This is a genomic window from Actinoplanes sp. NPDC024001 (assembly GCF_040638955.1).
Taxonomy (GTDB): Bacteria; Actinomycetota; Actinomycetes; order Mycobacteriales; family Micromonosporaceae; genus Actinoplanes.
In genome coordinates this window covers 1-57,671 of the sequence record NZ_JBEZZB010000008.1, presented here as the reverse complement: position 1 = coordinate 57,671, position 57,671 = coordinate 1, and the positions used below count along the sequence as shown (strand labels likewise).

General features: G+C 70.7%; 48 protein-coding genes and 1 tRNA gene. 24 read left to right on the top strand and 25 right to left on the bottom strand.

Annotation, left to right across the window (positions count from 1 at the left end; all coding sequences use genetic code 11):
- The first annotated feature begins 1,363 nt into the window (after positions 1-1,363).
- On the top strand, positions 1,364-1,864 hold the full coding sequence (locus AB0F81_RS05330) for an inorganic diphosphatase (RefSeq protein WP_360191273.1): 501 nt from the start codon (positions 1,364-1,366) through the stop codon (positions 1,862-1,864).
- Positions 1,865-1,997: 133 nt separating this feature from the next.
- Here the strand turns inward: AB0F81_RS05330 and eccD are convergent, their stop codons facing one another.
- Positions 1,998-3,407, bottom strand: coding sequence for a type VII secretion integral membrane protein EccD (gene eccD / locus AB0F81_RS05325; RefSeq protein ID WP_360191270.1), 1,410 nt, complete (start codon positions 3,405-3,407; stop codon positions 1,998-2,000).
- A gap of 150 nt (positions 3,408-3,557) precedes the next feature.
- On the opposite strand from eccD, the gene eccCa reads away from it, so the two are divergent.
- Positions 3,558-7,511 carry a type VII secretion protein EccCa gene (gene eccCa / locus AB0F81_RS05320; RefSeq protein WP_360191267.1) on the top strand — a complete coding sequence of 1,318 codons (3,954 nt, stop codon included), beginning with the start codon at positions 3,558-3,560 and terminating at the stop codon, positions 7,509-7,511.
- A 98-nt stretch (positions 7,512-7,609) separates the two neighbouring features.
- Positions 7,610-8,908 (top strand): type VII secretion-associated serine protease mycosin, encoded by a 1,299-nt coding sequence (gene mycP, locus AB0F81_RS05315; RefSeq protein ID WP_360191264.1) that lies wholly within the window; start codon positions 7,610-7,612, stop codon positions 8,906-8,908.
- 533 nt (positions 8,909-9,441) lie between these two features.
- On the opposite strand, the gene AB0F81_RS05310 is transcribed toward mycP, so the two are convergent.
- The 5 genes from AB0F81_RS05310 to AB0F81_RS05290 form a co-directional block, all read right to left on the bottom strand.
- Positions 9,442-10,620, bottom strand: coding sequence for a MarP family serine protease (locus AB0F81_RS05310; protein WP_360191261.1), 1,179 nt, complete (start codon positions 10,618-10,620; stop codon positions 9,442-9,444).
- 28 nt (positions 10,621-10,648) lie between these two features.
- Positions 10,649-11,377 carry a CoA pyrophosphatase gene (locus tag AB0F81_RS05305; protein ID WP_360191258.1) on the bottom strand — a complete coding sequence of 243 codons (729 nt, stop codon included), beginning with the start codon at positions 11,375-11,377 and terminating at the stop codon, positions 10,649-10,651.
- Positions 11,374-11,934: a TlpA disulfide reductase family protein gene (locus AB0F81_RS05300; RefSeq protein ID WP_360191255.1), complete on the bottom strand. Its 561-nt coding sequence runs from the start codon at positions 11,932-11,934 to the stop codon at positions 11,374-11,376. Before AB0F81_RS05300 ends, AB0F81_RS05305 begins: the two co-directional genes overlap by 4 nt.
- The gene (gene nth, locus AB0F81_RS05295; RefSeq protein WP_360191393.1) at positions 11,931-12,659 is read right to left on the bottom strand and encodes an endonuclease III; all 729 of its coding nucleotides are present in this window, start codon (positions 12,657-12,659) and stop codon (positions 11,931-11,933) included. The genes AB0F81_RS05300 and nth overlap by 4 nt, the downstream gene beginning before the upstream one ends.
- A gap of 113 nt (positions 12,660-12,772) precedes the next feature.
- A complete protein-coding gene (locus tag AB0F81_RS05290; RefSeq protein WP_360191252.1) occupies positions 12,773-13,873 on the bottom strand; it encodes a CapA family protein in 1,101 nt (366 codons plus the stop codon).
- Positions 13,874-14,172: 299 nt separating this feature from the next.
- Between AB0F81_RS05290 and AB0F81_RS05285 the strand changes: the two genes are divergently transcribed.
- From AB0F81_RS05285 to AB0F81_RS05275, 3 genes are all read left to right on the top strand, one after another.
- Positions 14,173-14,850, top strand: a complete 678-nt coding sequence (locus AB0F81_RS05285) for a Crp/Fnr family transcriptional regulator (protein WP_014447921.1) — start codon at positions 14,173-14,175, stop codon at positions 14,848-14,850.
- Between the two features lie 269 nt (positions 14,851-15,119).
- Positions 15,120-16,505, top strand: a complete 1,386-nt coding sequence (locus AB0F81_RS05280; RefSeq protein WP_360191247.1) for a carboxyl transferase domain-containing protein — start codon at positions 15,120-15,122, stop codon at positions 16,503-16,505.
- An 11-nt stretch (positions 16,506-16,516) separates the two neighbouring features.
- Entirely contained in the window at positions 16,517-18,520 is a 2,004-nt protein-coding gene (locus tag AB0F81_RS05275) for a biotin carboxylase N-terminal domain-containing protein (protein WP_360191244.1), read from the top strand.
- A 102-nt stretch (positions 18,521-18,622) separates the two neighbouring features.
- On the opposite strand, the gene AB0F81_RS05270 is transcribed toward AB0F81_RS05275, so the two are convergent.
- The 5 genes from AB0F81_RS05270 to AB0F81_RS05250 all read right to left on the bottom strand — a co-directional run bounded on the left by AB0F81_RS05270 (position 18,623) and on the right by AB0F81_RS05250 (position 24,873).
- Positions 18,623-19,618, bottom strand: a complete 996-nt coding sequence (locus AB0F81_RS05270; protein ID WP_360191242.1) for a serine/threonine-protein kinase — start codon at positions 19,616-19,618, stop codon at positions 18,623-18,625.
- Positions 19,619-19,649: 31 nt separating this feature from the next.
- A complete protein-coding gene (locus tag AB0F81_RS05265; RefSeq protein WP_360191238.1) occupies positions 19,650-23,246 on the bottom strand; it encodes an adenylate/guanylate cyclase domain-containing protein in 3,597 nt (1,198 codons plus the stop codon).
- Positions 23,243-24,046: an MBL fold metallo-hydrolase gene (locus AB0F81_RS05260; RefSeq protein ID WP_360191235.1), complete on the bottom strand. Its 804-nt coding sequence runs from the start codon at positions 24,044-24,046 to the stop codon at positions 23,243-23,245. Before AB0F81_RS05260 ends, AB0F81_RS05265 begins: the two co-directional genes overlap by 4 nt.
- Before the next feature lie 94 nt (positions 24,047-24,140).
- Complete coding sequence (locus AB0F81_RS05255) at positions 24,141-24,632, bottom strand: RidA family protein (protein WP_360191232.1); 492 nt, start codon at positions 24,630-24,632, stop codon at positions 24,141-24,143.
- Positions 24,633-24,717: 85 nt separating this feature from the next.
- Positions 24,718-24,873, bottom strand: coding sequence for a DUF4177 domain-containing protein (locus tag AB0F81_RS05250; RefSeq protein ID WP_360191229.1), 156 nt, complete (start codon positions 24,871-24,873; stop codon positions 24,718-24,720).
- Positions 24,874-24,998: 125 nt separating this feature from the next.
- On the opposite strand from AB0F81_RS05250, the gene AB0F81_RS05245 reads away from it, so the two are divergent.
- From AB0F81_RS05245 to AB0F81_RS05235, 3 genes are read left to right on the top strand one after another with little or no spacing between them, the layout of a single operon-like run.
- The gene (locus tag AB0F81_RS05245) at positions 24,999-25,961 is read left to right on the top strand and encodes a hypothetical protein (RefSeq protein ID WP_360191226.1); all 963 of its coding nucleotides are present in this window, start codon (positions 24,999-25,001) and stop codon (positions 25,959-25,961) included.
- Between the two features lie 22 nt (positions 25,962-25,983).
- Entirely contained in the window at positions 25,984-26,934 is a 951-nt protein-coding gene (locus tag AB0F81_RS05240) for an ArsA-related P-loop ATPase (protein WP_360191223.1), read from the top strand.
- A 48-nt stretch (positions 26,935-26,982) separates the two neighbouring features.
- On the top strand, positions 26,983-28,113 hold the full coding sequence (locus AB0F81_RS05235; RefSeq protein WP_360191390.1) for an ArsA family ATPase: 1,131 nt from the start codon (positions 26,983-26,985) through the stop codon (positions 28,111-28,113).
- 26 nt (positions 28,114-28,139) lie between these two features.
- Here AB0F81_RS05235 and AB0F81_RS05230 read toward each other — a convergent pair whose 3' ends face one another.
- Complete coding sequence (locus AB0F81_RS05230; protein WP_041832981.1) at positions 28,140-28,442, bottom strand: WhiB family transcriptional regulator; 303 nt, start codon at positions 28,440-28,442, stop codon at positions 28,140-28,142.
- Positions 28,443-28,770: 328 nt separating this feature from the next.
- Between AB0F81_RS05230 and AB0F81_RS05225 the strand changes: the two genes are divergently transcribed.
- Positions 28,771-31,194 carry a transglycosylase domain-containing protein gene (locus AB0F81_RS05225; RefSeq protein ID WP_360191219.1) on the top strand — a complete coding sequence of 808 codons (2,424 nt, stop codon included), beginning with the start codon at positions 28,771-28,773 and terminating at the stop codon, positions 31,192-31,194.
- Between the two features lie 72 nt (positions 31,195-31,266).
- Here the strand turns inward: AB0F81_RS05225 and AB0F81_RS05220 are convergent, their stop codons facing one another.
- On the bottom strand, positions 31,267-31,719 hold the full coding sequence (locus AB0F81_RS05220; protein ID WP_360191216.1) for a GatB/YqeY domain-containing protein: 453 nt from the start codon (positions 31,717-31,719) through the stop codon (positions 31,267-31,269).
- Positions 31,720-31,744: 25 nt separating this feature from the next.
- Here AB0F81_RS05220 and AB0F81_RS05215 point away from each other — a divergent pair, with 25 nt between their 5' ends.
- The 3 genes from AB0F81_RS05215 to AB0F81_RS05205 all read left to right on the top strand — a co-directional run bounded on the left by AB0F81_RS05215 (position 31,745) and on the right by AB0F81_RS05205 (position 33,947).
- Positions 31,745-32,638, top strand: a complete 894-nt coding sequence (locus tag AB0F81_RS05215; RefSeq protein ID WP_360191213.1) for a metallophosphoesterase — start codon at positions 31,745-31,747, stop codon at positions 32,636-32,638.
- Between the two features lie 73 nt (positions 32,639-32,711).
- Positions 32,712-32,788, top strand: a tRNA-Pro gene (locus AB0F81_RS05210).
- Between the two features lie 121 nt (positions 32,789-32,909).
- Complete coding sequence (locus tag AB0F81_RS05205) at positions 32,910-33,947, top strand: GGDEF domain-containing protein (protein ID WP_360191210.1); 1,038 nt, start codon at positions 32,910-32,912, stop codon at positions 33,945-33,947.
- A 27-nt stretch (positions 33,948-33,974) separates the two neighbouring features.
- On the opposite strand, the gene AB0F81_RS05200 is transcribed toward AB0F81_RS05205, so the two are convergent.
- Complete coding sequence (locus tag AB0F81_RS05200; RefSeq protein WP_360191207.1) at positions 33,975-34,244, bottom strand: hypothetical protein; 270 nt, start codon at positions 34,242-34,244, stop codon at positions 33,975-33,977.
- Between the two features lie 150 nt (positions 34,245-34,394).
- On the opposite strand from AB0F81_RS05200, the gene pyrE reads away from it, so the two are divergent.
- Complete coding sequence (pyrE, locus tag AB0F81_RS05195) at positions 34,395-34,919, top strand: orotate phosphoribosyltransferase (RefSeq protein WP_360191204.1); 525 nt, start codon at positions 34,395-34,397, stop codon at positions 34,917-34,919.
- A 53-nt stretch (positions 34,920-34,972) separates the two neighbouring features.
- Here pyrE and cutA read toward each other — a convergent pair whose 3' ends face one another.
- From cutA to AB0F81_RS05180, 3 genes are read right to left on the bottom strand one after another with little or no spacing between them, the layout of a single operon-like run.
- Positions 34,973-35,308: a divalent-cation tolerance protein CutA gene (gene cutA / locus AB0F81_RS05190; protein ID WP_360191201.1), complete on the bottom strand. Its 336-nt coding sequence runs from the start codon at positions 35,306-35,308 to the stop codon at positions 34,973-34,975.
- Entirely contained in the window at positions 35,301-36,368 is a 1,068-nt protein-coding gene (locus tag AB0F81_RS05185) for an aspartate-semialdehyde dehydrogenase (RefSeq protein WP_360191198.1), read from the bottom strand. The genes cutA and AB0F81_RS05185 overlap by 8 nt, the downstream gene beginning before the upstream one ends.
- An 8-nt stretch (positions 36,369-36,376) precedes the next feature.
- Positions 36,377-37,642: an aspartate kinase gene (locus AB0F81_RS05180; RefSeq protein ID WP_360191195.1), complete on the bottom strand. Its 1,266-nt coding sequence runs from the start codon at positions 37,640-37,642 to the stop codon at positions 36,377-36,379.
- Between the two features lie 121 nt (positions 37,643-37,763).
- On the opposite strand from AB0F81_RS05180, the gene AB0F81_RS05175 reads away from it, so the two are divergent.
- The 9 genes from AB0F81_RS05175 to AB0F81_RS05135 all read left to right on the top strand — a co-directional run bounded on the left by AB0F81_RS05175 (position 37,764) and on the right by AB0F81_RS05135 (position 47,560).
- Complete coding sequence (locus tag AB0F81_RS05175) at positions 37,764-38,558, top strand: hypothetical protein (RefSeq protein ID WP_360191192.1); 795 nt, start codon at positions 37,764-37,766, stop codon at positions 38,556-38,558.
- Positions 38,559-38,737: 179 nt separating this feature from the next.
- Entirely contained in the window at positions 38,738-40,465 is a 1,728-nt protein-coding gene (gene leuA, locus AB0F81_RS05170) for a 2-isopropylmalate synthase (RefSeq protein ID WP_360191189.1), read from the top strand.
- Between the two features lie 84 nt (positions 40,466-40,549).
- The gene (locus AB0F81_RS05165; protein WP_360191186.1) at positions 40,550-41,167 is read left to right on the top strand and encodes an HNH endonuclease family protein; all 618 of its coding nucleotides are present in this window, start codon (positions 40,550-40,552) and stop codon (positions 41,165-41,167) included.
- Complete coding sequence (locus AB0F81_RS05160; RefSeq protein ID WP_360191185.1) at positions 41,065-41,427, top strand: hypothetical protein; 363 nt, start codon at positions 41,065-41,067, stop codon at positions 41,425-41,427. Before AB0F81_RS05165 ends, AB0F81_RS05160 begins: the two co-directional genes overlap by 103 nt.
- Before the next feature lie 103 nt (positions 41,428-41,530).
- Positions 41,531-42,667, top strand: a complete 1,137-nt coding sequence (locus tag AB0F81_RS05155) for a calcium-binding protein (RefSeq protein ID WP_360191182.1) — start codon at positions 41,531-41,533, stop codon at positions 42,665-42,667.
- Between the two features lie 77 nt (positions 42,668-42,744).
- On the top strand, positions 42,745-43,800 hold the full coding sequence (locus AB0F81_RS05150) for a calcium-binding protein (protein ID WP_360191180.1): 1,056 nt from the start codon (positions 42,745-42,747) through the stop codon (positions 43,798-43,800).
- Between the two features lie 45 nt (positions 43,801-43,845).
- Positions 43,846-44,967, top strand: coding sequence for a calcium-binding protein (locus AB0F81_RS05145; RefSeq protein ID WP_360191177.1), 1,122 nt, complete (start codon positions 43,846-43,848; stop codon positions 44,965-44,967).
- A 34-nt stretch (positions 44,968-45,001) separates the two neighbouring features.
- On the top strand, positions 45,002-46,570 hold the full coding sequence (locus AB0F81_RS05140; RefSeq protein WP_360191175.1) for a beta-N-acetylhexosaminidase: 1,569 nt from the start codon (positions 45,002-45,004) through the stop codon (positions 46,568-46,570).
- Between the two features lie 57 nt (positions 46,571-46,627).
- Positions 46,628-47,560: a calcium-binding protein gene (locus tag AB0F81_RS05135; RefSeq protein ID WP_360191172.1), complete on the top strand. Its 933-nt coding sequence runs from the start codon at positions 46,628-46,630 to the stop codon at positions 47,558-47,560.
- Between the two features lie 54 nt (positions 47,561-47,614).
- Here AB0F81_RS05135 and AB0F81_RS05130 read toward each other — a convergent pair whose 3' ends face one another.
- The 8 genes from AB0F81_RS05130 to AB0F81_RS05095 form a co-directional block, all read right to left on the bottom strand.
- Positions 47,615-48,655, bottom strand: a complete 1,041-nt coding sequence (locus tag AB0F81_RS05130; protein ID WP_360191170.1) for a dipeptide ABC transporter ATP-binding protein — start codon at positions 48,653-48,655, stop codon at positions 47,615-47,617.
- Entirely contained in the window at positions 48,652-49,692 is a 1,041-nt protein-coding gene (locus AB0F81_RS05125; RefSeq protein ID WP_360191168.1) for an ABC transporter ATP-binding protein, read from the bottom strand. The genes AB0F81_RS05130 and AB0F81_RS05125 overlap by 4 nt, the downstream gene beginning before the upstream one ends.
- On the bottom strand, positions 49,692-50,705 hold the full coding sequence (locus AB0F81_RS05120) for an ABC transporter permease (RefSeq protein WP_360191165.1): 1,014 nt from the start codon (positions 50,703-50,705) through the stop codon (positions 49,692-49,694). Before AB0F81_RS05120 ends, AB0F81_RS05125 begins: the two co-directional genes overlap by 1 nt.
- A gap of 94 nt (positions 50,706-50,799) precedes the next feature.
- Positions 50,800-52,557 carry an ABC transporter substrate-binding protein gene (locus AB0F81_RS05115; protein WP_360191163.1) on the bottom strand — a complete coding sequence of 586 codons (1,758 nt, stop codon included), beginning with the start codon at positions 52,555-52,557 and terminating at the stop codon, positions 50,800-50,802.
- A gap of 72 nt (positions 52,558-52,629) precedes the next feature.
- A complete protein-coding gene (locus AB0F81_RS05110) occupies positions 52,630-53,625 on the bottom strand; it encodes an ABC transporter permease (protein WP_360191160.1) in 996 nt (331 codons plus the stop codon).
- 400 nt (positions 53,626-54,025) lie between these two features.
- On the bottom strand, positions 54,026-54,619 hold the full coding sequence (gene recR, locus AB0F81_RS05105; RefSeq protein ID WP_360191158.1) for a recombination mediator RecR: 594 nt from the start codon (positions 54,617-54,619) through the stop codon (positions 54,026-54,028).
- Positions 54,620-54,622: 3 nt separating this feature from the next.
- Positions 54,623-54,946 (bottom strand): YbaB/EbfC family nucleoid-associated protein, encoded by a 324-nt coding sequence (locus AB0F81_RS05100; RefSeq protein WP_360191155.1) that lies wholly within the window; start codon positions 54,944-54,946, stop codon positions 54,623-54,625.
- Between the two features lie 447 nt (positions 54,947-55,393).
- Complete coding sequence (locus tag AB0F81_RS05095; RefSeq protein ID WP_360191152.1) at positions 55,394-55,597, bottom strand: hypothetical protein; 204 nt, start codon at positions 55,595-55,597, stop codon at positions 55,394-55,396.
- Between the two features lie 1,056 nt (positions 55,598-56,653).
- Here AB0F81_RS05095 and AB0F81_RS05090 point away from each other — a divergent pair.
- A complete protein-coding gene (locus AB0F81_RS05090; protein WP_360191149.1) occupies positions 56,654-57,160 on the top strand; it encodes a hypothetical protein in 507 nt (168 codons plus the stop codon).
- The last annotated feature ends 511 nt before the right edge of the window (positions 57,161-57,671 follow it).

The window sequence follows — 57,671 nt, the reverse complement described above, 5'->3', positions numbered from 1 at the left end:
CCTGACCACCGACCGGACGAGATGCCTGCCCCTGCTCGCCGGCGGCGCCGGGCCCGCGATCCTGCGCTTGCGCTCTCGCTGCGCCAGCGCCTGGAGCCTGCTCCGGCCGCTCAGGGGGCACCGATGAGGCCTGCCCCGGCGTGCGGTTCCCCGCCGAGCCGGCGGCCCGAGGGTTGCCGGCCGGCGGTGCGCTCCACGGGCCGACCGGGTGAGGCCCGCTCGGCGGGTACTCGCTCGCGCCCGGCTGCGTCGTTGGCTGAGGTGACCCGGGCGCCGTGTCAGTCGGCCGCTCACCTCTCGCCGGCTCCCCGGCACGGCCCGGCTCTGCAGACGCCACAGCGGGCTGTCCCGCAGCGCGGCCCGTGGGCGGCGTGACAACCGCCCGGCCCGGCGCTGACGCCTGCGGAGCCGAGACAGCCGCCCGGCCCGGAGCCGAAGCCTGCGGAGCCGAAACAGCCGCCCGACCGGTGCCGGCGTCTGCGGTGGGCGTGGGCACGAAGGACCGCGGCATGGTCGGAGCTTCCGGCCCGGGCTCAGCGCTGCGCGGCCCCGGCACGGCCGCCTGCCCAGGCGTGCCTTGAGCAGGGCCGTTGCCCGCCGGAGCCGGCCGTCCCGAATCGGCAGTGCGCCCAGGTTCGCCGCCGCCCGAAGACTGCGAGCCGGAGACCGAAGCCTGCCCGGCGGCCGGATACTGCCCACGCTGCTCGGCGTTCTCTCGCGCCGCGGCCGGCGGGGGCGTGTGCCCAGCAGGCCCACCGGCCCGAGCGGCGCCAGGGTCTGAGAACTGCCAAGTCATCGGCTGCCCGCCGGGACCAGCCGCCTGACTCTCGGCGCTGGTGGGGCGGGGACCTCCGGTGGGGCCTGCGAGGTCGGTCACTCGCGGTCCAGCATGTGGGACGCTGGCCGATCCGGTGGCCTGGGGCTGCGATGGCCGAACGCTCGGAGGCGGCATGCCCGGCGGCGGCACCGCGGCGCGACCCGGTTGCGGTGGCGCTTCCTCCTGCTGCCACGGGAACGGCTGGCGCTCGGCCGGCGGCTGGGCGCTGACCTGCTGATCTCCGCGCCCAGGGACGGCAGCGCGGCCCGGAAGATGCGGCTGTGACGAGGGCACACCGCTGGGGCCCGACGACCGACTAGCGTCATCAGGCCCGTTTTGCGAACCCGACACGCCGGTATTGTCCGGACCGTTATGTGAATCTTGCCTCGTCACACGCCCCTCCTCGCCCGTGGCGTCAGACTTAGGGGAGACTAGCGACATCCGGCACACCGTTGCGCGCGGATCCTGCGGGCCCTGCTTCCATGCCCCGCTTCCCCGCCCGGCGGACCGGCCTATTCAAGCGGGCAAGCAAAAGGGGAGCTAATAATGGATTTCGACGTCTTGGTTGAGATCCCCAAGGGGCAGCGCAACAAGTACGAGGTCGACCACAAGACGGGTCGAATCCGGCTGGACCGGACCCTCTTCACGGCGACACAGTATCCCGCGGACTACGGCTACATCGAGGGCACCCTGGGCCAGGACGGTGACCCGCTGGACGCCCTCGTCCTGATCCAGGAGCCGACCTTCCCCGGCTGTCTGGTCCGGGCCCGCGCGATCGGCATGTACCGGATGACCGACGAGAAGGGCCGCGACGACAAGGTCCTCTGCGTGCCCTACGAGGACCCGCGCCAGGAGCACCTGCGCGACATCCACCACCTGGGCGAGTTCGACCGGATGGAGATCCAGCACTTCTTCACGGTCTACAAGGACCTGGAGCCGGGCAAGTCGGTCGAGGGCGCCACCTGGGTCGGCCGCATCGAGGCGGAGAACGAGATCCGCGCCTCCTTCAAGCGCGCCGAGGCCGCCGAGGCCGAGGGAGAGCACTGACCGCAAGCTCCCGCCGTACCGCTGACGACCGCACCTGCGGGGCCCGCGCCTCGCAGGTGCGGTCGTATGGCATCCGATCCAGTGTCGCCGCTCCGGCATGGACCGAACCGCTGCCCTCGGGCCCACCGCCGGGTCACGTTATGCCGGAGACCGCGCTGAACAGGCCGGTCACCGCGCACGCCATCGGGATCACCGCGATCACGGCGAGGGCGTCCAGCAGGTCGGCGGCACGGCCTATGTAGGGCGAGGGCGCGCGTTCCGCGTACGTCGTGCCGATGGCAACCGTGAGTAAGGCGATGAGAGTGGCCGCGGCGAGCACGGCCGGCAGCAGGCCGGGCTGATCGAGATCCAGAAGGTCGCTGCTCAGCAGGTCAGCGCCGAGGGCGGCGAAGCCGGCGAGGCCGCCGGCGAGCAGTGGGATGCGCTGACGCCGCGTGACGAAGAGCCGGGATCGCAGCAGCAGCGCTGTCGCGCTGACCGCGATCAGGATGCGGGCGGAGAGGGTGCCGGCCGCGGCCAGGGCCGCGAAGGCCCCGGCCGCGAGGACGGCGTGCGCGAGCAGCATGCCGGCCAGCAATTCTTCGGTACGAGTGACGGCCGCGAACACGTCAGCCCGGTCGAGTCGTTCCCGGGCGGGGTCCGGAGTCTCCGCTTCGCCGGCGGGCTGGGTGATCGGTGGCCGTGGTGTCCGGCCGAGGCGGACCGCCAGCAGGGGCAGCAGCCCGATGCCGCAGACCAGCACCGAGATGAGCACCGCGGCCGCGCCGGTGGGCGTGGCGATCAGACCGACGAGGGCGGTGAACGCGCCGAGCAGGCCGGCCGTCACGCCTGCGGTGAAGAGCCGGGACCCGGCCGCCACGCCCATCCCGCCGAACGCGGCGAACAGCAGCACCGACAGCGAGCCCGCGAGCAGTTCGGGGCTGCCGATCCAGGGCAGCAGGGGCAGGATGCCGACCTCGTCGTGTGAGGTGACGACGGCCGCGCCTCCGGCGAACGCGTAGGGCAGCGCATATCCGCCGAGGGCCACGCCGGCGCGCGCGTCACCGTACGCACGGGAAGCCATTGTCGCGGCGAGCGTGAGCAGCGTGGCGACGCCGAGTCCCGCCGGGCCGGCGCTCTGTCCGGGGCCGGCCGTGAGCAGCGTGATCAAGCCGAGTGTGAGGGGGACGGCCGCGGCGGCCAGTGTCGCCGCGCGGGTGGCGCTGGGTGTCCAGATGCCACCGCGGCGTCGGGCGCCTTCGGCGATGGCCTCGACGACGTCGTCGTATTCGAGTTCGGGCCATTCGTCGCCGGCCGGGACGAGGTGCAGGATCTCGCCGTCGCGCACCCCTTGGGGGTGCAGGCCCTGCCCGGTGGCCAGAGCGACGCCGTCGGCGCGCCGCAGTAACCAGCCGCCGTGTTTCTCGCCGTCGTCGGCGAGGCCTTCGCCGGCGTGCTGGAGCACCTCGGGCAGCAGCTCAGCGAGGGGCACGTGCTCGGGGAGGGCGACGTCGACACGACGCTGGGGCGCGCTGATCGTGACGCGGGCCAGACCGACGCTCACCGGGATCCTTTCGTTGTCCACAGGCGCGACCAGGGTTATCCACATCGATGAACTTGATGCTGCGGAACCGGCCGAACTTTACCTAGCATGGGCCGATCGTGATGCCCCGTAATCGATGGGGCACGGAACGCAACCGCCCGAGGGGGACCGATGGCCACCGTGACGATCAAGCGGTCCGCCCGTCGGCCGGCTCCCGAGATCCCGGTCGGTGAGCTGCCGGTCGACCCGCCTCCGGAGATTCCGGAGCAGGTGGGCGGGCGCTGGCAGCAGTGGCTGATGGCGTTGCCGATGCTGGGCGGCACCCTGGCCATGGCGATGATGATGGGCCAGGGTCGCAGCGGGCCCTATGCCTATGTGATCGGCGGCCTGTTCGGCATCTCGTCGCTGGCGATGCTGACCACCTCGTTCGGCGCGTCCGGCGCGCCACGGAAAGCCGAGATGGTGGCGGCTCGCCGGGAGTATCTGCGGCATCTCGCCGGGTTGCGGCGCCGGGTCCGGGAGACAGCGCGCAAGCAGCGAGCCGGGCTGCTCTACCGGCATCCGGATCCGGAGCGGTTGTGGTCCACGGTGGGCAGTCACCGGCTGTGGGAGCGGCGGCCGGCCGATCCTGACTTCGGGGTGGTGCGGGTCGGGGTGGGTCCGCAGACGCTGTCGACGCCGCTGGTCCCGCCGGTGACCCGGCCGTTGGACGAGCTGGAGCCGATGACCGCCGGTGCGCTGCGACGGTTCCTGGATGCGTACTCGGTGGTGCCCGACCTGCCGGTGGCGATGTCGCTGCGCGGGTTCGGCCGGGTCTTCGTCCGTGGCGACGGCACCGATGCCGAGAGGGCCCGTGCGCTGGTCCGCGCGGTGCTTACCCAGCTCGCGGTCTTCCACCCGCCGGGCGACCTGGTCGTGGCGGTCTGCGCCGGGCCGGAGCGCCGGGCGGCCTGGGAGTGGGTCAAGTGGCTGCCGCACGCCCGGCATCCGAGCCACACCGACGCGCTGGGCCCGGTGCGCCTGGTCACCGCCACCATCGGGCGGATGGAGCCGCTGCTGGAGGAGGTCGTCGCCGGCCGGGCCCGGTTCCAGCCCGAGCAGGAGGGCGGGAGCGTCCCGCACGTCGTGGTCGTGCGCGACGGTGCGGACACCGGCGACGCGGCCCGGCCGGACGACAGCCTCGACGGCGTGACCGTGCTGGACCTGGACGTCGCACCGCCCCGCCTGCTGGACCGTTCGATGCTGGTCCTGCGGGTGCGCGAGGACGGGACGCTGGAGACGTCCACGATGGACCACGACGCCGAGGCCGGCCGGGCCGACGGCCTGTCGGCCGCGCAGGCCGAGGCGGTGGCCAGGCAGCTGGCGCCGCTGCGGCCGGCCTCAGCACAGGACCTGTCGGGTACGACGAGTGCCCCCGACACGGGCCTGTCCGAGCTGCTCGGCATCGCCGATCCGGAGAGTTTCACGGTGGCCGCCCGGCGTTCCCGTCCGCATCGGGAGCGGCTGCGGGTGCCGATCGGGGTGAGCGCCGACGGCGTCCCGGTCGAGCTGGATCTGAAGGAGTCCGCACAGGACGGCATGGGTCCGCACGGGCTGCTGATCGGCGCGACCGGCTCCGGCAAGTCGGAGCTGCTGCGCACGCTGGTGCTGGCGCTCGCCGCCACCCACTCGTCGGAGACGCTGAACTTCGTTCTGATCGACTTCAAGGGTGGTGCGACCTTCGCGTCGATGGACCGGCTGCCGCACACCGCCGCGCTGATCACGAACCTGGAGGATGCGCTGCCCCTGGTCGACCGGATGGCTGATGCGATCGACGGCGAGCTGATCCGTCGGCAGGAGCTGCTGCGCCGGGCCGGGAACTTCGCCGGGCTGCGGGATTACGAGCAGGCACGGGAGAGCGGGGCGGCGCTGCCACCGTTGCCGTCGCTGCTGGTGGTCTGTGACGAGTTCTCCGAGCTGCTGCAGAAGAAGCCGGAGTTCATCGAGCTGTTCCTGCAGATCGGCCGGCTGGGCCGGTCACTCGGCGTGCACCTGCTGCTGGCCAGTCAGCGGCTGGAGGACGGGCGGTTGCGCGGGCTGGACACGCACCTGTCGTACCGGATCGGGCTGCGGACGTTCTCGGCGCTGGAGTCGCGGGCGGTGCTGGGCGTGCCGGATGCGTACGAGTTGCCCCGATCGCCCGGCCACGGCTACCTGAAGTTCGGGACCGAGCCGCTGACCCGGTTCCGGGCCGCCTACGCCTCGGGGCCGGTGCGCCGGGGCGGCGGATCAAGCCGGGCGGCCGACCACGCGGGCGGACCGCTGGTTCTGCCCTGGACCACCCGGCACGTGGCCGCCCCGGAGCCGGTCGAGCCGGCCCGGCGGGAGGAGACCCCGCCCGGGGAGACCGTGCTCGGCGTGCTGGTGGACCGGCTCGCCGGCCAGGGACCGCCGGCACATCAGGTGTGGCTGCCGCCGCTGGAACGGTCGGCCGCACTCGACGACCTGCTCGGGCCGGCGGGGCCGGATCCGGTGCGCGGGCTGACCTTCGCCAACCCGGCGCTGCACGGGCGCCTGCAGGTGCCGGTCGCGCTCATCGACAAACCGCGTGAGCAGGTGCGCGACGTCATGTGGCTGCAACTGGCCGGTGCGGCGGGGCACGTCGCGGTGGTCGGTGGGACGCAGAGCGGCAAGTCCACTGTGCTGCGGACGTTGATCTGCGGGCTCGCACTCACCCACACCCCGGTCGAGGTGCAGGTCTACTGCCTGGACTTCGGTGGTGGCGCGTTGGGCACGCTGCGGGACCTGCCGCACGTGGGCGGCGTGTTCGGGCGGCTGGAGGCGGAGGGTGTGCGGCGGACGGTCGGTGAGATGGTGACGCTGCTCGCCGACCGGGAGCGCCGGTTCGCCGAGCTGGGCGTGGACTCGATGGCGGCATATCGGCAGCGCCGCAGTGAGGCTGACGTCTTCCTGGTGGTGGACGGCTGGGCGACCCTGCGCAAGGACTACGAGGAGTTGGAGCCGGTGCTGACCGACCTGGCGACGCGCGGGTTGTCGTACGGGATTCATCTGGTGGCCGCCGCCTCCCGGTGGATGGATTTCCGGCCTGCCGTCCGGGATCTCTTCGGGTCCCGGCTCGAGTTGCGGCTCGGCGATCCGGCCGACTCGATCGTCAACCGGCGGGCCGCGCTCGCCGTGCCGGAACAGCAGCCGGGCCGCGGTGTGGTGGAGAACCCCGCCGACCGGAGCCGGGGCCTGCACCTGCTCACGCTGCGGCCCGAGGTGACCGGGCTGGGTGACACCGCCGGGCTGGTCAAGGCGGTCGCGACGGCCTGGCCGGGCCCGGTGGCACCGGCGGTGCGCCTGTTGCCGGCCTCCGTGCCGTATGCCGAGGTGGGCGCGGACCGAGGGGCGGACCTGCGCATCCCGATCGGCATCGCGGAGGCCGACCTGCGGCCGGTGGCGATCGACTTCGCGACCGATCCGCACTTCCTGCTCTTCGGCGACGCCGAGTCCGGCAAGTCGTCGTTCCTGCGTGCGCTCGCCACCTCGGTGAGCCGGCGCTTCGCGCCCGAGCAGGCCCGGATCATCCTGGTCGACTACCGGCGCAGCCTGATGGACCTGCCCGCGACCGAACACCGCATCGGGTACGGGATGCAGGCCCAGCAGACGCAGGACCTGATGCAGTCGGTGGCCGGCTACATGCAGCGTCGCCTGCCCGGCCCCGAGGTGACCGCCCAGCAGCTGCGGGATCGCTCCTGGTGGACCGGTCCGGAACTCTTCGTTCTCGTCGACGACTACGACCTCGTGGTGGCCGGTCCGGTGAACCCGCTGGCACCATTGCTGGAGTACCTGCCGCAGGCTCGCGACATCGGCCTGCACCTGGTGCTCACCCGTCGCAGTGGTGGGGCCGGGCGGGCCCTCTACGAGCCGGTGATCCAGCGGCTGCGTGAGCTTTCCGCACCGGGACTGGTGATGTCCGGCTCACCGGAGGAGGGCGTGTTGCTCGGCACCGTGCGACCTGCCGCTTTGCCTGCAGGGCGTGGCCGGCTGATCACCCGGCGTGAGGGAACCCGGCTGATTCAGCTGGCCCATCTGCCACCGTTTCGCGATTCGGCTAAATCGGCAGACGTGGAGTGCGATTAGCCATGAAGGACCGCAGCGACACGCCGTCCGTTGGGAGTAATCTCCCCCCATCGACTGACCGTCCGTCTCAGGAATGGCGACGCCGACTCGTGAGCGAAGTGAGCGACATCTTCAGGCCTGCACGGTCGCGACTCGGCGCGGCCGTGCTGGCCGGACTGATCGCGTTCGGCGCCCCGGCCACCGCGGCCACCGCTGCGCCCGCACCGAGCCGGTTCGGCCCGCTGACCGAGCCGACCACCACCGACGGCGACTGGGCCCGGGCCGAGCAGTGGCATGTGCAGGCGCTGAACCTGGCGGGCGCGTGGACATATGCCGACGGCGCCGGCGTGACGGTCGCGGTCCTCGACTCCGGCGTCGACGCCCACCACACCGACCTGGAGGGCCAGGTGCTGCCCGGCCTCGACCTGGTGGACACGGACGGCAAGGGCGACTCCGACCCGGTCGGTCACGGCACCACGGTGTCGGCCATCATCGCCGGCCGGTCCGACGACACCGCCGGCGTGGTCGGGATCGCCCCGAAATCGAAGATCCTGCCGATTCGGGTGCTGGATTCCGAGAACCGGTATGACGACGCGCTGACGGTCGCCAAAGGCGTGCGCTGGGCGGTTGATCATGGCGCCAAGGTGCTGAACCTGTCGCTCGGCGGCAGCGGCTCCAGCGCCGCTCTGGCCGCCGCGCTGGACTACGCGTTCGCCAAGGACGTGGTGGTGATCGCCTGCACCGGCAACGCGACCGCGTCGACGACGTCGGAGAACAGCGGCGTCTGGTATCCGGCACGGGAGCCCGGTGTGGTGGCCGTCTCCGGCGTGGAGCGGGAGAACAACAAGCTCTGGTCGGGTTCGATCACCGGCAAGGAAACGGTGATCACCGCGCCCGCCACGCAGCTGCTCGGCGCCCGGCCGGACGGCTACTGGAAGGTGCAGGGGACGAGCTTCGCCGCACCGATGGTCGCCGGTACGGCGGCGCTGATCCGGTCCCGGTGGCCGGACATGCCGGCCGGTGAGGTGGTCAACCGGCTGATCAAGACCGCGCGTGATCTGGGCGCCCCTGGTCGCGATCCGGAATTCGGCTTCGGGTTGGTGGATCCGGTCGCGGCGCTCACCGCCGACATTCCGATCATCCTGGGCAATCCGCTGGACACGACGCCACCGCAGGGCGTGGCCAAGTTCGGCAGTGCGCCCGCTTCGGGCCAGGCGCAGTCGGCGCCGGAAGCGTCCGGCCAGCCGCATGCCGCCACCAGGGCGCCGGGCCCGAACGCCGGCGGCTGGGCCTCGCCGACGGCGGCACCGGCCACGGAGGACTCACATCAAGCCCGATGGATCGCCATCCTGCTCTTCGTCATCTCCGCGATCGCCGCAGCGGTGACGATCCGCCGCTTCGCCCGCGCGACGGGCTGAGCCGGGCCGCCAGGACCCGGCATCACGTAGCTAACCCAGGTCCCCGCAGCCGAAACCTGCTCGGCCATAAAGCGCGGTCCCAAGGCTGGCAGGATTGCGCAGCCCGCAGCCCGCAGCCCTCAGCCCATAACCCGCAACCTGCACCGCTGCCGGGCAGCTAGACAGCACTCGAACCTTCTGCCGCCGACCGCCTCCCCTCGCCGCAGGGGGTGCGGGTTGTTCGCGGTCGGCACCGGTCAGGTGGCGGCGCGCGCAACGGTAAGCGAACCAGCGGAACAGGCCGGGTTGGCCCCAACGAACTGAAGCCGGACAAAGACCGAGCCGACAAAGAGCAAACTGGGCAAGGCCGGGCCAGCTCGGGCAAGGCCGGGCCGGGCAAGGCCGGGCCAGCTCGGGCAAGGCCGGGCCGGGCAAGGCCGGGCCAGCTCGGGCAAGGCCGGGCCGGGCAAGGCCGGGCCGGGCAAGGCCGGGCCGGGCAAGGCCGGGCCGGGCAAGGTAAGCCGGACAGGGTGGGCGGGTCGGGGCTGGGGTGGTCAGGCGCATTCGCCGGTGCGGACGCCCTTGGTGTTCTCGCGGCCGGCCTTCGCCACTCCTGCTGCCTCGTCTGCCGTCAGGGCGAAGCCGACATTCTTGTCGTCGGCCGCCGCGGCGAAGATGACGCCGAGGACCGCGCCGGTCGGGTCGATCAGAGGGCCGCCCGAGTTGCCGCTGCGGACCAGCGACTTGATCGTGTAGATCTCCCGGGTCACGTCGGCCGCGTCGTAGATGTCCGGGCCGGTGATCCGGCTGACGTCGCGCACGCGAGCGGACTGGGCGTTGTACGGCCCGTCCTGCGGATAGCCGAGCACGATCGCGTTCGCCCCGCTCGCCGCTTCCTTGTTGGCGAACGACATGATCGGCGCCCGCAGGCCCGGCACGTAGAGCACCGCCAGGTCCCGCTTCGGGTCGTAGACCACCACCTTGCCCTCGAGCTGACCGCGGGACGTCTCCACGACCACCTCCTTGGTGCCGGCCACCACGTGCGCATTGGTCATCACGCGCTCCTGCGCGTAGACGAAGCCGGTGCCCTCGATGCGGCGCGAGCAGCTCGGGGCCGCGCCCAGGATCTTCAGCACCGAGCGGCGGGAGTCGCGGACGACCTCCGAGTTGCGCAGCGCCGGGTCCGGCTCGGCGACCTCTTTCGCCTCGGTGCGGGCCAGGCCGCCGAACACGTCGGGGAAGCCGCTGGTGTTCAGGGTGTCGCGCAGCGCCGACGAGAGCGTCTGCGCCTCCTCCGGCATCAGGCCGTTGATGCCGCCGAGGATCGCGCTGCTGCGGAACTCCCGGTTGACTGCCGGGAACGGGGTGGATCCGAGCGGCACCGCCACCAGCCAGGCGGCCAGCAGCAGGGCGACCACCGAGATGACCGCGCCGCCGGCGTCGTCGAGGTGCTGCAGCGGCTTGCTGAAGATGCCGCGCCGCAGGTTGGTGCCGAGCCAGCCGGCCAGGGTCTGCCCGAGCACGGCCAGGGTGAGGATGACCGCGAGCGACACGACGAGCCGCACCGTGCCGTCGGCGAACTGTCGCGCGATCAGCGGACCGAGCTGCAGGCCGATGAGGACACCGCTGAAGAACCCACCCAGCGAGAGCGCGCCGATGACGAAGCCCTGGCGGTAGCCGCTGACCGCGAAGAGCAGCATCAGCACGATCAGGAAGACATCGACCACAGGCACTCACTTAGCGTAGAAGTCCGGCGCACGTTTACGGCACCACCTCGTCGGGCGCCCCACCGCGTGCCGCCGGCACGGGTGCGGCGGCGTCCGGCAGTTCGACGATGCGGCCCGGCTCCCACGGCTGCGACCAGCCGGCCATGTCCAGCAGAACCGAGATCACCCCCGCCGTGAAGCCCCACACGAGCAGTCCACGAACCTGGAAGGCGGGCCCGATCCAGCCGCTCGGATGTCGCACCCGAATACGGTTGGCGGGGTCGGCCAGTTCACTGATCGGCAGCCGGGCGACATGCGCCACTTCAGCGGGCTGCCGTGGGCGCACCGGGTGCGGGTTCCGCCACCAGGCCAGCACCGGGGTCACCACGAACCGGCTGACCGGGATCCACAGGTCCGGCAGCAGGGCCAGCACGTCCGCGCTGGACCGGTCGAGGCCGACCTCCTCGTCCGCCTCGCGCAGCGCGGTGGCGGCCGCGTCGGCGTCCTCCGGGTCGGTGGCCCCGCCCGGGAAGGCGGGCTGACCGGCGTGGTTGCGCACGGTCGCGGCCCGCTGCAGCACCAGCAGGTCGGGCCCGCCCGGGGTGTCCGCGGCCGGCTCGCTCTCGCCGAGCAGCACCAGGACCGCGCTGGCCCGCCCGTCACCGCCGGCCGGCTGGCGCAGCGTGGTGAAGTCCTCGGTGCGGCACTGCCCGGCCCGGGTCAGCAGCGGCTCGAACCAGGACGGCAGATCGTCCGGCCGGTTGAGGATCTGTCCGTGGCTCATCGTGTCACCGTCACCCCGGTGTGTTCCCGGACCTGCTCGATCACGCCGTCGACGTCCAGGGCGCGGCGATGCACGTACATCTCGCCGTCGGCGTCGACGAAGAGGGTGGCCGGCAGGCCTGCCTGTTTCACTGCCGCCTGAAGTTTCCCGTCCGGGTCGACGAGCGTCGGCAGGCTGATGTCGTTGTCGGCGGCGAACGAGGCGGCCGCCTCGCGCCGGTCGGAGCTGTCCACGCCGATCACCGTGAGCTGCCCGGCGGTCCGGTCGGCGAGCCCCTGCATGACCGGCAGCTCGTCCCGGCAGGGCGCGCACCAGGACGCCCAGATGTTGATCACAGCGGGCCGCGGCAGGGTGTGCAGGGCGACCTCCTGGCCGCCGGTGAAGCAGGCGAACGTCAGGTCGGGCAGCTCGCTCGCGACGGCGGGCGCACCGGCCGGCGCGGGGCAGTCAGCGAAGGGGGACGGTGTCTCCGGCTCGTCCGGCTCGGCGGCGGCAGTGCACGACGACATCGCCAGCACGACGGCGGCGGCCGCCGGCAGCCCGCGGAACCGCCTCACGGTTCCTCCGGGGCGAGCACCGCGGCGGCCGGAACCAGGTCGGGGTCGACGCCGGCGGCCACGGCCAGGTCGCGGGCGCGCGGTCCCTTGAGCAGTTTCGCCGCAGCGGCGGCCTCGGTCGGCCCCGTCCCGTACGACGGGCACATCGTCGCCAGCGTGCAGGCGCCACAGGCCGGTTTGCGGGCGTGGCAGACCCGCCGCCCGTGGAAGATCACCCGATGCGACAGCATCGTCCAGTCGCGTTTCTCGATCAGGTCCCCGACCTGGAACTCGATCTTCACCTCGTCCTGCTCGTCGACCCAGCCGAAGCGGTTGGTCAGCCGCTTGAAGTGGGTGTCGACCGTGATCCCGGGCACACCGAACGCGTTGCCCAGGATGACGTTGGCGGTCTTGCGGCCGATGCCGGGCAGTTTCACCAGCTCGTCCAGCCGGCCCGGGATCTGACCGTCGTGCCGCTCGATCAGCGCCTGACCGAGCCGGATCAGCGAATTGGTCTTGGCCCGGAAGAACCCGGTGGGCCGCAGCAACTGCTCCATCTCGGCCCGGTCGGCCGCGGCGTAGTCGGCGGCCGTCCGGTACTGCTGGAAGAGTTTGGGCGTGACCTGGTTGACCCGGACGTCGGTGGTCTGCGCGGACAGGATGGTCGCGACGGCCAGCTCGAGCGGGTTGGTGAAGTCGAGCTCGCAGTGCGCGTCCGGATGGGTCTCGGTCAGCACCCGGCTCATCTTGCGGGCCCGCCGTTTGCGGCCCAGCTCCGTTTCCCGCGCGAAACGGGCAGGAGACGCTGCGCGGGGTCGGTTCACCGGTAAAGAGTACGTCGGTCGCTCCCTAAGGTCGGTCACGCCGACGGCTTGATCGTCCCGTCGTCGCCGATCGTGGCGGCGGTCTCGTCGAAGTCGGACGCGGAGAGCTCGGCGACCATCTTGCGGCCGCGCTCGTTCTTCGCGTCCCGGATCGGTACGCCGTTGCCGTTGAGGTACGTGGAGAGGAACCTGCCCCCCGCGTACTCCCCCTCCTTGGTCAGCGACACGTGCAGGATCCCGGAGTACTTGAGCACCCCGTCCCGCGACAGGGTCCGGCCGCCGCCCGCGAAGTTGCCCAGGCTGTACGCGATCAGCTTGCCCTTGTAGAACTCCATCCCGCGCAGCACGTGCGGCCCGTGCCCGACGACCAGGTCCGCGCCGGCGTCGATGACGGTGTGGCTGAACTTGATCGGGTCGCCCCGGTTCTCCCCGAAGAACAGCTCGGTGCCCGGCTTGACGTGCGTCTTGTCCGAGCCCTCGGCGCCCATGTGCACCTGCACCACGACCAGGTCGGCCTGCGACGCGGCCTCCTTGACCACGGCCCGGGCGGCGGGCAGGTCGTTCAGGTTGTTCGCCCCCGCGTACGACGAGAAGCCCAGCACCGCGACCTTGACGCCCTCGACCTCGACCACGGTGATCTGGCCCTCGGCCCCGGTGTGCTCCAGCCCGGCCTTCTCCAGCGCCTCCGTGGTGTTGCGGTACCCCTGGGTGCCGTAATCCTTGGAGTGGTTGTTCGCCGTGTTGAGCAGTTCGAAACCGGCGTCCTTGAGGTGCTCGGCATAGGCCGGCGGCGCCCGGAAGGCGAAGCAGTTGGGCCGCGGCGGCGACCCGCACTTGGACGTGCCGGTGTCCCCGGTGAGCGGCTGCTCCAGGTTGCCCATCACCAGATCGGCGGCGAGCCCGTCACGGACCGAGTCGAAGAAGCCGTCGCCGTCGTTCGCCGGGAGCTTGTTGGGCGCGCTGCCCATGATGATGTCGCCGGTCGCGGAGAGCGTGATCGATTCGACCGTCGCGGACTCCTCGACAGGAGCATCCTGGCTGGTGGCGGTCGCCGTGGCGGCCGGTGCGGACGCCGCGGGCGGACTCCAGCGCGGATCCTCGTCGTTGTCCCGCTGCGCCAGGGCAATACCCCCCAAACCGGCACCAACCAGGGCAGCAACGGCAATGGTGACGGTCAGAGCAGGTCGTCCGAAAAGGCCCTGGCGGTGGGACGGGGGGTGCGAATTCATCGACCGGGACGATACCGTCGGTCCGCAAGCGGGATCGACAGACGAAAGGCCTGTCCTGATATGCCCGGACCGCCGAATTGTCACTGGCGGTCATGGCAAATCTGGTTACCGTCCAGTATCTGGATCAAGGGGTGGCCGCCCGTTTCCCGCCCGCGTGCGCCTAGACTGATCGAGCGCAGACGTTGCGCGTTTTCGGAGGTGCGGCGATGGATGAGGTACTGGCTCGCAGCGGAATCTTCCAGGGAGTTGACCCGGAAGCCGCCGAGGCGCTCGCCAAGGAGATGGACACGATCGAAGTCCGTAAGGGCGACGTGGTCTTCAACGAGGGCGAGGCCGGCGACAGCCTGTACATCGTGCTCTCCGGGAAGATCAAGCTCGGTCGCCGGGCGGCGGACGGACGACAGAATCTCGTCTCGATCATGGGTCCGTCCGACATGCTCGGCGAGCTGTCCCTCTTCGACCCCGGTCCGCGTACGGCGACGGCGACCGCGGTCACGGACAGTCGCCTGGCGCGGCTGAAGAAGTCGTCACTGCGGCCCTGGCTGAACAACCGGCCGGAGATCGCCGAGCAGCTGCTCCGAGTGCTGGCCCGCCGCCTGCGCCGGACCAACGACGCGCTCGCTGACCTGATCTTCACCGATGTCCCGGGCCGGGTGGCGAAGAACCTGCTGCAGATGGCCGGCCGGTTCGGCACCCGGGACGGGGGCGTGCTGCGGGTGACCCACGACCTCACCCAGGAGGAGCTGGCCCAGCTCGTCGGCGCCTCCCGGGAGACGGTGAACAAGGCGCTCGCCGACTTCGCCTCCCGGGCCTGGCTGCGGCTCGACGGCAAGAGCGTGATCATTCTCGACCCGGAGCGGCTGGCCCGCCGGGCTCGCGTCTGACACAAGCACGCTTATAAGGGGCCGCCCATCGGGCGGCCCCTTATTCGTGTCCGTTCCACCTGTTCGTGGGACCGGACCGATGCACCCGAGTCCGTGTCGCACCCGCACGGATCCTCGTTACGGAGGTGGCCGAGAGGCACCGGCGTGACAGGGAAGGGGCATGGCAAAGGTGGCACAGGCATGACCGACTGCACCGAGCGGCACCCGGCCGCGCCTGCCCTGGGAAGCCGCACGCGAGGGCCAGGAGGGCATGTCCAGGGAAGTACCGCATGACCGTGCTCGACACTGCGCTGGACCCCCGCGACCCCGCCTATCTGGAGGGGCGCAGCTCCACCCTGCAACTGCTCGCCGAGCTCGAGGCCGTGCTCGACCAGGCGCGCGCGGGCGGCGGGGAGAAGTGGGTCACCCGGCATCACGCGCGCGGCAAGCTGCTGCCCCGTGAGCGCATCGAGATGCTGCTCGACCAGGACGGCCCGTTCCTGGAGCTCTCCCCGGCCGCGGCCTGGGGATCCGAGTTCCCGGTGGGCGCGAGCGTGGTCACCGGGGTCGGCGTCGTCGCCGGCGTCGAGTGCATGGTGATCGCGAACGACCCGACCGTGGACGGCGGGGCGGTCAACCCGTACACCGCGGACAAGATCCGCCGGGCCGCGCGGATCGCCTCGGTGAACCGCCTGCCGATGGTGAACCTGGTGGAATCCTCGGGCAGCGGCACCTCGGCCGGCGGCATCGCCCGCGAGCTGAGCCGGCTCACCGCCGACCGGGCGCCCACCATCTGTGTGATCTTCGGGCTCACCACCGGGGACGCGGCCTACCTGCCGGCCCTCTCCGACTACACGATCATGGTGCGCGGGCACGCCAAGGTGCTCACCATCCATCCGCAGCCGGTGCGCGGCTCCGCCAACGGTCACGCGAGCGTCGACGTCCGGGCCACGCCGGTCGTCCCGGCCGGCCCGGCCGGACCCGCCGACCAGCTCGCCGAGGACGAGCGGGACGGGCTGCGGCTCGCCCGGCAGTGCGTACGCCGCCTGAACTGGCGCAAGCACGGCCCGCCGCCGCGTACCCCGCATCCGGCGCCGCCCCGCTACGACGCCGAAGACCTGCTGACCCTGGCCGCCGCCGACCCGGCCGGGTTCGAGCCGCGCGAGGTGCTCGCCCGGATCCTCGACGACAGCGACTTCGACGAGTTCAAGCCCGGCCAGAGCACCGGCGTGCTGGCCGGCTGGGGTGAGCTGCACGGCTATCCGCTCGGGGTGCTGGCCACCCCGAGCGGCCCGTGCTCGGCGGCCGAGGCGCAGAAGGCGGTGCACTTCCTGCACCTGGCCAACGCCACCGCCACCCCGCTGCTCTTCCTGCGGCACCGCGGCGCCCCCGGGGACGAGGAGACCGACGCCCGGCACGACGCCCCGCTGGTGCACGCGGTGGCCAAGTCGGCCGTTCCCCACCTGGTCCTGACCATCGGCGAGGCCGATGCGGACACGGCGGACCGCGCCGGCGAGCCCCGGTTCGGGTTCAGCTGGCCGGCGAAGGGCCCCTCCTCGGCCGACGACGGCGTCATCGACCCCCGCGACACCCGTACGGTCCTCGGCCTCTGCCTCTCCGCGGTGCACAGTGCGGCCGTGGAGGGTGCCGGACATGTCGGTGTTTTCCGACCCTGAAAGGTAGACCAGTGATCCGACGACTTCTGGTGGCCGACCGTGGTGAGGTCGCCCGCCGGGTGTTCGCCACCTGCCGACTGGTCGGCATCGAGACGGTCGCCGTCTACTCCGACGTCGATTCCCACGCACCGCACGTCACCGAGGCCGACTACGCGGTCCACCTGCCGGGCAACACCCCGTCGGCCACCTACCTGCGTACCGAGGCTCTGATCGCGGCCGCGCAGCGGGCCGGAGCGAACGCCGTGCATCCCGGCATCGGCGTGCTCGCCGAGGATCCGGATTTCGCCGCCGCGGTGGTCGAGGCCGGGATGATCTGGGTCGGTGCGCCGGCGGAGACGCTGCGGACGCTGAGCGTCAAGCCCGAGGTGAAGAAGCTCGTCGCCGAGGCGCAGGTCCCGGTGCTGCCGACCTTCACCGAGCCGGACCGGGTGCCCGGCTTCCCGGTCCTGATCAAGCCGGCGACCGGCTCCGGCGGCACCGGGATGCGCGTCGTACGCGACGCGTCCACCCTGGCCGAGGCGGTGGCCTCGACCCGCCGCGAGGTCGGCGGCGACGTGTTCTGCGAGCCGTACGTGACCAACGTGCGCCACATCGAGATCCCGATCCTGGCCGACGCGCAGGGCTCGGTGGTCCCGTTCGGTGAGCGGGAGTGCTCGGTGCAGCGGCGCTACCAGAAGATCGTCGAGGAGACCCCGTCGCCGGCGGTCGACCCGGCGCTGCGCGAGGAGCTGTGCCGGGCGGCGATCGTCGCGGTCCGGGCGCTGGGCTACGTCGGCGCCGGCGCGGTCGAGTTCCTCCTCGACGCGGACGGCGACTTCTGGTTCCTCGAACTCACCCCGACGCTGCAGGCCGACCATGCGGTCACCGAGTGCGTGTCCGGTTATGACATGGTGCGCCTGCAGCTGCTGGTCGCCGAGGGCGGCAACCTGCCGATGCCCGGGCCCCCGCCGATCCGCGGACACGCCATCGAGGTGCGGGTCTGCGCGGAGGACCCGGCATACGCCTGGCTGCCCGCCGCCGGCACCCTGCACCGGTTCGCGGTGCCCGACGTGGCCGGCTCGTTCCGCCCGCTGCCGCAGCCCGGCCTGCGCCTGGACGCCGGGGTGGCGGACGGCTCGATGATCGGCATGCACCACGACCCGATGCTGGCGAAACTGATCGCCTGGGCGCCGAGCCGGCAGGAGGCCGCCCGGATGCTGGCGTCCGCGCTGGCCCGCACCCAGCTGCACGGCGTCGTCTCGAACCGGGACCTGCTGGTCCGGGTGCTGCGCCACCACTCGTTCCGCTCCGGCGCCATCGACACCGGGTTCCTGGACCGGCACCCCGAGGTGTTCGCGCCGCTGCTCTCCTCGGTCGACGCGGTGCGTCTCTCCTGCCTCGCCGCCGCCCTCGCCGGCGCCGCGGCGCGGCGCGCGACGGCGCCGGTGCTCGGCTCGCTGCCGTCAGGCTGGCGCAATGTTCCCTCCGGTTCCCAGACCGCGGTGTACGACGGCCCGACCGGCCCCGTGGAGGTCGGCTACCGGATGAACCGGCACGGCGACCTGGCCGGCTGGTGGGTGCGCGCCGTCGATCCCGAGGAGCTCGATCTGGCCGGCCTCGGTCAGGCCCCGATGGACGAGCACCCGCCGATCGTCGTGGTCCAGGCCAGCGGCGACCGGGTGGTGCTCAACGTGCAGGGCATCCGGCTCACCGTCCTGGTGCACCGGGTCGGCGACGTCTCGTACGTGGACAGCCCGGAAGGCTCGGTCGCCCTCCGCGAGATCTCCCGCTTCCCGCTGCCCGCTCCCGAGGCCGCGGAGAGCTCACTGATCGCCCCGCTGCCCGGCGCGGTCCGCCGCGTGCTGGTCGTTCCCGGTCAGCGGGTCCGGGCGGGCGAGCTGCTGCTCACCCTGGAGGCGATGAAGCTCGAACACCCGGTGCACGCCCCGGCCGCCGGCGTGGTCGCCTCGCTGCCGGTTCACCCCGGCGCCGAGGTGGACACCGGCGAACTGCTGGCCGTCCTCGACCCCGAGTGACGGTGAGGCTGCTGCGGCCACCCACGCCCGGCGCATGTCACGGGCATGGGTGGTTCGGCGGGGCCACCACGCCGTACCGAAAAGGCAGCGTGACCGGCGTGCTCAGCTGAACCAGCGGCTGAAGAAGCCCTTCCGGGCGCCCGGGTTGTGCACCGTCGGGGTGTCGTCCTCGCGGGTCGGCGTGTTCGGCACGATCGGGCGCGGCCGCGGCGGCTGGTAACTCGGCGTGGTCGCCGAGCGATAGACGGTGGGCGGCGGCTGCGGTGTGTTCGGGTCGAGCTGCAGGTTGTTCAGCAGGTCACGGAGCTGCTCGGCGGTGGGCCGGGAGGCCGGGTCGTTGGCCATGCCGTAACGCAGGATGTCGGTGAGGGCGCGCGGCACGCCGGGCAGCTCCGGGATCGGCTGGTGGAAGAGGTCCATCAGCGTGATCAGACTCGGACTGCGGTCGCTCTGCCAGCGCGGCGGGCGGCCGTTCATCACCGCGTAGAGAGTGGCGCACAGGGCGTAGACGTCGCAGGCGCCGGACGGGCTGTCGTGCCGGAACATCTCGGGCGGCGCGTAGGCCGGGGTGAGCACCTCGAGGGTGACCGACGAGTCGCGCATCTCGCCCAGCACCGCGAGCCCGAAGTCGGCGAGCACGGCCGGGTTGAAGTGCGAGTACAGGATGTTCGCCGGCTTCACGTCGCGGTGCAGCACGCCGTTGGCGTGCGAGTGCACCAGCGCGTCGGCGATCTTGATGCCGACGTCGCGCGCCTCGACCGGGTTGAGCGGCGAGACCCGCATCCGGTCCAGGTACGACCCGTCGCAGAGCTCCATGATCAGGTACGGGTGCTGGTCGACCGTCACCCCGACGTCGAAGAGGTCGACCACGTGCGGGTGCGACGACATCCGGCCGGCCGCGCGTGCCTCCCGCAGAAAGCGGGCCTGGTCGCGGGCGTTGTCGAGGGTGCGGTTCTCCATCTTGATGGCGACCTCACGGCCCACCGAGTCCTGGGTCGCGCGGTACACGGTCGCATAACCACCCCGTGCCATGACCGACAAGCCGGACATGCCTGGCACGTACGGTACGGGCAGGGCGCCAGGCGGGGTCTCCGTCACGCTAAAGAAAATACGCCAGCCGGATCAAAGATCATCCGGGCACGTCAGACGCGTAGGCGACAGTTTCCTCGACGACGGTCACCGCGAGGGTGTCACGCAGCTCCTCGGCCGCCACCCGCTCGCTCGCCTGCTCGGTCGCGTGGGCCAGCCGGACCGCCTCCTCGGCCGCCGCCCGGGCCTCCTCGCACCGGTCCGCGGCGGCCAGCACCCGGGCCCGCACCATCGCCGCGATCACGCCGCTGCGCACGTCCTCGGCGGGCACCTCACGGGCCCGCTCGATCCAGGTCAGGGCCGACTCCACCCGGCCGTCGGCGAGCAGCGCCGAAGCGTACGCCGCGAGCGCGTGCCGCCGGGAGAAGAGCAGCGACGGGGTGGACGTGTCGCTCGCGATCGGCGCCAGCAGCCCGATCGCGGTGCCCGCGTCCCCGGCCCGGTTGCGCGCCTCGGCCAGCAGCACCCGGGGGCCGACCTGGGCCGGCGCCAGCGGATTGTGCGGCTCGACCGCGGTCATCACCCGGCGCGCGTCGGATTCCGCGGTGGCCAGGTCGCCGCGCTGCAACGCGACGAAGCCGTGCAGGGTGCCGGCCATCCCGAGCAGCAGCGGGTGCCCGGTGCGCTCGGCGTAGACCAGCGCGTCGGTCAGCAGGTCGGCGGCGTGGTCCAGCTCGTTCAGGCTGCGGGCGATGGCGCCGCGCACCACCATGGCCAGGCCCCGGCCCCAGTCGTCGGAGAGCTCGTTGAACTCCCGGAACGCCCGCCGGGCCTGGCTGTCCGCCGCGCCGAGGTCGCCGAGCTCGGCGGCCGCGTAGGCCTCCACCACGCGCAGCGTGCCGACCGCCCAGCCCTCGCCGACCCGGTCACCGAAGGGCAGGAAGATCCGGGCCAGCCGGCGGGCCTCCTGCAGCCGGCCGGCGAGCAGCCGGGCGAAGGCGGTGGTGCCGCGCAGCCAGGACCGCCCGACCGGGTCGCCCAGCTCGGCGAAGAGCCGCGCGGCCCGGCCCAGCACCGCGTCGGTGCCGGCGAAGTCGCCCCGGGTGGTGGTCACCCAGGCCAGGTTCTGCAGCGCCCAGGCCTGCCCGTGCCGGTCGCCGGCGGCGAGCGTCACCTGGTACGCCGCGGCGAACCGGCTGCTCGCCTGGCTCAGCTTGCCGGCCAGGAAGTCGGCCATGCCGAGGCGGCGCATCGCGTTGGCCCGCTCCGGCAGCAGCTGCGCCTCGGTCGCCACCTCCAGGGCCTCCTGCCAGGCGGCCACGGCCCGGGTGGTGTCGCCGAGCGCCTCGTACGCCCGGCCGACCAGGATCGTCCCCTCGGCACGGCACACCGGATCGTCCTCGGCGGCCTCGGTGATCTTCTCGCCGTACGCCAGCGCGTCCTCGGCCCGGCCCAGGCGCAGCAGCGCGCGGGCGTGCACCAGCTGGTCGGCCAGCGGCAGGCCGTCGCTGGTCAGCGCGGCGGCGCGTTCCGCGTACTCGATCGCGGCGGCCGGCTCGATGTTGGCCAGCGCGCGCCGGGCCATCCGGCCGAGCGCCGCCACACCCAGCGGGGCGACCTCGCGGGCCGCGGCGTCCGGCCGCAGCCTGACCGCGTCAGCCAGCTCGACCGCGCACTCGGCGTGGGTGGCGATGAACGCGTCCCGCTCGTTGTCGGTCAGGTTGAGCCGGACCGCGCCGTCGTGCCCCTCCCGGATGTTCTCCGGCGCCGCCCAGGTCGCGAGGTAGGCGTGCCGCTCGGCGAGGTCGGCCTTGCCGATGTTCGCGTAGGCCGCCTCCCGCATCAGCGGGGTGGTGAACTGGTAGCCGCCGCGCGCCCGGTGCAGCATGCGGCGCTGGAGCAGCTCGTCGACGGCACGCTCCAGCTCCACGGTCGCGACCGCGCCGGGCAGCATGTCGGTGCCGGCCCGCCGCTCCTGCAGCGCCTCCAGCACCCCGCTCGGCACGGTCGTCCCGGCCACCGACGCGTCGCGCAGCACGGCCCGCGGCTCCGCCGGAAGGGCGTCGATGCGGGCCGCCAGCACGGCCGCCAGGTCCCGGGAGAGCAGCTGGCTGCCGAGCGACCCGGCGGCCAGCTGCCACCGGCCAACCGCATTGGCGCCCACCGCCGGGGTGAGCAGGCCGCGCTCCATCAGCAGGGTGACCATCTCGGCCAGGTAGAACGGGTTGCCCTGGGCGGTGGCGAGCAGCCGGTCGCTGTCGTGCGAGGGCAGCTTGCCGCCGTTCAGATAGGAGGTGAGCAGCCGAGACGCGTCGGCGCCGCGCAGCGGGGGCAGCGTGTGCACCTCGGCGTCGGCCAGCCGGGTCATCGCCCCGGCGGTGCGGACCAGCTCGGGCCGGCCCAGCAGCAGCACCACGACCGGGCCGTCCAGCAGGGACAGCGTGCTGCCGAGCGCGTCCATCGTGGTGGCCGTGGCGTCGTGCAGGTCGTCCACGATCACCATCAGCGGCGCCTCGGCGGCGAGCGCGCTGAGCACGTCGGCCACCGCGATCGAGATGGCCTCGGCGTCGACCCGCTTGGCGCTCGGCGGCCAGTCCGCCGGGGCGGCCGGGCCGACCTGGTTCGTCTTGGCCTCGCCGTATCCGAGCAGCACCAGCAGCCGGTCGGTGTCGAACTGGGCGCCCAGCCGGTTCGCCAGCTTGCGCAGGCGTTCCTCGACGACCGAGCGGCCGACCGTGGCGACCACGTCCTTGGGCAGGCCGGCGGCCTTGCGGATCAGGTCGGCCAGCGGCGCGTAGCGGCGGCGCTCGCCGAACGCCCGGCAGCGCACCCGCAGCACCCGGGCGCCGTGCCCGTTGTAGTCGAGGGCGAGACGCTTGACCTCGCCGGCGAACCGGGACTTGCCGATCCCGGCCTCCGCGGTCATCACCATGATCCGCGGGGTGCCGGAGTCGATCGCCTCGGCGAGCCGGCCGGAGACCCGGCCCAGCTCGGTCTCGCGCCCCACGAACGGCGCCTCGTCGCCGAGGCCGGAGCGGGTGCCCGGCGCGTCGTGCAGGCCGAGCAGTTCGTACGTCGGGACCGGCTCCCGCTTGCCCTTGAGCCGCAGCGGGCGCAGCTGCCGCCAGGAGGCGACGTGCCGGGTGCCCGCACTGGTCCGCTCGCCCGCGTAGACCCCACCGACCGCGGCGGCGTCGGCCAGCCGGGCCGCGGTGTTCACCGTGTCGCCGATGACCGTGTACTCGATACCGGCCTGCATGCCGGCCACGACCTCGCCGGTGTTGAGCCCGACGCGCAGGCCGAGCGGCGCCCCGCCGCCGCGCTCGTCGTCGAGGACCCGGCGCACCGCGCGCTGCATGCTCAGCGCGGCCCGCACCGCGCGCTCGGCGTCGTCCTCGTGCGCCACCGGCGCCCCGAAGACCGCCATGATCCCGTCGCCGGTGAGCTTGTCCACGTGCCCGCCGAAGGTCTTCACCGCGCCGGCCAGCGCGGCCAGCACCCGGTCGGTGACCGCGCCGACCCGCTCCGGGTCGAGGTCCTCCGACCAGGAGGTGAAGTCGGAGAGGTCGCCGAAGAGCACGGTCACGATGCGGCGCTCGGCGGCGGGCAGCGAGGCGGCCGAGGGCAGGGCTGCGCCGCAGTTATGACAGAAGCGGGCACCGGGAACGGCGACGGTCCCGCACACGGGGCAGGTCACGGCCGATCCAACCGGTCGGTCCGGCTCAGGTATTCCAGCTGGGCGGCGGCGGACCACTCGGCGGCGAAGCGCAGCGCCGGTTCCAGGTCCGGATAGACCACGTCGACCACCGCCTCCGGCGTGGTCGCCCCGGCCGCCATCGCGGCCGCCACCTGCGCCAATCGCTCACGGCGGTGGTCCAGGTAGAAGCCGGCGCGCTCGGCCGTGTCGGCGCGGGCCGGTCCGTGGCCCGGCAACATCAGAACCTCGGGGTACGCGCTGAGCACGTCCAGACTTCGCAGGTACGCGCCCAGGTCGCCGTCCGGCCGGGCCACCACCGTGGTCCCGCGCCCGAGAATGGTGTCGCCGGTGAACATCGCCCGCTCGTTCCCACACTCGACGAGAAAACACACCGAATCACTCGTGTGCCCCGGAGTGTCCAGCACCTGTATTTCGAGCCCGTTCCCGCCGAGATGCTCCTTCGGGTCCAACGCCTCACCGTGCCGGCAGAACCCGGGGTCGGCGGCGAGCACCGCGGTGCCGCCGAGCAGCTCGGAGAGCCGGTCGGCGCCCTCGACGTGGTCGTGATGACCGTGCGTGATGAGGATGAATTGGAACGGGCCGAACTCGGCTATTCGCCGCAGGTGACCCTCGTCGAGCGGGCCGGGGTCGATCACGGTCGCGTAGTCGGCGCCCGGCGCCCGCAAGATCCAGGTGTTGGTGCCGTCCAGCGTCATCGGACCCGGGTTGGGCGCTCGCAGCAGCGTCACCCAACCCGGTAGCCGGTCGACCTCCGCCGACTCGGGCTCAGCACCCCCCATGACCCGAATCGTACGTCGCACCCCCGGCAATGGCCGAGACACGATGTCCGATCCGGTCACCTTGGGTCACCAAAAGCGCCCGAATCCCCCAAGATCAGGCCACTTCGGCGATGACTTCCACCTCGACCGGTGCGCCGAGCGGCAGTTCGGAGACCCCGACGGCGCTGCGCGCGTGCCGGCCCTGCTCACCGAAGACGTCGCCGAACAGGTTCGAGGCCCCGTTGACCACGGCCGGCTGACCGGTGAAGCCCGGCGCGGACGCCACGAACCCGGTCAGCTTGACGATCTTGACGAGCCGGCCCAGGCCGACCAGCGACTCGATCGCGGCCAGCGCGTTCAGCCCGCAGATCCGGGCCATCTCGGTGGCCTCCTCTCCAGTGACCTCGGCGCCCACCTTGCCGGCCTTGGGCAGCTTGCCGTCCACGAGCGGCAGCTGGCCGGAGACGTAGACGTAGTTGCCGGACTGCACCGCGGGAACGTAGGACGCGAGCGGCGGCACCACCTTCGGCAGCGTCAGGCCCAGCTCGGCGAGCTTCGCGTACGCGTCGACGCCGCCCTCACCGGCGACCGGGGCCGGGGTGGTCACGACTGAGCCTTCATGGTCATGCCCTCCGGGCCCTCGCCTGCGGAGTCATAGGCCGGTGCGGCCGGGTGCCGCTCGGTGCAGTCGGTCATGACTTGGGCCGCTTCATGTAGGCGACCAGGTTCTCCGGGTTCGGGCCCGGAACGACCTGGACCAGCTCCCAGCCGTCCTCGCCCCAGTTGTCGAGGATCTGCTTGGTCGCGTGGACCATCAGCGGCACGGTCACGTACTCCCACTTCTGCATGGCGTGGACTACTCCCTATCCGTCGGCTACCGGCACAGCTTAGGACGCGACGGATCAGGTGGTTGGTTAGGCTGAGCGGGAAAGCTGACGCACCGTGCACATGCCATCACTGAGCGGAGGGTGACATGACGCAGCACGCAGACGGCGACCGGTCCGGACATCCGGATCCCCCGCCGTCGCCCGAGCCGGAACCGCCGATGCCGATCCCCCCGGACGAGCCGATCCCGATCCCGGAGCCGCCGCACGCCGGCGGCCCGGCCGGGACCGGCCCACCGGTCGATCTGCCCGTCGCCGGCGGGCCACCACCACCGGTCGTTCAGCACAGCGGTCCGGATGTCGCGGGGGCATCCGGACCGCGGTCTGCGGAGGCCGATCCGTCGGCCCACGCCGACACCGCCGAGCACCCGGTGGTGTTCGCCCCGCCCGACCCGGCCCAGGTGCTCTCGCACACGCCGCCGCCGGGCTGGCACCAGCCGCCGCCGAGCGGTCCCTGGCACGCCCAGCACGAGAAACCCGGCGAGTGGCGGCACCAGCCGCCGGAGCACCTGGCCTTCCAGCACTCCCCGCCGGCGGAGATCCAGCCGCAGCCGGAGCCGATCTGGGTGGGCCCGCCGTCCGGTCAGTCGCCGCTGCTGCCGGGCGACCCGCGCCGGCGCTCGACCGTCTTCCTGTCGATCGCCTTCGCGGCCACCCTGGCGCTCTGCGGTGGTGGCGCGGTCTCGGCGTACTACCTGTTCCGGGACGCCGACAACCCGGGCTCGCCGGACCCGATGACCGCGGTCAACCGCTTCCTGACCGCGGTCTACACGCAACAGGACCCGGCCGCCGCCGGGGATCTGGTCTGCCGCAAGTCGCGCGACGAGGCCAAGCTCGCTCAGCGGGTCGAGCAGATCAGCGCGTACGCGGACGGCTATGAGGGCGCCGTCTTCCGCTGGGACGACCCCGACGTGGCCAGCCGCGACGACGACGAGGCCACGGTCGGCGTACGGGTCGTGATGTCGACCGAGGACGAGAAGACCGCCGCGCAGGATCTGGAGTTCACGGTCATCCGCAAGTCCGGCTGGCTGGTCTGCGACGTCTCCGGCTGAATCGAGCCCGTACCTTTGAGTCATGGGCGAACACCAGAACTGGCCGGAGCGGCTGCACGTGGTGACCGGCAAGGGCGGGACCGGCAAGACGAGCGTGGCCGCCGCCCTGGCACTGGCCCTGGCGTCCGGCGGCCGGCGCACCCTGCTGGTCGAGGTGGAGGGCCGGCAGGGCATCGCCCAGCTGTTCGGTCTCAAGCCCCTGCCCTACGCGGAGCAGCGGATCGCCACCACGACCGGTGGCGGTGAGGTCCGCGCCCTGGCCGTGGACCCCGAGGAGGCCCTCCTCGAATACCTGGACATGTTCTACAAGCTCGGCGCGGCCGGCCGGGCGCTGCGCAAGGTCGGCGCCATCGACTTCGCCACCACGATCGCCCCGGGCCTGCGCGACGTGCTGCTCACCGGCAAGGTCAAGGAGGCGACCACCCGGTCCCGCGACGGCCGCCGGATGTATGACGCGGTGGTCCTGGACGCGCCGCCGACCGGCCGGGTGGGCCGCTTCCTGAACGTCACCGAGGAGACCGCCCGGCTGGTCAAGGTCGGTCCGATCAAGACGCAGAGCGAGAGCGTGGCGGCCCTGCTGCGCTCGCCGATGACCGCGGTGCACGTGGTCACGCTGCTGGAGGAGATGCCGGTCCAGGAGAGCCTGGACGCCATCACCGAGCTGAAGGCGCTGAACATCCCGGTCGGCCGGGTCATCGTGAACGGCGCCCGGCCCGCCCTGCTCCCGGCCGGCAAGGTGACCAAGGCGGAGATCAAGCGCGGCCTCACCGCGGCCGGGCTGCCCGCTTCCCAGGGCACGGTGAGCCAACTCGCAGCCGAGGCACAGGCACACCTGACCCGGCGCGAGCTGGAGGAGTCACTGCGGATGGAGTTGGCCGAGCTGGGACGGCCGATGGTGGAGCTGCCGCAGCTGCCGGAGGGGGTCGACCTGGCGGGTTTGAAGCTGTTCGCGGCCCGACTGATGCAGGCTTGATCAGGGCATTGTCCGATCAAGACGCCTTACTCTGGAGTAGTGGCTGAATTGACCGCCCCACGCCTCGACGTCGACGCGCTCCTCGCCGACCCGGCCATCCGCATCGTGGTGTGCTGCGGCTCGGGCGGGGTCGGCAAAACTACTACCGCTGCCGCTCTCGGCCTGCGCGCCGCTGAGGTGCACGGCCGCCGCACCGTCGTGCTCACCATCGACCCGGCCCGGCGCCTGGCGCAGTCCATGGGCTTGACCGAGCTCGACAACACGCCCCGGCAGGTCAAGGGCATCGACGCCTCGGCCGGCGGCGGTGAGCTACACGCCATGATGCTCGACATGAAGCGCACGTTCGACGAGGTGGTGGAGCAGCACACCACGCCGAAGCGCGCGGCGGAGATCTTCGCCAACCCGTTCTACCAGGCCATGAGCTCGACCTTCGCCGGCACGCAGGAGTACATGGCGATGGAGAAGCTGGGCCAGCTGCGGGCCGGCGAGGAGTGGGACCTGATCGTGGTCGACACGCCGCCGTCGCGTTCCGCGCTCGACTTCCTGGACGCGCCGGCGCGGCTGTCCCGGTTCCTCGACGGGCGGATGCTGCGGATGCTGCTGGCGCCCGCGCGGACCGGCGGGCGGAGCATGTTCAGCCTGGTGACGGCGTCGTTCGGGCTGTTCTCCCGGGCGGTGCAGAAAATCCTGGGCGCGCAGCTGCTCACCGACCTGTCCGGCTTCGTCGCCGCGCTGGACTCGATGTTCGGCGGTTTCCGGCAGCGCGCCGACCAGACGTACCGGATCCTGCAGGACCCGCAGACGGCGTTCCTGCTGGTGGCCGCGCCGGAGCGGGACGCCATCCGGGAGGCGGCGTACTTCGCGGAGCGGCTGGTGGCCGAGCGGATGCCGCTGAGCGGCCTGGTGCTCAACCGGATGCATCAGACCGAGCCGGCCGGCCTGACCGCGGAGGAGAGCGAGGCGGCAGCCGAGCGGCTGGAGGCCGACGACGACCTGCGGTCGGCCGCTGACGTGCTGCGCATCCACGCGGCGCTGCTGCGGCAGACCGACCGTGAGATCCGGGTGTCCGCCACCTTCACCGACGCGTTTCCGGCGGTTCCCACCACCGCGATCGCCGCGCAGCCCGCCGACGTGCACGACGTCGACGGGCTGCGGACGATCGGAGCATTGCTCGCTTGATCAGCGCGCGGTTCCTACTCGCCTGATCAGCGGGTGGAGACGAGCACCTTGTCGGCGCCCTTCTCCCGCAGTGCGGCCTCGAACATCTTCCGCCAGCTCGCCACATGCGGGTGACGGCGCAACAGTGCCCGCCGCTCCCGTTCCGTCATGCCTCCCCAGACGCCGAACTCAATGCGGTTGTCCAGGGCGTCGGCGAGGCACTCGTAGCGGACCGGGCAGCTGCGGCAGATCCTCTTCGCCACGTTCTGCTCGGCGCCCTGCACGAACAGCGCGTCAGGGTCGCCACTCTGACATGCCGCCATGCTGGGCCAGTCGCTGATCATCCCCACGGTTAACGTCCCCCCTTGCTTTTCACCCCCTGCGTCTGCGCGGCCCCGATGTCCCCCCGGGTACGAACTCCCTGCCGCGCAGACGCCGTGCGATGTCTCGCCGGACCATCATGCTCTGTAGTTGGGCGATTACGCAACGTTGTCCCTCAAATACGTATAGCCCGGTAGTTCCGGGCATACTGGCCAGGGAGGTGTAGCGGAACGGGGGTATCTTCGGTGCAGAAGCACGAAAACGCTCCGCCGACCCGGGTGACACGTCACACTCTTATCGGGCGAGTGGGACCTTCTCGGCGGGCAGTCGCGTGCACTGTTCGCGTACCCTGCTCGGGTGACCTCCTGGCTTCGCAGACGCGATCACAACATCTTCACGAACGCGACCTCGCTCATGGTGTGCGGCCTGCTGGCCGGCGTGGTCGTTGCGGCAGCCGCGTTCCCCGCCGCGGCTATGACCGGACTAGCCGCAAAAGCGGGTGGCCAGACGTTCGCGAATCTGCCCAGTGAGCTCAAGGAATTCAGTTCTCCGCAGATCAGCCGGATCTACGCCTCCGACGGGCGCACGCAGCTCTCGCAGTTCTACGACGAGTTCCGCAGCGACGTGCCGCTGAAGGACATCTCCAAGAACATGCAGGCCGCGATCCTGGCCGCCGAGGACCGCAAGTTCTACGACCACAACGGCGTCGACCTCAAGGGCGTCGCCCGCGCGTTCGTGGGCAACAGCCAGGGCGGCGCCCAGCAGGGCGCCTCGACCCTCACCATGCAGTACGTGCGGATGTCGCTGGCCTACTCGGCCACCAACCCGCAGGAGGTGGTCGACGCCACCGAGGACAGCGCGAAGCGCAAGATCACCGAGATGAAGTACGCGCTGCAGGTCGAGAAGCAGCTCACCAAGGACCAGATCCTGGAGCGCTACCTCAACACCGCGCCGTTCGGCGCCCAGGCCTACGGAGTCTTCGCCGCCAGCCAGGTCTACTTCAACAAGAAGCCGAAGGACCTGAGCATCGCCGAGTCGGCCATGCTCGCCGGCATGGTGAAGGCCCCGACCAGCTACAACCCGACGACGCCGGCCGGACACAAGGAAATCACCGCGCGGCGCGACAACTACATCATCCCCGGCATGGTCACCATGGGCGCGATCACCCAGGCGCAGGCCGACGAGGCGAAGAAGGAGAAGGTCCCCACCAAGGTCAAGCAGATCGGCAACGGCTGCACCTCGGTGGCGAAGAACTACTGGGGCTTCTTCTGCGACTACTTCTACCGCTGGTGGATGCAGCAGCCCGCCTTCGGCTCGACGGAGTACGACCGGGAGCGCCGGCTGAAGAGCGGCGGCTACCGGGTCGTCACCACGATCGACCTGAAGGGCCAGGCGGCGGCCCGGACCGAGATCGCCAAGCGGCAGAAGGACGAGAGCCAGAACGCGGTGCTGCTGGCCGGCATCGAACCGGCCACCGGCAAGGTCCGGCTGCTCGCGGCGAACCGGAAGTACAAGCTCGACGACCCCGACAACCCGCAGAACAAGATCTCCTCGGACCCGAAGAAGGCCGCCAAGAAGATCCGGGGCACCCACCCGAACACCACGAACCCGCTGCTGAGCGGCGGTGGCGACATCAACGGCTATCAGGCCGGCTCGGTGTTCAAGATCTTCACGATCATCGCCGGTCTGGAAGCGGGCTACCCGCTCGGCTACACGATCAAGACCGAGGCGCAGTACGAGTCGAAGTACAAGACCAGCCCCAGCGACTCCTCCGCGTGCCGCGGCACCAGCCAGTGGTGCCCGAAGAACTCCGGCAAGGGTGTGGGCGTCTTCACCATGTGGAGCGCGTTCGCGAAGTCGATCAACACGTACTTCGTGCCGCTGGAGGAGCGGGCCGGCGCCGACAAGGTGGTGGCCGTGGCCAAGCGGTTCGGCGTGCAGTTCCGGGCGGGCAACGACAAGGACATGGCCGACAACCCGGAGAAGGCGAAGGGCTGGGGCGCGTTCACTCTCGGCGTGTCGAGCTCGACCCCGCTGGACATGGCGAACGCGTACGCGACGCTCGCCGGTGACGGCATGTACTGCCAGCCGACCCCGGTGGAGAACATCACCACCAAGGACGGCGAGAAGCTCGAGATCGGCAAGCCGCACTGCATCCGGGCCACCACCAAGGACGTGGCCCGGGCGGCGCTGGACGCGGCCCGCTGCCCGGTCGGCGACTCGGCCCAGATGGGTGCCTGCAACGGCTCCACCGCCGGCCCGACCAAGGGCATCGTCGGCCACCCGGTCTTCGGCAAGTCCGGCACCACCGACAACGACAAGACCGCGTCGCTGATCGCCGGCACCACGAAGCTGGTCGTCGCCGGTTACATGGCCAACCCGGACTACGCGGAGCACCGCGACCGGATGAGCCACGACATCATCAACCCGGCGGTGCAGCACACGCTCAAGGAATACATGAAGGGCAAGCCGAAGCAGCAGTTCAAGAAGCCCGGCAGCACCAAGATCGCGTACGGCGATCAGCGCTCGATCCCGAACGTGGAGTGCGACTCGCTCGGTGCGGCCCGCGCCAAGCTGGAGAGTGCGGGCTTCGAGGTGTCGATCGGCAGCGAGGTCGACTCGAAGTGCCCGAAGGGCACCGCGGCGGGCACCAACCCGAGTGGCCGGACGATCAAGAACGGCGCCGTGATCATCGAGGTCAGCAACGGCAAGAACGAGAAGCCGGAAACCCCGGAGGGCGGCCCACAGCCGCCGGGTCCGGGCCGGGGCAACGGCAACTAGCGCAGCACCGGAAACGGGCGGGAGAGTCGATCTCCCGCCCGTTTTCGCGTACCCGAGGGTGTCGCCGGGGCCTCAGCCGAGCTGGCGCCGCACCTCGGCGGCCACCCGGCCGCCCTCGGCGCGCCCCGCCACGGCCGCCTGGGCCGCCTTCATGGCCGGGCCCATCTGGGCCTTGCCGCTGAACCCGCCCGCGGCGAGCGCCTCGGCAACCAGCGCGCTGATCTCGTCGTCGGAGAGCTGCTTCGGCAGGTAGCGGTCCAGCACCTCGCCCTCGGCCGACTCCTTGGCCGCCTGGTCGGCACGGCCCGCACCGGCGAAGGCGGTCGCCGCCTCACGCCGCTTCTTCGCCTCCTTGGTGAGCACCGTCAGCACCTCGTCGTCGGTGAGCTCACGGGCCTCGTCCCCGGCGACCTCGGCGGTGCGCACGGCGGACAGCGCCATCCGCAGCGTCGAGGTGGTCAGCTCGTCCCGGGACTTCATCGCGGCGTGCAGGTCATCGTTCAGGCGGTCTTTCAGCGTTCCCATGGACGGAGAAACTACCCTTGCCGTCATGCGTAAGCGCTCCCTTATTTCGGCCGCCGCCGCTCTGACCGCGCTGGGCGGCGCGACGTTCGCCTATGCCTCCCTGATCGAGCGCAACATGTTCACGCTCCGGCGCTTCGACGTCCCGGTGCTGGAGCCGGACGCGGAACCGCTGCGCATCCTGCACCTGTCGGACCTGCACATGATGCCGGAGCAGCGGCGCAAGCAGGACTGGGTGGCCGCGCTCGTCGGCACCGACCCGGACCTGGTCGTCGTCACCGGCGACAACATGGCCTCGCCGTACTCGGTGCCCGGTGTGCTGCGCGCCCTGGAGCCGCTGCTCGACCGGCCCGGCGCGTTCGTCTTCGGCTCCAACGACTACCGCGGTCCGGTGTGGAAGAACCCCCTGCAGTACCTGCTGCCCGAGCGGGAGTACGTGCAGGGTGTCGACCTGCCCGCCGACGACCTGCGGGACGCCTTCACCGACGCCGGCTGGGCCGACCTGAACAACGCCCGCACCATCCTCAAGGCCGGCGGCCGCTCGATCGAGCTGGCCGGCGTCGACGACCCGCACGTCGACCGCGACGACTACGCCGCCGTCGCCGGTCCGATCAGCCCCGGCGCCGACCTGCACCTGGGCGTCACCCACACGCCCGCCTCCCGGGTCCTGGACGCGATGGCCTCGGACGGTTTCGACCTGCTGCTCGCCGGCCACACCCATGGCGGCCAGGTCTGCGTGCCCGGCTACGGCGCCCTCACCACCAACTGCGACCTGCCGCGGACCATGGCGAAAGGCCTGCACCGCTGGCCCGGCTCGGAGGCCTGGCTGCACGTCTCGGCCGGATTGGGCACTCATCCCACCGCGCCGATCCGCTTCGCCTGCCGCCCGGAGGCCACGCTGCTGACACTGATACCGCGCTGACCTGCGGTTTCGCTGTTCGGGGATACCGGTTGGCGGGGCGCTGAGGGCGTCAGCTAGTATTTCTCTCGCAGCTCGGGGTGTGGCGCAGCTTGGTAGCGCGCTTCGTTCGGGACGAAGAGGCCGTGGGTTCAAATCCCGCCACCCCGACCACGTGGTTGCAGGTCAGGCCCGGTCACCGCTCACGGTGACCGGGCCTGCCGCTTCTGTGCGCCCGGACGAGTCGCCGCCGAACCTTAATGTGCTCGCCGGCCACGCCGATGGGAGCGCTGTGATGGACGGGGAAGACTCTCTGCTGCGTCGCCGTCGCGCTGTCGAGGCCAGCACGTTCGCGGCGCGCGCCAGCGGTTTGATCTCGACGGTCTTTCTCGTCTTCGGCTGGCTGCCACTGCCGGGCGGAACGGCTGCCGATCTCAAAGGCGCGTGCCTCGCCGGAATCGCGATCATGATTCTGGGCAATGTGATGGCGGTGCTCAACTACCGTCGGCCTGACGGTCCGCGCTACGACCGTTTCAGCGCCGTCCAGGTCGTCTGCGACATGCTGGTCATGATCGGGATCGTGGCGGTCTTCCAGATCAGCAGCGACATCACGACATGGCCGGGTCTCGCGATCCCCATCGTGTCCGCTGCCGTTCGCCACCGGCTCCGCGGCGCGCTGATCTCCTGGGCGGTCTCCTCCGCGGCGTTCGCGACGATACTGATCGCTCTCGGGGACCGCGCGGACCGGCCGGAGGACCTGCCCTACGCGATTGTCGTGCATCTGGTGGTCGCCCTGCACGCGGGCACGCAGTCGTCCGCCTTCGCTCGTCATATCCAGCAGCTGGATGCGGCTCGGGAGGCGATGCACCACCAGGCGTCACACGACCTGCTCACCGGTCTGCCCAACCGGGCCAGCCTCGCGGAGCACGCCGAGAAGTCAGTACGAACGCCGATGGCGGTCCTGCTGCTCGACCTCAACGGCTTCAAGCAGGTCAACGACACCCATGGGCACGCTGCGGGTGACCGTCTGCTGCGCGAGCTGGCCCAGCGGGTCACCGACGTTCTGCCGGAGAAGGATCTGGCGTGCCGCCTCGGCGGCGATGAGTTCGTGGTGCTGTTGCCCGATGCCGGACTTGACGAGGCCGCCGATCTGGCGGATCGGATCCGCAACGCCATCACGGCGCCGATTGACCTCGGCGGCCCGATCGTCACCGTCGGAGTGAGCATCGGTGCGGCAGGGCGTGGTGCCGGTGAGTCCATCAGCCTGGACGATCTGCTGGTCGAGGCCGACGCCGCGATGTACCGCAACAAGCACCGCTCCCGGGCTGCCTGACCCGGCCCGGACCACCGGAGTTGTCGGTCAGAGAGCCAGCTGAGCACCCACCTTGCGAGGCGCCACCTGCTGGGGAACCGCGTACGGCCCGAGCATCGTCTCCACCACGGGGGCGATGGACGGGCGGTCGCTGAGCTGCATGAGCCGGGTGGCCCGGGCGAGGGAGCCGGTCTCGCCGTCGCGGAAGCCCTCCCGGTAGCCGCGCTCGTAACGTTCGCCACGGCCGAGGGCACGCCCCAGGGCGAAGCAGGAGGAGCCGGCGAGGGCGAGCAGGAAGAGCATCGCGAAGGGTGTCACAGAACTTTCCTTCCGGGCGCAAGCCGCTAATTAGGCGAAAGCTACCCCAAACAGACATAAGATGCGGTAATGCGGTGATCAAGTACGCCAACGGGTGACCGCCAGGGGTGCCGTACGGGCCTACCCGGCGGCCTGACAAGCTGGATCCTTGTGACTGACTCCGACCTTGCCCGCCAGGTTCGCAGCGTGAGCCGGCTGACCGGCGAATTCACCCTGCGCTCCGGCCGCACCGCCACCGAATACTTCGACAAGTACCAGTTCGAGGCCGACCCGGTCCTGCTCGACAAGCTGGCCGAGCAGCTGGCCGTCCTGATCCCGGAGGGCACCGAGGTCCTCGCCGGGCTGGAGATGGGCGGCATCGCGGTCGTCACCGCCCTGGCCCGGCACGCCGGCTTGCCCACCGCGTTCGTCCGCAAGCAGGCCAAGCAGTACGGCACCGCCCGCCTCGCCGAAGGCGCCGAGGTCGCCGGCCGCCGCGTGCTGGTGGTCGAGGACGTGGTGACCTCCGGCGGCCAGGTGGTCATCTCCACCAACGACCTGCGCAAGCTCGGCGCGCACGTCGACCACGCGCTCTGCGTGATCGACCGCCAGGAGGGCGGCGCCCAGGCGCTGGCCGCCGAGGGCATCACGCTGCGGGCCCTGCTGACCCGCGCCGACCTCGACGCCGCCGCCTGACCGTCACCCACCCGCCGCTGACGCTGACGCGGGCGGCGGCGGGTGGGGACCGGTCAGGGCAGCGTTTCCTCGCGGACCCACGTCACGTAGGCCGGATTGGCGGCCAGCACGGGCAGGGCGAGCACGCACGGCACGTCGTACGGATGCTCGGTGTTGGCCCGCTCGATGATCCGGTCGACCAGGTCGGCCCGGGTGTGCAGGGCGACCCGCGCCTCCGGGTCGTCCTGGATCGCGCCGTCCCAGCGGTAGATGGAGCGGATCGCGGTGACCTGCTGGCCGCACGCGGCGAGCCGGTCGGACACCAGCCGGCGGGTGAAGTCGGCCAGCCACTCCGGGTCGGCGGCGGTGATCACGACCTCGCAGATGCCGGTGCCGGCCGGGTCAGCCATCGGCCCGTTTGCTCAGCTCGGTGGCGATCAGCTCGGCGATCTGCACCGTGTTCAGCGCCGCGCCCTTGCGCATGTTGTCGCCGGTCACGAAGAGCGAGAGGGCCCGCGGATCGTCCATGGCGCGGCGGATCCGGCCCACCCAGGACGGGTCCGTGCCGACCGCGTCGATCGGCATCGGGAACTCGCCGGCCTCGGGGTCGTCGACCAGGATGACACCGGGCGCGTTGCGCAGCACCTGCCGGGCGCCGTCGGCGGTGACCTCGGAGGCGAAGACCGCGTGCACGGCGACCGAATGGCCGGTGACCACCGGCACCCGCACGCAGGTGGCGGAGACCTTCAGCGCCGGAATGCCGAGGATCTTCCGGGACTCGTTGCGGAGTTTCAGCTCCTCCGAGGACCAGCCGAGATCGGCGAGCTGGCCGGACCAGGGCACCACGTTGAGCGCGAGCGGCGCCGGGAACGGGCCCAGATCGTCGCCGACCGCCTGGCGCACGTTGCCCGGCCGGGAGCCGAGCAGCCGGTCGCCGGCCACCTTGGAGAGCTGGTCGTGCAGGGTGTCCACGCCGAACTGGCCGGCGCCGGACGCCGACTGGTACGAGGCCAGGACGAGTTCGCGCAGCCCGTACTCGTAGTGCAGCGGCGCCACGGCCATGATCATCGCCGCGGTGGTGCAGTTCGCGCTGGAGACGATGCCGCGCGGGCGGTGCCCGGCCACCTCACGGTTGACCTCGGGCACCACCAGCGGAACGTCGGGCTCCATCCGGAAGGCGGAGGAGTTGTCGACCACGACCGCGCCGCGGGCGACCGCGATCGGCGCCCACTGCAGCGACACGTCGTCGGGCACGTCGAACATGGCCACGTCGACGCCGTCGAACGCGTCGGCGCTGAGCTCACGCACGACCAACTGCTCACCCCGGCAGGTCAGCACCTTGCCGGCCGACCGGGCCGTGGCGATCAGCCGGATCTCGCCCCAGACGTTGCGCCGCGACGAGAGCAGCTCGAGCATGACGGACCCGACGGAGCCGGTGGCTCCGACGACGGCCAGCGTTGGCTGCGCCATCGGCCGGGTTACCGGCCGGTGCCCGCGTAGACGACTGCCTCCTCGTTACCCCCGAGCTCGAACTGGTCGTGAACGGCACGGACCGCGGTGTCGAGGTCGGTGTCCCGGCAGACGACCGAGACCCGGATCTCCGAGGTGGAGATCATCTCGATGTTGACGCCGGCCGCACCGATGCAGGCGAAGAAGGCCGCCGCGACACCCGGGTGCGAGCGCATGCCCGCGCCGATCAGCGAGACCTTGCCGACGTGGTCGTCGAAGAGCAGGCTCTTGAACTTGATCTGGTCCTTGATCTTGTCGAGCGCCGCCATCGCGCCCGGCCCGTCGGCCTTGGGCAGCGTGAACGAGATGTCGGTGCGCCCGGTGCCCTCGGTGGAGACGTTCTGCACGATCATGTCGATGTCGATGTTCGCCTGGGCGACGGTCTCGAAGATCCGGCCGGCGGCGCCCGGCTCGTCCGGCACCCCCACGATCGTGATCTTGGCTTCGCTGCGGTCGTGAGCGACCCCGGTGATCAGTGCTTGCTCCACGTCGAGGTCCTCCATCGATCCGGTGACGAGCGTGCCTTCTTTGTTCGAGTACGACGAGCGTACGTGGATCGGCACCTTGAAGCGGCGCGCGTATTCCACGCATCGCAACATCAGCACCTTCGCCCCGCCCGCGGCAAGCTCGAGCATCTCTTCGTACGTGATCTTCTTGATGTGCTGCGCGTCCGGCACGATCCGCGGGTCGGCGGTGAAGACGCCGTCCACGTCGGTGTAGATCTCGCAGACGTCGGCGTGCAACGCCGCGGCGAGCGCCACCGCGGTGGTGTCCGAACCGCCGCGACCGAGCGTGGTGATGTCCTTGGTGTCCTGCGAGACGCCCTGGAACCCGGCGACGATGGCGATCGCGCCCTCGTCGAGCGCGGTCCGCAGGCGACCGGGGGTCACGTCGATGATCCGGGCCTTGCCGTGCGCCGAGGTGGTGATCACGCCGGCCTGCGAGCCGGTGTAGGACCGGGCCTCGTAACCCAGGTTGTGGATCGCCATGGCGAGCAGCGCCATCGAGATCCGCTCACCGGCGGTGAGCAGCATGTCCAGCTCGCGACCGGGCGGCAGCGGACTGACCTGGTTGGCCAGGTCGAGGAGCTCGTCCGTGGTGTCACCCATCGCGGAGACGACGACCACGACGTCGTCGCCGGCCTTGCGGGCGGCCACGATGCGCTCGGCCACGCGCTTGATGCGCTCGGCGGTCCCGACCGACGAACCACCGTACTTCTGCACCACAAGAGCCACGGCGAACCAATCCTCCAGCTAATCAGTCGGAACCACCCTAGCCGCGCCTGTGCTGCTGCTCGACAGGCGATCCCAGAATCCGGCCGGTACGGGCGCGACACGCCGGAGGCACAGAGGCCGCGTGTCGCGGGATGAGGTGAAGAATGTCGCGGTGCGCCTTTCCGCGTTGACCGTCATCCTCCTGGCCGCCGGCCTGGTCGGGTGCAGCGCCGGCGACCCCGAGGCGACACCGTCGGGCAGCCCGGCGCCCCCGGCCTCCGCCGAACCAGCCGGCGACGCCCGTGACGCCCTCGCCGGCCTGGCCGCTCTCGGCCTGGATCTGCGGTACGCCGCGCTCTACTCCTGGGACGTCGGTGACGGCGCGCCGCGCAGCGTGGTGGCGACCGTGGCGAAGGACGGCAGCTGGCGGGTGGACATCCCGAACGGCGCGCTCGGCGGCACGGCCGGCGTCTCGGTGGTCCGCACCGCCAACGGCGTCTACCAGTGCAGCCTGCCCACCCCCACCACCCCGGTCACGCCGGGCTGCGTCCGGGTGGCCGAGCGCGGTGAGAAGGTGCCGCGCAAGTACGACCCGAAGGTGCAGCGCCTGTTCCGGCAGTGGCTGTCGGTCTTCACCGACCGGCAGGCGCCGCTGGCCGTCTCCGCGGTGCAGCCGCTCGCCGGCGCGCAGGGCTCCTGTTACGCGGTGGACTCGGTCTCGGCCGCTCTGGACGCGCCGGTCGACGTCGGCATCTACTGCTACTCCCCGGAGGGCCTGCTGACCGCGGCCCGGGTCGACTTCGGCGTGTTCAAGCTGGTGCAGAAGATCGACGGGCCGGAGGCGGTGCAGATGCCCGGCCCGGAGACGGGCGGCCAGCCGATGGGAATGAAGAGCCCTCCGCCGGTGGTACAGCCCAGCTTCGCGCCGCCCGCCTGAGTCCCACGATCCGGGCGATAGGTTAGCCGTGCGGAAGTGGATCACGTAACGTGTTTGGCGACATGTGGCATGCGTACCTTCTCCTTCGCTGCCGCGACGAGGCCCCATTCCAGGCCGGCACCTCGTCGCGGAGTTGATGCACGCCGCCTGCTCGTCTTCGTTCTGACAGGAGCAGCCACATGTCCACCAACCCGTTCGAGACTCAGCGGCCCAGCGCCATGCCCTTCCAGCGCTACGAGCCGTACCAGAAGCAGTTCTCCATCTCCGTGCCCGACCGGCAATGGCCGTCGCGGCACGTCGAGAAAGCCCCCCGCTGGTGCGCGGTCGACCTGCGCGACGGCAACCAGGCCCTGATCGACCCGATGTCCCCGGAACGCAAGCGGCGGATGTTCATGCTGCTGGTGAAGATGGGTTACAAGGAGATCGAGGTCGGCTTCCCGGCCGCCAGCCAGACCGACTTCGATTTCGTACGGCAGCTGATCGAGCAGGACCTGATCCCGGACGACGTCACCATCCAGGTGCTGGTGCAGTGCCGTGAGCACCTGATCGACCGCACCTTCGAGGCGATCCGCGGCGCCAAGCGGGCCATCGTGCACTTCTACAACTCGACCTCGACGCTGCAGCGGCGCGTGGTGTTCGGCCTGGACAAGGACGGCATCACCGACATCGCCACGACCGGCGCCCGGCTCTGCCAGAAGTACGCGGAGATCCACACCCCGGACACCGAAATCTTCTACGAGTACTCGCCGGAGTCCTACACCGGCACCGAGCTGGAGTACGCACTGGAGATCTGCTCCGCGGTCATCGACGTGATCGACCCGACCCCGGACCGTCCGCTGATCATCAACCTGCCGGCCACGGTCGAGATGGCCACGCCGAACGTCTACGCCGACTCGATCGAGTGGATGCACCGCAACCTGCCGCGGCGCGACAGCATCGTGCTGAGCCTGCACCCGCACAACGACCGGGGCACCGGGGTGGCCGCCGCCGAGCTGGGCCTGCTGGCCGGCGCCGACCGGATCGAGGGCTGCCTGTTCGGCAACGGCGAGCGCACCGGCAACGTCGACCTGGTCACGCTGGGGCTGAACCTGTTCTCCCAGGGCATCGACCCGCAGGTGGACTTCTCGAACATCGACGAGATCAAGCGCACCGTGGAGTACTGCAACCAGCTGCCGGTGCACGAGCGCCACCCGTACGCGGGTGATCTGGTCTACACCGCGTTCTCCGGCTCGCACCAGGACGCGATCAAGAAGGGCTTCGCCGCGCTGCAGGCCGACGCGGACGCCGCCGGCGTCGACATCGACTCCTTCACCTGGGGTGTGCCCTACCTGCCGGTCGACCCGAAGGACCTGGGCCGCACCTACGAGGCGGTCATCCGGGTCAACTCGCAGTCCGGCAAGGGCGGCGTGGCGTACATCATGAAGGAGGAGCACAAGCTCGACCTGCCGCGGCGGCTGCAGATCGAGTTCTCCGGCGTGGTGCAGCACCACACCGACGAGGAGGGCGGCGAGGTCGGCCCGCAGCAGATGTGGGACATCTTCGCCGGTGAGTACCTGGTGGAGAACCAGGTCGCGACCGCCTTCAAGGTGGATAGCTACAGCACGTCGACCGTGGACGGCAAGGTCGAGATCGACGTCCAGGTGTTCCACCGGGGTGTGCGTCGGCCGCTGGTCGGCGTCGGCAACGGCCCGATCGCCGCGTTCGTGCAGGCCATCGAGCCGCTGGGGATCACCGCCCGGGTGCTGGACTACAACGAGCACGCGCTGACCTCCGGCGGCGACGCCCAGGCCGCGGCGTATGTCGAGGTCGAGGTCGGCGACCGCACCGTGTGGGGCGTCGGCATCGACGCCAACATCGTGAGCGCCTCGATCAAAGCGGTGACCAGCGCGGTCAACCGCGCCCGCTGAGTTTCACCCGGCCGCGTGCCGCCCGTCACCCGGGTGGCACGCGGCAAGATCGGGTACGGGCACCGCATGCCTACGCTAGGAAACGTGTCCCCCCGATTCCTCCCCCTGCTCCTCGCCGCCGGTCTGCTCGCCGGCTGTGAAGTCGTCGACACCGGTCCCGCCGCCGAGCCCACCGGTTCCGCCGACGCCGTCGCCGAGCTCGACACGCTGACCGTGGCGAAAGCCGGTTCGATGCGTGGCTACAGCCGGGAGAAGTTCCCGCACTGGCGTGACACCGGCGACAACTGCGACGTCCGGGACACGGTCCTCAAGCGTGACGGCGAGAAGGTCAAGTTCTCCGGCTGCAACGTGGTCGCCGGCACCTGGGACAGCCTCTACGACGGCAAGGTCCTCAACTCACCGACCAAGGTCGACATCGATCACATGGTCCCGCTGGCGAACGCCTGGCGGTCCGGCGCGTCCGCGTGGAGCACCGACCAGCGCGAGGATTTCGCCAACGATCTGGACCGACCACAGCTGATCGCCGTTTCCCAGAACTCGAACCGGGCAAAGGGCGATCAGGACCCGTCGACCTGGAAACCGAGCGTCCGCGCGACCTGGTGTTCGTACGCCCAGGACTGGATCACCGTCAAGAGTTACTGGAAGCTGACCGTGACCAGCGCGGAGAAGGACGCGCTCACCGACATGCTGGAGACCTGCTGATGGCTGAGGCGAAGCAGACCAGAACCACCGACATCACCGCCGGCCCGGGTGGGGTGATGACCGACGACGTGGGTGTCGTGACCGGCGAGCTGACGCTGCGCAGCGAGTTCTCCGCCGGCGCCGCCGTGCTCACCGTGCAGTACAAGGAGGCCGAGGAGTGGTACTCGGTGAGCGGCGGCCGGACCCCGCTGGCCGATCCGTCCGATCTGGAGGCCGTGCACGCGATCGCGGTCGCGCTGCTGAACCGCCCCGAAGGCTGACATCTCCTCTATCCCCAATTCGCGTCGATGTATCTCGGCACGCTCGGCGACATCCGCCCGCCGATGCTGAATGACGTCGTCACCGCGTTGAGGGAGGAAGAGGATGAGAAGACTCGTATGGTCCGCCCGCGTCACAGCGGGCCTGCTGTCCACGGCCGGGCTGGGCCTGGTCGCCGCGCCCGCGCAGGCGGCAGCCCTCGGCGAGGTCAGCCTGCACCCCGGCCCGGACGGTAGCTATGTGCGTTACGTGGCCGCGAAGAACGCGACCAACAAGGTGGTCATCACCCGCTCCGGCAACACCGTGACGATCGATGACCGGGTCAAGATCAAGGCGGGCACGGACTGCACGGCGGTCAAGGGCGACAAGACCAAGGTGCGCTGCACCTCGCCGGACACCACTGAAGTTCGGATGTGGCTCTTCGACAAGGGCGATGCGGCGGTCAACCGGACCAGCCTGATGCTCAACGTCTACGGCGGCAGCGGCAACGACTCGATCACCGGCGGTTCGCAACGAGACCTGCTCCGTGGCGAGTCCGGCAACGACAAGATCTGGGGCCAAGGTGGCCGCGACAAGTTGTACGGCGACTCCGGCAGCGACCGGCTCTACGGCGGCACCGGCATCGACGACATCTACAACGGCAACGGCACCGACGTCGTGTACGGCAACAGCGGCAGCGACCGCCTGCACGGCAGCGACGGCGACGGCAACGACAAGCTGTACGGCGGCACCGGCAACGACCAGTTCATGCCCGCGAGGAACGTGGACGGCGCCGACCTGTTCGTCGGCAACTCCGGCACCGACGCGGTGCACTACTGGTGGCGGGATCTCCCCGTCAGCGCCGACCTCGACGGGGCCAAGGGTGACGACGGCGCCAAGGGCGAGCGCGACACCATCTCGGCGGACATCGAGAACCTGAGCGGCGGCCAGGGCCACGACGTTCTTCGCGGCGACAAGGGCCGGAACGTGATCCGCGGCCAGTGGGGCAACGACCGCATCTACGGTGGCGGCGGCAACGACACCCTCGACGGCGAGAGCACGAACGATCAGATCTGGGGTCAGTCCGGGAACGACACGCTGATCGGCGGTGTCGGCGAGGACCGGATGTACGGCGGCGCCGGCAACGACACCCTCAACGGCGACGACATCTACATCGGCGAGCTGGATCGGCTCGACGGTGGCGCCAACACGGACGTCTGCCAGGCTTTCGCCCCCGACGTCAGGGTCAACTGCGAGCGCTGACCGCGCTTGATCTTCTTGTGTACGGTTCGCGCGATGCCCCTCCATCCATATAGGTGCGTTTGCACGGGGGAGAAGAAATGACAAGACTCGTCTGGCCGGCCAGGGTTGCCGTGGGTCTGCTGGCCACCGCCGGAATGGGCCTGATCGCCACGCCCGCGCAGGCCGCCAGCACCGGCGTCGCGCGCGTCAAGGACGGTTCCGCGATCCATTACGCCGCGGGCAACAACGCCACCAACAAGGTGGTGGTGACCCGATCCGGCCGGGTGGTGACGATCGACGATCGCGTCCCGATCCGTGCCGGCGCGGGCTGCGCTGCGGCCAAGAACGATCGGACCAAGGTCCGCTGCACTCTGAAGGACACGGCCCTCTGGGACAAGACCCTCGTGGTCAGCCTCGGCAACAGGAGCGACTCGCTGGTCAACCGGACCGCCGTCTCGTCGCTGGTGCGTGGTGGCAGCGGTAGCGACTCGCTCACCGGCGGCAGCCGTAACGACGAGCTCCACGGTGAATCCGGCAAGGACCGGCTCGTGGGCAGAAGCGGCAATGATCAGCTCTATGGCGGCACGAACGCTGACCGGCTCACCGGTGGCGGCGGCGTGGACAGCGTCAACGGCAACAGCGGTAACGACGTCCTTTACGGCAACAGCGGCAACGACCTGCTGAACGGCGGATCCGGCGACGACCAGCAGTACGCCGGAACGGGCAACGACCAGTTCTGGACCTGGGGTCCCGGCACTGACGGCAGCGACCTCATGTCCGGTGGCTCCGGCCGGGACAGCGTCAAATACGTCGCCCGGACCCTGCCCATTGTCGTCGACCTGGACGGCGCCAAGGGCGACGACGGCGCCAAGGGCGAACGCGACAGCGTCGGCGCCGACATCGAGGACCTCTTCGGCGGCTCCGGTGACGACGTCCTGGTGGGCAACGGTTCCGCCAACCGGCTCGACGGGGTTCTCGGCAACGACCGGCTCTACGGCGGCGACGGCAGCGACGACCTTTACGGCCACGCGGGCAACGACTTCCTCAGCGGCGAGGATCCGACCGGCGACGTTCCCGACCGGCTGGACGGCAACGAGGACACCGACGTCTGCAAGGCGTTCGCCGGTGACGTGAAGGTCAACTGCGAGGCCTGACCGGCCTTGATCCACAGCGGTACGTACCCACGGGGAGGAATATAGATGACAAGATTCGTTTGGCCGGCCAGAGTTGCCGTTGGCCTGCTGGCCACGGCCGGTCTGGGCCTGGCCGCCGCACCCGCGCAGGCGGCGTCCACCGGCGTGGTCTCCCTTCAGGGCGGCCTCACGGTGAAGTACGTGGCTGCCAAGAAGGCGACGAACAGGGTGGTCGTCACCCACTCGGGCAAGACGGTGACCATCGACGACCGCGTCAAGATCAAAGCCGGTAGCGGTTGCAAGGCCGTCAAGGGCGACAAGACCAAGGTGCGCTGCACCGGGTCTTCGCTCTCCGCACTCGAGGTCATCCTGCGCGACAAGAGCGACTCGGTGGTCAACAAGTCGGCGCTCAAGCTGCAGGCGTGGGGCGGAACCGGCAACGACACGCTCACCGGTGGATCACGGAGCGACACGCTGCTCGGTGAGTCCGGCAGCGACAAGCTCTACGGCCTGGGCGGCTTCGACGCGCTCCATGGCGGCTCGGGCGCCGACCGCCTGTACGGCGGCACCGAGGGTGACGCCCTGTGGGGCGAGAGCGGCACCGACGTGCTCTACGGCGGCAAGGGCAACGACGGGCTGAACGGCGGCACCGGCAACGACAAGGAGTACGGCCAGAGCGGCAACGACTCGTTCACCACGGGCAACGCCGCTGACGGGGCCGACCTGCTGGTCGGCAGTTCCGGCGAGGACGATGCCTACTACGCCGGCCGGCGTACTCCGGTCACCCTCGACGCCGACGGGCGCAAGGGTGACGACGGCGCCAAGGGCGAGCGGGACACCCTCTCGGCCGACATCGAGGTCCTGACCGGGGGCCAGGCCGACGACGTTCTGGTCGGCTCGAGCGCGGCGAACCGCATCCGTGGTCAGGCCGGCAACGACCGGATCTACGGTGCCGGCGGCAACGACCTCCTCCACGGCCAGCTCGGCAACGACCGGGTCTACGGCGGCGCCGGCAACGACCGGATCTGGGGGACTGAGGGCCAGGACAGCCTCTACGGGGAAGCCGGCAACGACGACCTCGACGGCGACGACTTCTCCACCGACACGCCCGACCGGCTGGACGGCGGCCCCAACACGGACGTCTGCCGGGTCTTCCCCGGCGACGTGGCGGTCAACTGCGAGAGCTGATCCGCGCTTGATCTTCGTGGATACGGTCTGAGCAATGCGTATCCGTCTGGCGCCCGTCCTGGCCGTGATCGTCCTGAGCCTTCCGCTCGCGGTCACGTCCGCATCGGCCGGGCGCAAGCCGGGTCCGCTACCGATCACGCTGGCCGGCGTCCTTCCGGCGCCGGCCGAGACCGAGCCGGAGGCCGAGGGCTTCCGGCTCGGCCCGGAAACGGCGATCGGCGCCACCGGTGCGGCCCGGCCGATCGCCGAGCAACTCGCCGCCGCCCTGCGCCCGGCCACCGGCTATGACCTGCCGGTCCGGGCCGGGGCGGCCGACATCACCCTGCTGCTCGACGCCCGCGCCGACCAGCGTCTCGGCGACGAGGGGTACGCGCTGACGATCCGCCCCGGCGGGGTGGAGTTGCGCGCCCATCGGCCCGCCGGACTGTTCGCCGGGGTGCAGACGCTGCGCCAGCTGCTGCCGACGGAGATCGAGGCGGACTCGGTGCAGCAGCGGGACTGGGAGTTGCCGGGCGGCCGGATCACCGACTGGCCGCGGTTCGGCTACCGGGGTGCGATGCTCGACCTGGCCCGGCACTTCCACACCCCGGCCGAGATCCGGCGATACATCGACCAGATCAGCCGCTTCAAGATCAATCATTTGCATCTGCACCTCGCCGACGACCAGGGCTGGCGGATCCAGATCGACAGCTGGCCACGGCTCGCCACGGTGGGCGGGGCCGAGGGCACCGGCGTACGCGGCATCGGCGGCGGCTACCTCACCAAGACCGACTACCGCGACCTGGTCCGGTACGCGGCCGAGCGCTTCGTCACCATCGTCCCCGAGATCGACATGCCGGGGCACGTCAACGCGGCCCAGGTGGCCTATCCGGAGCTGACCTGCGACGGGGTCGCGCCACGGCCCCGGATCGACATCCGGGTCGGATACAGCTCGCTCTGCACCGGCAAGGAGATCACCTACCGGTTCGCCGAGGACGTGATCCGGGAGATCGCCGAGCTGACGCCGGGGCCCTACCTGCACATCGGCGGCGACGAGGCGCACTCCACGCCGCACGACGGCTACCTCGCCTTCCAGCAGCGGGTCCTGCCGCTGGTCCGCAAGCACGGCAAGACGCCGGTCGGCTGGCAGGAGATCGCCCAGGCGCCGGCCGCCCGGGACGCGGTGGTGCAGTACTGGAACCACGAGGGCGCGACCGGGCCGGTCGTCGCGGCCGCCGCGGCCGGGGCGAAGGTGCTGCTCTCCCCGGCGAACCGGGCCTACCTCGACATGCAGTACGACCTGCTCACCCCGGGCGGGCTGCACTGGGCGGGAACCATCGAGGTGCGCACCGCGTACGACTGGGACCCCGGACGGCTGCTGCCCGCCGTACCCGAGAATTTGATTTTGGGGGTTGAGGCGCCGCTCTGGTCGGAGACCTTGCGCGATCTTGCCGACATCGAGTTCCAGGCCTTTCCGCGCCTGGTGGCGCTGGCCGAACTGGCCTGGTCGCCGCGGGCGACCCATGACTGGGAGTCGTTCCGCACCCGGCTCGGCGGTTACGGCCCGCGCTGGACCCGGCAGGGTGTCCGCTTCTACAGTTCGCCGCAGATCCGCTGGTCATAGGCTGTTTGCGCCGTCCACTTACGATCCAGGCGAGTTCCACTACTGGAGGTTGAACAGATGTCCCGTTTGCTGCGGCTCGGCATCGTCTCACTCACCACGGCGGCCTCGGTGGCCGCTTTCGCCACGCCGGCGTCCGCGGCCAGCGTCGGCACGATCAAGGTCTTCGACGGCAGCAAGGTCAAGTTCCAGGCCGGGTCCGGCAAGACCAACAAGGTGACGATCACCCGCTCCGGGCTGACCGTCACGATCGACGACCGCGTCAAGATCAAGGCGGGCACGGGCTGCAAGGCGGTCAAGGGTGACACCACCAAGGTCCGCTGCACGGTCGCCGATCTCGCGGCCGCTCGGGTGATTCTCGACCTGTCCGACGGCAACGACACCCTGACCAACCGCAGCGACCTGGCGATCACCGCCAACGGCGGGCGTGGCCGGGACAGCCTGACCGGCGGCTCGGCTGCGGAGGCGCTGCTCGGTGGCGCGGGCGTCGACCGGATCTACGGTGGCGCCGGCAACGACCACCTGAACGGCACCACCGAGAACGACTACATCCGCGGCGGCGCGGGCGACGACGAGGTGGTCGGCGGCTTCGGCAACGACGAGTTGCGCGGCGGCCCGGGCAACGACCGGATCTCCGGCGGCCGGGGTGACGACGTCGCCTACGGCAACACCGGCAACGACTCGATCAACGGCCGGATCGGCAACGACAAGCTCTACGGCGGCAGCGGCAACGACGTGGTCCAGGGCGATGCCCACAATGACCGGGTTTACGGAAATACTGGTAATGACAGGATTTTCGGTGGCTACGGCGTCGACAAGGTCTTCGGCGGCGACGGCAACGACCTGGTCAACGGTTCGCTCGAAGCCGTCGGCAGCACTCTCTACGACACCGTCGCGGACCAGCTCGACGGCGGGAACCAGACCGACACCTGCGAGAGCGTCAAGGCGAACGACTCGGTCTACGCCTGCGAGATCGTCACGAACGTCGGCTGAGCACGGCAAAAGGAACGGCCCCGCAGACCGATGTCTGCGGGGCCGTCGCGGTTCTCAGGCCTTCGCGCCGGCCGACCGGCGGCCGGCCACCTCCTCGTCGCTCGCCACCGGGAAGTGGCACGCGGTCAGGTGCGAGCCCGGGTCGTCGAGACGCTGCACCAGCGGCGGCTCCTCGGTGGCGCAGATGTCCTGCGCCTTCCAGCACCGGGTCCGGAACCGGCAACCCGACGGCGGGTTGATCGGGCTCGGCACATCGCCGGTGAGCAGCACGCGCTCGCGCTGCGCGCGATCGCGGCGAACCGGGTCCGGCACCGGCACGGCCGACATCAGAGCGACCGTGTACGGGTGGCGCGGGTTGGTGTACAACTCGTCCCGCTCCGCGATCTCCACGATCTTGCCGAGGTACATGACCGCGACCCGGTCGGAGATGTGTTTCACCACTGACAGGTCGTGCGCGATGAACACGTAGGTCAGGTCGAACTCGTTCTGCAGGTCCTCGAGCAGGTTCACCACCTGCGCCTGGATCGACACGTCCAGCGCGGAGACCGGTTCGTCCGCCACGATCAGCTTCGGGCGCAGGGCGAGCGTACGGGCGATGCCGATGCGCTGCCGCTGGCCGCCGGAGAACTCGTGCGGGTAGCGGTTGTAGTGCTCCGGGTTCAAGCCCACCAGCTTGAGCAGGTCCTGAACGGCCCGCTTGATGCCGTGCTCGGTCTGGACCTTCTGGATCCGGAACGGCGCACCGACGATCGCACCGACCGTGTGCCGCGGGTTCAGCGACGAGAACGGGTCCTGGAAGATCATCTGCATGTCCCGCCGCAGCGGGCGCAGCTTGCCCTGGCTGAGGTGGGCGATGTCCTGCCCGCCGTACTGGATCGAACCGCCGGTCGGCTCCAGCAGCCGGGTCAACAGCCGGCCGGTGGTGGACTTGCCACAACCGGACTCGCCCACCAGGCCGAGCGTCTCGCCCTTGAACACCTCGAAGTCCACGCCGTCGACGGCGCGCACCGCGCCGACCTGACGGCGCAGCAGGCCCTTGGTGATCGGGAAGTGCTTCTCCAGACCCTTGACGGAGAGAAGGGCTTCCTGGCTCATGAGGCCTCCAACTTCGGTTTTACCTCTTCCGCCCAGATCCGCTGCCGCTCCTCGGTGGGCAGGTGGCACCGGACCAGGTGGTTACTGCCGCCGGCCCGGACCAGCTCGGGCACGACCGTGGCACCCAGACCGCCTGTGCGCGGCTCGAAGGTGCAGCGCGGGCTGAAGGCACAGCCCTGCGGCAGGTTGATCAGTGACGGCGGCGAGCCGGGGATCGGCACCAGCCGCTCCTGAGTGGGCCGGTCCATCCGCGGCATGGAGCCGAGCAGACCCCAGGTGTACGGGTGCTCGGGCTGCTGGAAGATCGTCGCGGCCGAACCGTACTCGATGCACTTGCCGCCGTACATGACCAGCACGTCGTCGGCGAGCTCGGCCACCACGCCCAGGTCGTGGGTGATCACGATGAGCGCCGAGTTGAACTCCGCCTGCAGGTCGTGCATCAGGTCCATGATCTGGGCCTGCACGGTCACGTCCAGCGCGGTGGTGGGCTCGTCGGCGATCAGCAGCTGCGGGTCGTTGACCAGCGCCATCGCGATCATCGCGCGCTGCCGCATACCCCCGGAGAACTGGTGCGGGTAGTCGTCCACCCGGCGGTCCGGCTGCGGGATGCCGACCCGGCCCAGCATGTCGATCGCGTGCTTGCGGGCGACCTTCTTCGAGACGTCGTGGTGCACCCGGTACGCCTCGATGATCTGGTGCCCGACCGTGTAGTACGGGTGCATCGCCGACAGCGGGTCCTGGAAGATCATCGCCAGCTTGTTGCCGCGCAGCTTGCGCACCGAGTCCTGGCCGGCGGAGACGAGTTCCTCGCCGTCCAGCCAGATCTCGCCGGAGATCTGCGCGTTCCGCCTGTTGTAGATGCCCAGGATGCCGAGGCTGGTCACCGACTTGCCGGACCCGGACTCGCCGACGATGCCGAGCGTCTTGCCGCGCTCCAGCTTGAAGCTGAGGCCGTCGACGCTGCGCACCAGACCGTCATCGGTCGGGAAATGAATCTTGAGGTCCTTGACCTCGAGGAACGCCTGCCCGTCCGGCATCAGCCCAGCCTCACTCTCGGGTCGACGACCGCATAGAACAGGTCCACGATCAGGTTCGCGATGACCACGAAGAACGCCGCCATCATGGTGACACCCAGAACCTTCGGCAGGTCGTTGTTGGTGATCGCCTCCACCGCGTACTTGCCGAGGCCGGGCAGCGAGAACACCTGCTCGGTGAGGACGGCGCCGCCGAGCAGCAGGCCGAAGTCGAGGCCGAAGATGGTCAGGATCGGGGTGAGGGCAGCGCGCAGGCCGTGCTTGACGGTCACGTCCTTCTCCCGCAGGCCCTTCGCCCGCGCCGTACGGATGTAGTCCTCACCCATGGTCTCCAGCATGCCCGCACGGGTCAGTCGTGCGTACTGGGCGGAGAACTGCAGGGCCAGCACGATCCATGGCAGCAGGAGGGCGTAGAACCACTCCCCGGGATCCTCCAGGAACGGCGTATAGGTGCCGCCCGGTGCGGTCCAGCCGAGGGTGTAGCTGAAGAGCAGGAGGCCGATCATGCCGGTGAAGAAGATCGGCAGCGAGACGCCGGCCAGCGAGAAGGTCATCGCGGCGCGGTCCAGGAACGAGCCCCGGCGCAGCGCGGAGAGCGTGCCGATGGAGAGACCGAAGATCAGCCAGAGGATCGCGGCGCCGATGGCCAGCGACAGGGTCACCGGAAGGCGGTCGATCAGGTCCGGCCAGACCGGCTGCTTCGTGATGAAGGAGTAGCCGAAGCACGGCGCGGGGCACTGCTCGACGCCCGCACCGTAGTCGTATTCGGCACCGAAGAAGATGCCCTTCACCCAGCGGCCGTACTGCAGCCAGATCGGGTCGTAGAAACCCAGCTTCTCCGCGATGAGGCCGACCGTCTCCGGCGTCGCGGCCCGGCCGACATAGCGGGTGGCCAGCGTCTCCGGAGTGCTCCCGACCAGTCGGGGGACCAGGTAGAAGATCGAGAAAGTGGCGGCGCTGATGATGAAGAGCAGCACTACTGCCGCAAAAAGACGCCTGATGATGTACGTGATCACAGAGTCCGGCTGGGACGGCCGGCCCGGGTCGCCCCGGACCGGCCGCCTGCTGCCTTCACCTACCTATCGAAGGTGTCGTGATGGTGGGGATGGGTTACGCGACGCCCAGCGAGAGGTAGTCGTACATGTTGTACGCCTCGCTGACGAAGACGTTGGAGAGCGTCTTCGGCCGGATGATCAGGCTCTTCGCGACGATGCCCGGGAAGATCACAGCCTCTTCCATGACGCGCTTGTCGATCTGCGACCACATCGCCTCACGCTTGGCGTTGTCGGTCTCGGCAACCGCGGCGTCCAGCATCTTGTCGACCTCGGGGATCCGCACGCTGGTGTTGGACGAGCCACCGGTCTCCCGGATGACCCGACTGTCCACGATCTGCGAGAGGAAGCCGAAGCCGTCGTTCCAGTCGGCGCCCCAGCCGTTGATGATGATGCCCAGCTTGTTGCTCTTCACGTAGCCGGGGTTGCCGGCGTACTGCGAGAAGTAGTCACCCTGCGGGAACGGCTTCAGCGTGAGCTTGATGCCGACCTTGCCCAGCGACTGCTGCAGCGACTCGGCGGCCGCCTTCTCCTTCGGGCGCTCCGCACGGTACGCGATGTTGGTCTCGAAGCCGTTCGGCTGGCCACAGGCGGTCAGCGCCTCCTTGGCCTTGGCCACGTCACCGGTGTTGTCCGGGCCGGCCGAGTAGAGGTCGACCTTCTGGTAGCCCGGGATCATCGGGGGCAGGATCGAGGTGGCGATGTCACCACCGGCGAGCGGGCCGCCGTACGCGGTCTGGTAGCCGACGCGGTCCGCGGCGTACTCGACGGCCTTGCGACAGTCGATCTTGTCGAACGGCGCCACGGTCGGGTTGATCGACGAGTACCAGAGGCGGGCCAGAGCCGGGTTGTCGGTCTGCGCCTTGATGTTCGGGTCGCCGACCACGCGGCCGAGGGCGGCCGGCTGCACACCGGTGCCGGTGATGTCGACGTCCAGGTCGCCGGAGAGCAGCCGGTTGTCGATGTCGTCCGCGTTGACGTTGAGCTGCACGTCGTACGCGTCCGGCAGCGCCTTGCGGTTCGGGTCCGTCGCCTGGTCCCACTGGTCGTTACGGACCAGCTTGAAGTTCTTGCCCAGGTTGTTGGTCTCGAACTTGTAGGGGCCGGTGGCGATCACCTTCTCCTTGTACTTCGCACCGGTGTCCTTGGCCTCCGGCACCGGCACCGTCTGCGGCAGCGCGGCCAGGTAGTCGAAACCACCGAACGGCGCCTTCAGGTGGAAGACGATCGTCTGGTCGTCCGGCGTGCTGATCGCCTGGTCGGTGTTGACGCCCTTGGACTTGTACGGGCCCTTGTAGCCCTCCGGCAGGTTGAGGAAGCCCTCGAAGTACGCCGGACCGTTCGGGAACGTCTGCTTGTCCGTGGAGCGCAGCACCGCGTACTTCACGTCCTTCGACGTGACCGGCGTGCCGTCCTCGAACTTGATGCCCTGACGGATCTTGTAGGTCCAGGTCTTGCCGCCGTCGCTCGGCACGCCCATGTCCTCGGCCAGGTCGGGGGTGAGGGTGTTGCCCTCGGCGCCCGGGGTCGGCTTGAACATCAGCAGGCTACGGCCGTACAGGCGGAGGAAGTTCCACGAGTAGCCGTAGTAGGTCTCGCCCGGGTCGAGCGAGTCCCAGTCACCGGCGTTGGCCATCCGGATGGTGCCGCCCTTCTTGTCAGAAGGGTTGAACACCTTGGTCAGCGCGGCGTTGAACTCCGGCTTGGCGCTGGAGCTGTTGGAGTCGGAATCGTCACTTCCACCGCACGCGGCGGCGGAGAGGGTAAGCGCGAGCGCGGCCGTACCGGCCACCAGCGCTCTGGACTTGCGAATCACTTGTAGCAACCTCCCTGGTGGAACGGTCCGGGTCCGAACCGCACGGCTGGTGGGAAAGCATCCGGCGCCATGTCAGCGCCGCCCCTTGGGATCGAGCGCGTCACGCAGACCGTCGCCGAAGAGGTTGAACGCGAGCACGGTAATGAAGATCGCCATGCCCGGGAAGAACATGAAGTGCCAGATCGTGTAGAACCGCGCGGCCTCCGAGAGCATCCCGCCCCAGCTCGCCGTCGGCGGCCGGATACCGACACCGAGGAACGACAGCGCCGCCTCGAAGAGGATGTTCGTCGGGATCAGCAGCGTGGCGTAGATCAGGATCGGTGCCACCAGGTTGGGCAGCATCTCCTTGAAGATCACGTACGGCCCGCGGGCGCCGAGGCTCCGCGCAGCGTCGATGAACTCCCGCTCCCGCAGCGACAACGTCTGGCCGCGCACGATACGCCCGATGTACGGCCAGCTGAAGAAGCCGATGATGAAGATCAGCAGAGCGATCCGCAGAGCGTCACCGGAGAGCCCGAAAGCCGAGTCCGGGATGACGCCGGCCAGCGCGATCGAGAAGACCAGCAGCGGGAACGCCAGGAAGACGTCCATCGCCCGGCTGATCAGCGAGTCCACCCAGCCACCGAAGTAGCCGGCGACCACGCCCAGCGTGGCGCCGATGACGACGGAGAGAAGCGTCGCCAGGAAGGCGATCAACAGCGAGATCCGTGCCCCGTAGACGACCCGGCTGAAGATGTCCCGGCCGTTCTGCGGCTCGACACCGAACAGGTGCTCACCGCTGATGCCGGTGCCACCCTTGGGCGCCAACGTGCTCGTGTCGATCAGATCCTGGTGGAACTCGTTCGGTGGCGAGCCGAACGCCTTGACGATCAACGGCGCGAAGATCGCGACGAGGATCAAGAAAATGACGACGGCGCCGCCGGCCATAGCCACACGGTCACGCTTGAGCCGGGTCCACGCGATACGGCCGAGGGAACGACCCTCGATCGCCTTGCCGGGAACAGAGCCCTCTGCGGGATCCGGAGCTACCGGAGCCTGGTCCGAGACCGTGCCGGGTCCAACGACCATGAACTGTCCGGGTCCTCTCCCGGCCGCCGTGCGGCGGGAGTCAAAGCCACCGGACGGAGAAACACGGAATCCCCCGACCGACGACGATGGCCCACGCTGCGAACGGCAACCGATCGGTTGTCGCATGCCTCGAGTGCCGACCCTCGTGATCCTCAGCCGAGATTGGGCCGACGCACGAGGGACTCGACAGCGGATGTGGCCGCCATCGAGAGGAACATTCACCTAGCGAGTGCTTCGGGTCAAGCTCACCGACCGCACACGAGCGGTTCCGTGTCTCCCTCGTGATGTCACCGTGACCTAGACGCCGAACAAACGGAAAGTACCGCGTAGACGTCCCGGATCGCGTTATTCCGGGACGACCGGCATGCGTGCCGTTACGCCGACGTTACGAGGTGTTAAATCAGATCGCTCGACGGCCCTCGAACGCCCTACCGAGCGTGATCTCGTCTGCATACTCAAGGTCACCGCCGACCGGCAGGCCGCTGGCCAGGCGGGTCACCGCGATACCCATCGGCTTGACCAGCAGACCGAGATAGGTGGCGGTCGCCTCGCCCTCGGTGTTCGGGTCGGTGGCGAGGATCAGCTCCTTCACCTCACCGGTCCCGAGCCGGATCAGCAGCTCCCGGATCTTCAGATTGTCCGGGCCGATGCCCTCCAGCGGATTGATCGCCCCGCCGAGCACGTGATAGCGGCCCCGGAACTCGCCGGTCCGCTCGATCGCGACGACGTCCTTCGGCTCCTCCACCACGCACAGCACCTCGTTGGTGCGGCGGGTGTCCCGGCAGACCCGGCACTGCTCCGACTCGGCCACGTTGAAACAGGTCGTGCAGAACCGCACCAGCTCCTTCACCTTGCGCAGCGCGGTGGCGAGCCGGTTCACATCCGCCGGATCGGCGGAAAGGACATGAAAAGCGATGCGCTGAGCCGACTTCGGGCCCACGCCCGGCAGCCGGCCCAGCTCATCGATCAGGTCCTGGATGGCACCTTCGTACACGGATCAGAACCCCGGCAGGGAGAAGCCGCCGGTGGCCGGCCCCATCTTCGACTCGGCGAGCTCCCGCTGCGCCTCAGCCGCGTTGTGGATCGCCGCGAGCACCAGGTCCTCGAGCGTCTCGACGTCGTCGGCGTCGACCGCCTTCGGGTCGATCTTCACGGACTTGAACTCGCCGAGACCGGTGATCACCACGGTGACCAGGCCCCCGCCGGCGGTGCCGGTCAGCTCGGCCTCAGCCAGCTCGGCCTGCGCCTGGGCGACCTGCTGCTGCATCTTCTGGGCCTGCTTCATGATCTGCTGCATGTTCGGCTGTGCACCGGGCCGCATGGCACCGCTCCTCAACTCATCGTTTACCTGAACCACCATCGATGGCACGCGGCGGTCGAAGTTACCGCCGCCAGCGTAGCCGTCACGCTCCCCTTGCCCGCCGACACGCCGCCGGACACCCCCACGGCTCGGCCCGGGCCTGTTCCCTCACCCACCCGAAGAGGTACGGGCCAGCGCCCGCCCCGTCGCGCCGGCCGCACACCGGCGACCCGGCTCACGCCGCTGCTCCTCAGCCCGCCCAACTGACTGCCTCAGCTTTCGGAGTCGAGGTCCGTTCCGCACGCCCTCGGCAGGGTTCACTCCGGCATCGCGCACCCGCCGGGCATCCGCAGACGAAGTCCCACAACTGGGCCGCGGCGACCACTGGGAGCGACCGTGCTGATCGGTCGGCCACCGCGCGCCAGCGGGGCGCCGTGGCAGCCCCGCTGGCGTGTCGACCGAAACGGATCAGATCTCGGCGATCTTCTCCGCGCCGAACGCATCGCGGAGCAGTTGCATGGCCTGTTCCTCGCTGCTCTGGCGTGCGGTCTTCTCGTCGATCACCTCGTCGAGCGGTTCGTCGCCCGGGTCGAACCCCTCGTAAGCGGCCGCGCCGCCTGGCGGCGGACCGTCATATTCCGGGTCGTAGGGCGGCTCGTCCGCCGGTGGCACGTCGGAGGGCGCCGGCCTGTTGCCGGGCCCACCCCGAGGCGCGGCGGGTGCAGCGGCCGCCGGACCAGAGGGCCGGGGCTGCCCCGCGCTACGCGCGTTGGCCAGGGCCGCCCGAGCGGCGGCCAGCCCGGTGCCGGGCGCTGCCGCACCCCCACCCCGAGCTGCCGCTCGCGCCGCCTCCATGGCCGCCGAGCGCGCCGGTGCCGCTGATGCGCCACCTCCAGCCCCACCAGAACCGGACGCGGGCGCGGGCGCGGGCGCCGAGGCTCCACCACCCGCTCCACCGGGACCCGCCGACGCTCCACGCGGACCGAACGACGCCGCCGTGCCGCCGCCAGCCCCACCGGGACCGGCCGGAGTCGCCGACGCAGGCTCCGCACTCGGCGCAGCCGAGCCGGGAGCCGCCGAGACCGGTGCCGCCGACAGCGCAGCGCTTCCCGATGCCGAGCCACCGCTGCCATCACCCGGTGCCCCGTGCGAGGCGGCCTGGCCCGCTGTGTGCACACCGGTTGAGGACTGCTGCGGAGCCGCAGAAACCCCACCCCCGGGAACGGGCGGTTGCTGCCCATCGCCGGGTCGTGCGGCGGCATGACCGCCCGCCGCGTCAGAGGCCCGGCCGCCGGGCTTCGCCGGTTCCGGCCAGTCGTCATCCGCCGGAACTGCCGCCGGCGCCGCACTGCCCGGCCGAACAGGCTCCGGCCAGTCGGAGTCGGCACTCTCGGTCACCGGCTGCCGGGAGCTAGCCGAGCTGTTCGAGACTGCTCCGGGACGATCCGCGTCCGCCGGACGGGAAGTCTCGGGCCAGCCGGTGTCGGCGGCCTCGCTGGAAGCCGGCCGAGCTGGGCCGGCGTCTCGGCCAGCCGATGCGGATGAGCTCTGCGGGCGGGCCGGCTCCGGCCCGTCGTCGGCGTCGGCGGCTGCGGAGCGCTGGGGCCGGGACGGGCGGGATTCGGTTCGGCCAGTGTTTCGCGCCGACGTGGGCGCCGCGGGAGGCGCGGGCGTCCTGTTGGGGGCGCTGCCGGCCGGGCGGCGGCCGCCGGACTGGTCGCGACCGGCGTGGGAGGCATCGCGCGAACCGGCGGCGCGAGCATCGGTGGCGGGCTCGGTCGCCTCGCCCAGCTCGCACCGGATCCGCCAGTTGCCGCCGGGCGCGCGGCCGAACTCCGCGATGAGCGCGTCGGTCCAGTTCAGGAATCGGTCTCGGATCGCCGGGGTGGGCGCCGCGAACACGACGGTGTCGCCGTCGAGCCCGCGGACCCCGATGCCGAACTCCTGCATCGCGTGAACCCGCTTGTTCTGCCGGCCGAGGGCCTGCCAGGCGGCGCGGATCTTCTCCAGCCGTCCGTCGGGGCGCGGAGCGGGCCGTTCCTCGGACGCACGGCGGGCCGGGGCGTGGTGCTCGGCCTCCGACGGATCCTCGTCCCAGGGCGGCGGCTCGTCGTCGTAGTAGCCATCGGCCTCAGCCGGAGCTGGCTGCCCAGCGCCTTCGGCGACCCGGTTCCAGTCCGGCTCACCGTGCACCTCGGCGGCGGCCTCCGGACCATCCCCGCCCGGAGCGGCTGAGGAACGAGGCCCGCCCGAGGGGCCGGGCCGGTCCGCAGCGGCCGGGGAATCCTGCGCGCTCGCCGAAGCCGATGAGGCCGGCCGATGCGCAGGCGCCGAAGAGGGCTGCCCGCCGGACGAGTCGGACCGGTCCGACTCCGTCGAGGCGGCGGAACTGTCCAGGGAAACCTCGTCCGGCACAGCCGTGGGCACATCGCCCCCCAGGGCAGCAGGCGCAGCGCTCCGGTCAGGCTCGACAACGTCAGCCGACAAGGCAGCCCCCGCCGAGGACGCAGGCTCGGCCGAGGACGTCGGCTCCGCCGTGGAAGTGGACGCCGCTGCAGGGCCGGCAGCGGCCGCAGGACCAGCCGCCGACAAGGCAGCCCCGGCCGAGGACGTCGGCTCCGCCATGGAAGCGGACGCCGCTGAAGGGGCGGCCGCAGCCGGAGCGGAGGAGACCGTGGCGGCCGCAGGAGCAGCTGGTGAGACCGGTGCGGCCGACCGTGCAGGCGGCGCGGACCCCCGCCGAGCG

What these genes read in the sequence shown, in the direction of transcription:
- AB0F81_RS05330 (WP_360191273.1), top strand. Translation starts at nt 1,364, where the DNA reads ATGGATTTCGACGTCTTGGTTGAGATCCCCAAGGGGCAGCGCAACAAG.
- eccCa (WP_360191267.1), top strand. Translation starts at nt 3,558, where the DNA reads ATGGCCACCGTGACGATCAAGCGGTCCGCCCGTCGGCCGGCTCCCGAG.
- AB0F81_RS05305 (WP_360191258.1), bottom strand. Translation starts at nt 11,377, where the DNA reads ATGAGCCACGGACAGATCCTCAACCGGCCGGACGATCTGCCGTCCTGG.
- nth (WP_360191393.1), bottom strand. Translation starts at nt 12,659, where the DNA reads ATGAGCCGGGTGCTGACCGAGACCCATCCGGACGCGCACTGCGAGCTC.
- AB0F81_RS05285 (WP_014447921.1), top strand. Translation starts at nt 14,173, where the DNA reads ATGGATGAGGTACTGGCTCGCAGCGGAATCTTCCAGGGAGTTGACCCG.
- AB0F81_RS05280 (WP_360191247.1), top strand. Translation starts at nt 15,120, where the DNA reads ATGACCGTGCTCGACACTGCGCTGGACCCCCGCGACCCCGCCTATCTG.
- AB0F81_RS05260 (WP_360191235.1), bottom strand. Translation starts at nt 24,046, where the DNA reads ATGGGGGGTGCTGAGCCCGAGTCGGCGGAGGTCGACCGGCTACCGGGT.
- AB0F81_RS05250 (WP_360191229.1), bottom strand. Translation starts at nt 24,873, where the DNA reads ATGCAGAAGTGGGAGTACGTGACCGTGCCGCTGATGGTCCACGCGACC.
- AB0F81_RS05245 (WP_360191226.1), top strand. Translation starts at nt 24,999, where the DNA reads ATGACGCAGCACGCAGACGGCGACCGGTCCGGACATCCGGATCCCCCG.
- AB0F81_RS05240 (WP_360191223.1), top strand. Translation starts at nt 25,984, where the DNA reads ATGGGCGAACACCAGAACTGGCCGGAGCGGCTGCACGTGGTGACCGGC.
- AB0F81_RS05220 (WP_360191216.1), bottom strand. Translation starts at nt 31,719, where the DNA reads ATGGGAACGCTGAAAGACCGCCTGAACGATGACCTGCACGCCGCGATG.
- AB0F81_RS05215 (WP_360191213.1), top strand. Translation starts at nt 31,745, where the DNA reads ATGCGTAAGCGCTCCCTTATTTCGGCCGCCGCCGCTCTGACCGCGCTG.
- AB0F81_RS05205 (WP_360191210.1), top strand. Translation starts at nt 32,910, where the DNA reads ATGGACGGGGAAGACTCTCTGCTGCGTCGCCGTCGCGCTGTCGAGGCC.
- cutA (WP_360191201.1), bottom strand. Translation starts at nt 35,308, where the DNA reads ATGGCTGACCCGGCCGGCACCGGCATCTGCGAGGTCGTGATCACCGCC.
- AB0F81_RS05185 (WP_360191198.1), bottom strand. Translation starts at nt 36,368, where the DNA reads ATGGCGCAGCCAACGCTGGCCGTCGTCGGAGCCACCGGCTCCGTCGGG.
- leuA (WP_360191189.1), top strand. Translation starts at nt 38,738, where the DNA reads ATGTCCACCAACCCGTTCGAGACTCAGCGGCCCAGCGCCATGCCCTTC.
- AB0F81_RS05155 (WP_360191182.1), top strand. Translation starts at nt 41,531, where the DNA reads ATGAGAAGACTCGTATGGTCCGCCCGCGTCACAGCGGGCCTGCTGTCC.
- AB0F81_RS05150 (WP_360191180.1), top strand. Translation starts at nt 42,745, where the DNA reads ATGACAAGACTCGTCTGGCCGGCCAGGGTTGCCGTGGGTCTGCTGGCC.
- AB0F81_RS05145 (WP_360191177.1), top strand. Translation starts at nt 43,846, where the DNA reads ATGACAAGATTCGTTTGGCCGGCCAGAGTTGCCGTTGGCCTGCTGGCC.
- AB0F81_RS05140 (WP_360191175.1), top strand. Translation starts at nt 45,002, where the DNA reads ATGCGTATCCGTCTGGCGCCCGTCCTGGCCGTGATCGTCCTGAGCCTT.
- AB0F81_RS05135 (WP_360191172.1), top strand. Translation starts at nt 46,628, where the DNA reads ATGTCCCGTTTGCTGCGGCTCGGCATCGTCTCACTCACCACGGCGGCC.
- AB0F81_RS05130 (WP_360191170.1), bottom strand. Translation starts at nt 48,655, where the DNA reads ATGAGCCAGGAAGCCCTTCTCTCCGTCAAGGGTCTGGAGAAGCACTTC.
- AB0F81_RS05125 (WP_360191168.1), bottom strand. Translation starts at nt 49,692, where the DNA reads ATGCCGGACGGGCAGGCGTTCCTCGAGGTCAAGGACCTCAAGATTCAT.
- AB0F81_RS05110 (WP_360191160.1), bottom strand. Translation starts at nt 53,625, where the DNA reads ATGGTCGTTGGACCCGGCACGGTCTCGGACCAGGCTCCGGTAGCTCCG.
- AB0F81_RS05100 (WP_360191155.1), bottom strand. Translation starts at nt 54,946, where the DNA reads ATGCGGCCCGGTGCACAGCCGAACATGCAGCAGATCATGAAGCAGGCC.